Source organism: Methyloversatilis sp. (assembly GCF_030698125.1).
Taxonomy (GTDB): Bacteria; Pseudomonadota; Gammaproteobacteria; order Burkholderiales; family Rhodocyclaceae; genus Methyloversatilis.
The window spans coordinates 1-56,428 of sequence record NZ_JAUYNV010000051.1; the positions used below are offsets into that span (position 1 = coordinate 1).

General features: G+C 63.0%; 54 protein-coding genes (1 of these 54 cut by a window edge). 18 read left to right on the plus strand and 36 right to left on the minus strand.

Annotated elements, in window-relative coordinates; all coding sequences use genetic code 11:
• The coding region (locus tag Q8Q80_RS16525) for a transposase domain-containing protein (protein WP_305633522.1) at nt 1-97 on the plus strand (97 nt) is incomplete at its 5' end.
• On the opposite strand, the gene Q8Q80_RS16530 is transcribed toward Q8Q80_RS16525, so the two are convergent.
• Genes Q8Q80_RS16530 through hxsA2 (Q8Q80_RS19860) form a run of 5 tightly spaced genes read right to left on the minus strand, consistent with a single transcriptional unit; the run spans nt 92 to nt 3,310 of the window.
• Entirely contained in the window at nt 92-937 is an 846-nt protein-coding gene (locus Q8Q80_RS16530; RefSeq protein WP_305633975.1) for a radical SAM protein, read from the minus strand. The genes Q8Q80_RS16525 and Q8Q80_RS16530 overlap by 6 nt on opposite strands.
• Nucleotides 919-2,376, minus strand: a complete 1,458-nt coding sequence (gene hxsB, locus Q8Q80_RS16535; RefSeq protein ID WP_305633976.1) for a His-Xaa-Ser system radical SAM maturase HxsB — start codon at nt 2,374-2,376, stop codon at nt 919-921. The genes Q8Q80_RS16530 and hxsB overlap by 19 nt, the downstream gene beginning before the upstream one ends.
• A 5-nt stretch (nt 2,377-2,381) precedes the next feature.
• The gene (hxsD, locus tag Q8Q80_RS16540) at nt 2,382-2,669 is read right to left on the minus strand and encodes a His-Xaa-Ser system protein HxsD (RefSeq protein WP_305626805.1); all 288 of its coding nucleotides are present in this window, start codon (nt 2,667-2,669) and stop codon (nt 2,382-2,384) included.
• A gap of 2 nt (nt 2,670-2,671) precedes the next feature.
• Nucleotides 2,672-2,968 (minus strand): His-Xaa-Ser repeat protein HxsA2, encoded by a 297-nt coding sequence (hxsA2, locus tag Q8Q80_RS19855; protein WP_366937690.1) that lies wholly within the window; start codon nt 2,966-2,968, stop codon nt 2,672-2,674.
• 36 nt (nt 2,969-3,004) lie between these two features.
• The gene (hxsA2, locus tag Q8Q80_RS19860) at nt 3,005-3,310 is read right to left on the minus strand and encodes a His-Xaa-Ser repeat protein HxsA2 (RefSeq protein ID WP_366937689.1); all 306 of its coding nucleotides are present in this window, start codon (nt 3,308-3,310) and stop codon (nt 3,005-3,007) included.
• Nucleotides 3,311-3,854: 544 nt separating this feature from the next.
• Between hxsA2 (Q8Q80_RS19860) and Q8Q80_RS16545 the strand changes: the two genes are divergently transcribed.
• From Q8Q80_RS16545 to Q8Q80_RS16560, 4 genes are read left to right on the plus strand one after another with little or no spacing between them, the layout of a single operon-like run.
• Nucleotides 3,855-4,544, plus strand: coding sequence for a Tn7 transposase TnsA N-terminal domain-containing protein (locus Q8Q80_RS16545; protein WP_296809751.1), 690 nt, complete (start codon nt 3,855-3,857; stop codon nt 4,542-4,544).
• The gene (locus Q8Q80_RS16550) at nt 4,541-6,517 is read left to right on the plus strand and encodes a Mu transposase C-terminal domain-containing protein (RefSeq protein ID WP_305633977.1); all 1,977 of its coding nucleotides are present in this window, start codon (nt 4,541-4,543) and stop codon (nt 6,515-6,517) included. Before Q8Q80_RS16545 ends, Q8Q80_RS16550 begins: the two co-directional genes overlap by 4 nt.
• A 15-nt stretch (nt 6,518-6,532) precedes the next feature.
• Nucleotides 6,533-7,459, plus strand: coding sequence for a TniB family NTP-binding protein (locus tag Q8Q80_RS16555; RefSeq protein ID WP_296809746.1), 927 nt, complete (start codon nt 6,533-6,535; stop codon nt 7,457-7,459).
• Entirely contained in the window at nt 7,456-9,681 is a 2,226-nt protein-coding gene (locus tag Q8Q80_RS16560) for a TniQ family protein (protein WP_305626800.1), read from the plus strand. Before Q8Q80_RS16555 ends, Q8Q80_RS16560 begins: the two co-directional genes overlap by 4 nt.
• Nucleotides 9,682-10,230: 549 nt before the next feature.
• Here Q8Q80_RS16560 and Q8Q80_RS16565 read toward each other — a convergent pair.
• From Q8Q80_RS16565 to Q8Q80_RS16595, 7 genes are all read right to left on the minus strand, one after another.
• The gene (locus Q8Q80_RS16565; protein ID WP_371132778.1) at nt 10,231-11,481 is read right to left on the minus strand and encodes a ribonucleotide-diphosphate reductase subunit beta; all 1,251 of its coding nucleotides are present in this window, start codon (nt 11,479-11,481) and stop codon (nt 10,231-10,233) included.
• Nucleotides 11,482-11,713: 232 nt separating this feature from the next.
• Nucleotides 11,714-14,566, minus strand: coding sequence for a ribonucleoside-diphosphate reductase subunit alpha (locus Q8Q80_RS16570; RefSeq protein ID WP_305633978.1), 2,853 nt, complete (start codon nt 14,564-14,566; stop codon nt 11,714-11,716).
• A 179-nt stretch (nt 14,567-14,745) separates the two neighbouring features.
• The gene (gene ampD, locus Q8Q80_RS16575; protein ID WP_305633979.1) at nt 14,746-15,297 is read right to left on the minus strand and encodes a 1,6-anhydro-N-acetylmuramyl-L-alanine amidase AmpD; all 552 of its coding nucleotides are present in this window, start codon (nt 15,295-15,297) and stop codon (nt 14,746-14,748) included.
• Between the two features lie 141 nt (nt 15,298-15,438).
• The gene (locus Q8Q80_RS16580) at nt 15,439-16,560 is read right to left on the minus strand and encodes a glutaredoxin family protein (protein WP_305633980.1); all 1,122 of its coding nucleotides are present in this window, start codon (nt 16,558-16,560) and stop codon (nt 15,439-15,441) included.
• Between the two features lie 44 nt (nt 16,561-16,604).
• Entirely contained in the window at nt 16,605-17,153 is a 549-nt protein-coding gene (locus tag Q8Q80_RS16585; protein WP_305633981.1) for a rhodanese-like domain-containing protein, read from the minus strand.
• 157 nt (nt 17,154-17,310) lie between these two features.
• Complete coding sequence (locus Q8Q80_RS16590) at nt 17,311-17,679, minus strand: hypothetical protein (protein ID WP_305633982.1); 369 nt, start codon at nt 17,677-17,679, stop codon at nt 17,311-17,313.
• A gap of 10 nt (nt 17,680-17,689) precedes the next feature.
• A complete protein-coding gene (locus Q8Q80_RS16595) occupies nt 17,690-19,045 on the minus strand; it encodes an NAD(P)/FAD-dependent oxidoreductase (RefSeq protein ID WP_305633983.1) in 1,356 nt (451 codons plus the stop codon).
• A gap of 357 nt (nt 19,046-19,402) precedes the next feature.
• Here Q8Q80_RS16595 and Q8Q80_RS16600 point away from each other — a divergent pair, with 357 nt between their 5' ends.
• From Q8Q80_RS16600 to Q8Q80_RS16630, 7 genes are all read left to right on the plus strand, one after another.
• Nucleotides 19,403-20,746, plus strand: a complete 1,344-nt coding sequence (locus Q8Q80_RS16600; protein ID WP_305633984.1) for a sigma-54-dependent Fis family transcriptional regulator — start codon at nt 19,403-19,405, stop codon at nt 20,744-20,746.
• A 310-nt stretch (nt 20,747-21,056) separates the two neighbouring features.
• Complete coding sequence (gene petA, locus Q8Q80_RS16605; RefSeq protein ID WP_305633985.1) at nt 21,057-21,680, plus strand: ubiquinol-cytochrome c reductase iron-sulfur subunit; 624 nt, start codon at nt 21,057-21,059, stop codon at nt 21,678-21,680.
• 291 nt (nt 21,681-21,971) lie between these two features.
• On the plus strand, nt 21,972-23,255 hold the full coding sequence (dcm, locus tag Q8Q80_RS16610; RefSeq protein ID WP_305633986.1) for a DNA (cytosine-5-)-methyltransferase: 1,284 nt from the start codon (nt 21,972-21,974) through the stop codon (nt 23,253-23,255).
• A 159-nt stretch (nt 23,256-23,414) separates the two neighbouring features.
• Nucleotides 23,415-23,885: a very short patch repair endonuclease gene (locus Q8Q80_RS16615; protein ID WP_305633987.1), complete on the plus strand. Its 471-nt coding sequence runs from the start codon at nt 23,415-23,417 to the stop codon at nt 23,883-23,885.
• Nucleotides 23,885-25,132 (plus strand): type II restriction endonuclease, encoded by a 1,248-nt coding sequence (locus Q8Q80_RS16620; protein ID WP_305633988.1) that lies wholly within the window; start codon nt 23,885-23,887, stop codon nt 25,130-25,132. Before Q8Q80_RS16615 ends, Q8Q80_RS16620 begins: the two co-directional genes overlap by 1 nt.
• A 256-nt stretch (nt 25,133-25,388) precedes the next feature.
• Entirely contained in the window at nt 25,389-26,126 is a 738-nt protein-coding gene (locus Q8Q80_RS16625) for a type IV toxin-antitoxin system AbiEi family antitoxin (protein WP_305633989.1), read from the plus strand.
• Nucleotides 26,123-27,037 carry a nucleotidyl transferase AbiEii/AbiGii toxin family protein gene (locus tag Q8Q80_RS16630; protein ID WP_305634068.1) on the plus strand — a complete coding sequence of 305 codons (915 nt, stop codon included), beginning with the start codon at nt 26,123-26,125 and terminating at the stop codon, nt 27,035-27,037. The genes Q8Q80_RS16625 and Q8Q80_RS16630 overlap by 4 nt, the downstream gene beginning before the upstream one ends.
• 70 nt (nt 27,038-27,107) lie before the next feature.
• Here the strand turns inward: Q8Q80_RS16630 and Q8Q80_RS16635 are convergent, their stop codons facing one another.
• Nucleotides 27,108-27,524 (minus strand): hypothetical protein, encoded by a 417-nt coding sequence (locus Q8Q80_RS16635; protein ID WP_305633990.1) that lies wholly within the window; start codon nt 27,522-27,524, stop codon nt 27,108-27,110.
• Nucleotides 27,525-27,561: 37 nt separating this feature from the next.
• On the minus strand, nt 27,562-28,242 hold the full coding sequence (locus Q8Q80_RS16640; protein ID WP_305633991.1) for an MBL fold metallo-hydrolase: 681 nt from the start codon (nt 28,240-28,242) through the stop codon (nt 27,562-27,564).
• A gap of 481 nt (nt 28,243-28,723) precedes the next feature.
• On the opposite strand from Q8Q80_RS16640, the gene Q8Q80_RS16645 reads away from it, so the two are divergent.
• The gene (locus Q8Q80_RS16645; protein WP_305633992.1) at nt 28,724-29,566 is read left to right on the plus strand and encodes an alpha/beta hydrolase; all 843 of its coding nucleotides are present in this window, start codon (nt 28,724-28,726) and stop codon (nt 29,564-29,566) included.
• 116 nt (nt 29,567-29,682) lie between these two features.
• On the opposite strand, the gene Q8Q80_RS16650 is transcribed toward Q8Q80_RS16645, so the two are convergent.
• The 16 genes from Q8Q80_RS16650 to mnmG form a co-directional block, all read right to left on the minus strand.
• Nucleotides 29,683-30,525: a DNA ligase gene (locus Q8Q80_RS16650; protein WP_305633993.1), complete on the minus strand. Its 843-nt coding sequence runs from the start codon at nt 30,523-30,525 to the stop codon at nt 29,683-29,685.
• A 161-nt stretch (nt 30,526-30,686) separates the two neighbouring features.
• Nucleotides 30,687-31,388 (minus strand): ABC transporter ATP-binding protein, encoded by a 702-nt coding sequence (locus tag Q8Q80_RS16655; protein ID WP_305633994.1) that lies wholly within the window; start codon nt 31,386-31,388, stop codon nt 30,687-30,689.
• Nucleotides 31,388-32,197, minus strand: a complete 810-nt coding sequence (locus Q8Q80_RS16660) for an ABC transporter ATP-binding protein (RefSeq protein WP_305633995.1) — start codon at nt 32,195-32,197, stop codon at nt 31,388-31,390. The genes Q8Q80_RS16655 and Q8Q80_RS16660 overlap by 1 nt, the downstream gene beginning before the upstream one ends.
• Nucleotides 32,194-33,294 (minus strand): ABC transporter ATP-binding protein, encoded by a 1,101-nt coding sequence (locus Q8Q80_RS16665; protein ID WP_305634069.1) that lies wholly within the window; start codon nt 33,292-33,294, stop codon nt 32,194-32,196. Before Q8Q80_RS16665 ends, Q8Q80_RS16660 begins: the two co-directional genes overlap by 4 nt.
• Before the next feature lie 2 nt (nt 33,295-33,296).
• Nucleotides 33,297-33,722, minus strand: coding sequence for a PIN domain-containing protein (locus Q8Q80_RS16670; protein ID WP_305633996.1), 426 nt, complete (start codon nt 33,720-33,722; stop codon nt 33,297-33,299).
• A complete protein-coding gene (locus tag Q8Q80_RS16675; RefSeq protein ID WP_305633997.1) occupies nt 33,719-33,985 on the minus strand; it encodes a hypothetical protein in 267 nt (88 codons plus the stop codon). The genes Q8Q80_RS16670 and Q8Q80_RS16675 overlap by 4 nt, the downstream gene beginning before the upstream one ends.
• A 70-nt stretch (nt 33,986-34,055) precedes the next feature.
• Nucleotides 34,056-34,979: a branched-chain amino acid ABC transporter permease gene (locus tag Q8Q80_RS16680; RefSeq protein ID WP_305633998.1), complete on the minus strand. Its 924-nt coding sequence runs from the start codon at nt 34,977-34,979 to the stop codon at nt 34,056-34,058.
• A 7-nt stretch (nt 34,980-34,986) separates the two neighbouring features.
• Nucleotides 34,987-36,198: a branched-chain amino acid ABC transporter substrate-binding protein gene (locus Q8Q80_RS16685; RefSeq protein WP_305633999.1), complete on the minus strand. Its 1,212-nt coding sequence runs from the start codon at nt 36,196-36,198 to the stop codon at nt 34,987-34,989.
• 217 nt (nt 36,199-36,415) lie between these two features.
• Complete coding sequence (locus Q8Q80_RS16690; protein WP_305634000.1) at nt 36,416-37,669, minus strand: nidogen-like domain-containing protein; 1,254 nt, start codon at nt 37,667-37,669, stop codon at nt 36,416-36,418.
• A gap of 144 nt (nt 37,670-37,813) precedes the next feature.
• Nucleotides 37,814-38,746, minus strand: a complete 933-nt coding sequence (locus tag Q8Q80_RS16695) for an acyl-CoA desaturase (protein WP_305634001.1) — start codon at nt 38,744-38,746, stop codon at nt 37,814-37,816.
• Between the two features lie 163 nt (nt 38,747-38,909).
• Nucleotides 38,910-39,239, minus strand: a complete 330-nt coding sequence (locus tag Q8Q80_RS16700) for a c-type cytochrome (protein ID WP_305634002.1) — start codon at nt 39,237-39,239, stop codon at nt 38,910-38,912.
• Nucleotides 39,240-39,413: 174 nt separating this feature from the next.
• Nucleotides 39,414-40,286: a DMT family transporter gene (locus Q8Q80_RS16705; RefSeq protein WP_305634003.1), complete on the minus strand. Its 873-nt coding sequence runs from the start codon at nt 40,284-40,286 to the stop codon at nt 39,414-39,416.
• Between the two features lie 37 nt (nt 40,287-40,323).
• Entirely contained in the window at nt 40,324-41,181 is an 858-nt protein-coding gene (locus Q8Q80_RS16710) for a ParB/RepB/Spo0J family partition protein (RefSeq protein ID WP_305634004.1), read from the minus strand.
• A gap of 35 nt (nt 41,182-41,216) precedes the next feature.
• Entirely contained in the window at nt 41,217-41,987 is a 771-nt protein-coding gene (locus tag Q8Q80_RS16715; protein WP_305634005.1) for a ParA family protein, read from the minus strand.
• Between the two features lie 7 nt (nt 41,988-41,994).
• Nucleotides 41,995-42,633, minus strand: coding sequence for a 16S rRNA (guanine(527)-N(7))-methyltransferase RsmG (gene rsmG / locus Q8Q80_RS16720; RefSeq protein ID WP_305614083.1), 639 nt, complete (start codon nt 42,631-42,633; stop codon nt 41,995-41,997).
• A 47-nt stretch (nt 42,634-42,680) separates the two neighbouring features.
• Nucleotides 42,681-44,570, minus strand: coding sequence for a tRNA uridine-5-carboxymethylaminomethyl(34) synthesis enzyme MnmG (gene mnmG, locus Q8Q80_RS16725; protein ID WP_305634006.1), 1,890 nt, complete (start codon nt 44,568-44,570; stop codon nt 42,681-42,683).
• A 164-nt stretch (nt 44,571-44,734) separates the two neighbouring features.
• Between mnmG and Q8Q80_RS16730 the strand changes: the two genes are divergently transcribed.
• Nucleotides 44,735-45,061 (plus strand): hypothetical protein, encoded by a 327-nt coding sequence (locus Q8Q80_RS16730; RefSeq protein ID WP_305634007.1) that lies wholly within the window; start codon nt 44,735-44,737, stop codon nt 45,059-45,061.
• A gap of 45 nt (nt 45,062-45,106) precedes the next feature.
• On the opposite strand, the gene Q8Q80_RS16735 is transcribed toward Q8Q80_RS16730, so the two are convergent.
• The 6 genes from Q8Q80_RS16735 to rpmH form a co-directional block, all read right to left on the minus strand.
• Complete coding sequence (locus Q8Q80_RS16735; RefSeq protein ID WP_305634008.1) at nt 45,107-45,868, minus strand: TSUP family transporter; 762 nt, start codon at nt 45,866-45,868, stop codon at nt 45,107-45,109.
• A gap of 30 nt (nt 45,869-45,898) precedes the next feature.
• Nucleotides 45,899-47,263, minus strand: a complete 1,365-nt coding sequence (mnmE, locus tag Q8Q80_RS16740) for a tRNA uridine-5-carboxymethylaminomethyl(34) synthesis GTPase MnmE (protein ID WP_305634009.1) — start codon at nt 47,261-47,263, stop codon at nt 45,899-45,901.
• A 103-nt stretch (nt 47,264-47,366) separates the two neighbouring features.
• Nucleotides 47,367-49,007, minus strand: a complete 1,641-nt coding sequence (gene yidC / locus Q8Q80_RS16745) for a membrane protein insertase YidC (RefSeq protein WP_305634010.1) — start codon at nt 49,005-49,007, stop codon at nt 47,367-47,369.
• 71 nt (nt 49,008-49,078) lie between these two features.
• Nucleotides 49,079-49,288 (minus strand): membrane protein insertion efficiency factor YidD, encoded by a 210-nt coding sequence (gene yidD, locus Q8Q80_RS16750; RefSeq protein WP_069038899.1) that lies wholly within the window; start codon nt 49,286-49,288, stop codon nt 49,079-49,081.
• A complete protein-coding gene (rnpA, locus tag Q8Q80_RS16755) occupies nt 49,285-49,752 on the minus strand; it encodes a ribonuclease P protein component (protein WP_305634011.1) in 468 nt (155 codons plus the stop codon). The genes yidD and rnpA overlap by 4 nt, the downstream gene beginning before the upstream one ends.
• 93 nt (nt 49,753-49,845) lie before the next feature.
• Complete coding sequence (rpmH, locus tag Q8Q80_RS16760; RefSeq protein ID WP_083223994.1) at nt 49,846-49,980, minus strand: 50S ribosomal protein L34; 135 nt, start codon at nt 49,978-49,980, stop codon at nt 49,846-49,848.
• Between the two features lie 287 nt (nt 49,981-50,267).
• Between rpmH and dnaA the strand changes: the two genes are divergently transcribed.
• From dnaA to Q8Q80_RS16780, 4 genes are all read left to right on the plus strand, one after another.
• The gene (gene dnaA / locus Q8Q80_RS16765) at nt 50,268-51,734 is read left to right on the plus strand and encodes a chromosomal replication initiator protein DnaA (RefSeq protein ID WP_371132779.1); all 1,467 of its coding nucleotides are present in this window, start codon (nt 50,268-50,270) and stop codon (nt 51,732-51,734) included.
• A gap of 263 nt (nt 51,735-51,997) precedes the next feature.
• Nucleotides 51,998-53,098 carry a DNA polymerase III subunit beta gene (gene dnaN / locus Q8Q80_RS16770; protein WP_305614134.1) on the plus strand — a complete coding sequence of 367 codons (1,101 nt, stop codon included), beginning with the start codon at nt 51,998-52,000 and terminating at the stop codon, nt 53,096-53,098.
• Nucleotides 53,099-53,191: 93 nt separating this feature from the next.
• The gene (gyrB, locus tag Q8Q80_RS16775) at nt 53,192-55,696 is read left to right on the plus strand and encodes a DNA topoisomerase (ATP-hydrolyzing) subunit B (protein ID WP_305634013.1); all 2,505 of its coding nucleotides are present in this window, start codon (nt 53,192-53,194) and stop codon (nt 55,694-55,696) included.
• A gap of 397 nt (nt 55,697-56,093) precedes the next feature.
• A protein-coding gene (locus Q8Q80_RS16780) for a hypothetical protein (RefSeq protein WP_305634014.1) crosses the window boundary here: on the plus strand, nt 56,094-56,428 show its 5' end (the start). It continues 349 nt past the right edge of the window; only the first 335 of its 684 coding nucleotides appear in the window; it begins with the start codon at nt 56,094-56,096; the stop codon falls past the right edge of the window.

Sequence of the window (56,428 nt, forward strand, 5' to 3'; positions counted from 1 at the left end):
CGATCCGGCCGCTTGGCTGCGCGACACCCTGGAGAAACTTCCGACTTGCCGCAACAGCGACATCGATTCTCTGCTCCCAATCGCGCGCCTGTCATAACACGCTCACCTCGCGACTGCCAGGTGGAACGGCTGGACGCTTACATTCGACCTTCTGACCAAACTCTTTTAGATTTAGGATACCTCGCAGGGTTTCGTCGAAGGCTCCCTTCGCCTGCACGACGTAGTCGTGTGTAGCGGGATCATCCGAATAAATGGGAATACCAACCATCATGTCAGGATGCCGAATCTGAGCATAGTCTGCGGCGAAGCGTCGATCCGCAAAAAGACGGCCATTCGACAGAATGTGAATAGAGGTTCCAGGGTGTAGAGCCTTAGTCAGTCGGAGCGTTTCCAAGAAGCGCTCGCCAAATAGCGTTGGTTCGCCCCCTGAGAAGCCCAACTCCCCTGTCCCCCTGGGCATAATGCGAATTAACTCGTTGGCTTCATCGAGAAGCCAACTGTCATCGACTTCCTTTGGCGGCTGCGAACACATCAGGCAATAATGCTGGCATTGCTCCGTAACCATGATGGTGTTGTGAGGACTGCTCTTCCGGTAAAGGACCCTGATTTCTCCACGCGCAGAGTTTAGGCGAATAATGTCGCCATCCTCCAAGTAGGAGAAGTCGTCAGACAAAGACGTTACCCTCTGCCAGTTTTCTAACTCGCCGAAATCGATTTTGGCCGCCTCGCCAATCTGTAAGTAATGGCCAAAGCCGCTGGGAATCTCCGTGACTCCTGCCCGAACAAGATAGGCGGACCGCTCTCTCAATGACCTAGGGAGCCGTGGGTTAGTTGAGATCACGACGAGAGTTCTATCGCCCTTTGGAACTTCTGTAGCTCCGCCCGCAACCTCAATTCGGATCACCTTCCCGCCAAGCTTCAGCACAATGCGCTCCAACGACGGAATAACGCCTCAACTTCCCTGTCCTCCCGCATGAGTTGGATAAGGTGGCGAAAGATGGCCATATTACGTTTGCAGAAGTCAGATGCCGGTTTTCGGCCCACCACATCTCCGTAAACGGCATGGGAAAAAACCGGATCTGCTCCACAAAAGGGCTCGAAGGCACATTCCGAGCACATGGGTGCGGACAAGGTGAAAGACTCCTCTAAGGTGCTGAGGAGCTTCTCGTTCAAGAATATCTCTTCGTATGTGTTCTCAAGAACCGAACCTAGGCGGAAGGTTTGATCCTTCATCTCCGCCAACATTCGACTCTCATCAGAGGCGTAGACGCTCCCGTCATAGTTGAAGACGACTGCTGCAATCCCGATCCCGGCAGGATTCATTAAATCAACGAAACCTGGGTCAGCACACGTGAACATCTTTTGCAGGATCAGCGTCGTGTAGTACTCCCTGAACGGAATCCCAGCTTGGTTAAGTTCGATGATGTACTGAAGGCCATCCTTGTAGAACTTCAACCATTGCTCAGTATCGTAGGCGGCGTAAACCCTCGTCTTCACCGCGAATCCGTAGGGCGACAAAGCCCGTAGGAAGATACCCTCGAACCCTAACCCAACGTATTCATCGACAATCTCTCGAACTCGCGGCAGGCTCGCTAACGTCGTTGTCATTAGTGCAGACACGCGATCATACCCAACGATTTCCCGAGCCGCTTGTAGGTTTGCGACAAACCGTTGGTAGCTATCTTTTCCGGGGCGGGGGCGGTTTTTGTTGTGAAGATCGCTAGGACCGTCTAGTGATACCGAGAGCAGGATATGATTGTCTCGGCAATACTCGAGAATCTCGGTGGTTGCCAGCGACAATGTGGTAGCAATCACAATTTCAAGATCTCGTCCCTCTGCCGCCGCTCGCACCTTTGCCTTTGATACGATATAGCGGATTAGATCGAAATTGAGCAGAGGCTCTCCACCCTGGAACTCGATCTTGACCGCCTTCGACGGAGATCGGAATACCATATCCAGAGATTTATCGGCCATCTCCAGGGTCATGTCAAAAGCCCCTTTGTCTTCTGACTGCCGGGAGACTTGACAATACTGACAACTATGATCGCACCTTAGCGTGGTGACGAACATATGAAGATTCGTGAAGTTCTGAAGTCGCTGATATCGGGTGCGTGTCTTCAACGCCAGTAATTCAGCTGATGCTTTGTCTCCTTTCTCAGCGATCAAGTGTTTCGCTCGAGCATCCGTATAACTTGGGTGAGAAGGAGCAAGGCGCTTATTTACGAGATCATCGAGCGTACTACGATCTACGATCAATGACTCCCCGACCATATTGGTGGCTAAATAGCTGTCACCCTCAAGCCGCGTAAAGTTGAAGGGCAATAGGTCGTAGGCGCCAGTAGCCGCAAAAGACTCTGGCGGTAAAAACTTGCTCATGGGTCTTACACCAAGCCGGTGCGAGAAAAGGCGTGGGCCAGTATCAGGTGGCGAATGGATTCTGTTTCTTTTGCGATTCGGGCACGAAGATGCTGGTCCAGCACCTCCTTACGGAAGTCCTGAATCACTCCGTCAAGGTCATCGACCTCTTTATCGAACTGCAAAATGCAATCGATGGAGGCCTCTTTGACATTGAATCCAATGCTGAACTTGTCAATGTAGCGGTATGCCGCCCTCTGAATCGTTTCGAGGCTGTAGGCGGCAGGATCAAACGAGATCACGCGCTCTAACACTTTTAGTAGCCCGATCGATGTGAGGAGTGCGATCGATGTGAGGAGTGCGATCGATGCGAGCGATGGTAGGCCATCATCTGACCAGTGTCGGCCCGCTTCAGAACAAAGTCGAAAACCTCCCCGTCCGAGTGGATAGCCACGGTCTCGGTAGTGCCAACCAGGTTGAGGACGTGATTATCAACGGACGGGGCGTAAGGCACCGCCAGATCCGTCCCCTTAGGCGCCTGCTTAGCGTAAGCGGAGAGAATCCCACTTGCTAACAGAGCAACGGGCACGAGAAACTTATGTGATTTTTTCACACGCTCTCCAGCCAAAGATCACTGCCAAGGCAAGAATTAGAACCCCGATCGATGCGAACTATGCGAGCTGTGCGACGCGTGAGACGCGTGAGACGCATGTGATTGATGCCAAGCCATCATCTCGCCAGAAGCGGCCCGCTTAAGAATGAAAGAGTAGTTGTCATCACCAGCTCGAACCAGTTGCTCCCCACCATGAGTGAGTGCAAGGGTCGTTGGTGCGTCAGTCAGGCCGGCCGCGACAGGGGTACTCGAAGGCTCCGTGTTCTCGATAGCAGCACTCGCGTACTGATTCGCTATGGCTGCAACAAGGCCAGCAACCGGCACCAAGAACTTGAACTTCATTTCTATCCCCCCTAAAACCGCTTCGACCTACTGCTCTACGTTAGCATAAATCAATTCCGGTTAATGTTGTACCACCACGCCGGTACTCTTCTAAATACTCTGCGCACGAGAGTTCGAGGAAGTTGCGCTCTATCCGGGGTTCCTATAGTTCATGACGGCTCATGTGCCTGTGCAGCGCGCCCGCTAGATCGTTCAATGCCACGTCCAGTGCTTCGGCTTCGGTCGCTTGGATATGAGTGCGGCGGATATAGGCGCCAGGGAATCCCTCATTGCCCCCGCTCGGGTGCAGGTGGGGCAGACGCTTACATCCAATGATGCACCGTCGGGGAAGTGCAGGCATCAAGTTGGCTACGCTCCTGATGGCAAGAACCGCCCCCGAATTGAACTAACGCTCAATAGTTGGACGGTTGCCGTGCGCCAACTAGGTGGCGTTGCTCAAGCGGTACCTCACTGGGCTTTGGCCGCTCAACTTTAGCTTGGAGCACAGCACGGGGCGGATCCACCGACTGCTCCGCGTCCTCAAGGTCGGACATCGGGTTCCGTAATGTGGAAGATGCGCCACGACCAGATTGCTTCCAGCAACCTCACCACCGCCCCGCCGCAGCCGCCGTCTAAGACTCCTGCTCGGAAGATTGGCAGAGGGCGCCCCGGCGTCCACATCGTCCAGTTCCCGTCGGAGAAGAACCAACGAGTCATCCCTGTAGAGGGCCGGCTCGAGGCAGACATGTGCCTGCTTCTTGAGTTTGACCCCGCAATCAAGAGCTACAGGTCACAGCCGCTGACCGTTCGACTTGAGGACGAGCACGGGCTGTTCAATCACACGCCTGACTTTGAAGTTCAACCGACGGGGGGACGCGCCTTCCTGCTTGAGGTGAAGCCGCACGCACGAGCCTCTCAATCGTTTCGGGCTCAACGCATCGAAGTTGCACGGCAACACTTTCTCGGTATGGATCTCGAGTATGTGCTTCGGACAGAGCGCCATATCCGTATTGAACCTCGCATCACTACTCTGAGAAATCTGTACGGCCGCGCCCGAACGGTATCCCGAGAAGGACTCATCGATCTCTTGGCGCTATTGCCTAAAGACGGCTCGCCAGCAACTTTGAAGGAAATCGCAGCCCAGATGCCCAGCAACCTCGGGCACATCGGACGGGGTCTCCTTGAGGGGTGGGTAGAGGTGGAACTGGAGAAGCCAATTGGTCCGAATTGGCTTGTGTGGAGACGGCCACGATGAGCGCGCTGGCGAACCAAGAGTTCAGGCCGCCCAAGGTAGGCGAGCGCTATCTCTATTCGGGATTCGAGTACGAGGTGCTGCGGATTGACCAAGCGGTCGTCACCATCCGCGGCGTAAACGCGAAACGACAAAGCGATATCCCATTGCTGCGCTGGCAGGACCTCGCTGCACGGGGACGAATGACAGCGCTTGTCGAGCATGCAGAGTGGCAAGATCTCTACCGTAACGCCGCAAACCTCACAGACAAAGAAGCGACGACACATCAGCGCCGCCTCGCCTATGTGCAGGCATTTGAACGTGAGCTTCTCGGACGCGCGCCAACCGAGCTTGGACTCTTACTGATCAAGAGGGTCGCAGAGGAGCGGTCGGAAAAACCACCCTCCATCTCCCGCGTACGGTTCTGGCTTCGTCAGTATCGAGAAGCCGGGAAGAATCCGTTGGCCCTCATCACACGAGAGCATCGGACTCGACAGCGTAAGCCCCGCATGAACCACACGGTGATCGAGCTTACCCAATCGATCCTCCGTTCAACCTTCCTCGATGACCGACGCCCAAGCGCACAAGCGATCTATCACCTGCTGTGCGCGGAAATTGAAGGCGAGAATCTCAAGCGAAACCCTGAGGATAAGTTGCGCGCGCCCTCCCGCGCGTCGTTTTACCGGACGGTCGCGACCCTGGACGCTTACGACGCTGACTTGAATCGCCACGGAAAGCAGTACGCGAAGCGCAAACACCGCCATGGCGTGCGTATCCATCCACCTTCGATGGTTCTGGAGCGCGTCGAGTCTGATAGCAACTACGTGGATCTGATCGTAGTGGACGAGAACGGCGATCCGATAGGTCGGCCTGTATTGACCGTTCTTATCGACATATTCAGTCGCTGCGTTCTGGGGTGGGATCTCTCGTTTGTGCCGCCTTGCGCCGCAAAAACCCTCCGCGCATACAAAGACGCCCTTTCTTCGGAGAACGGGCGCCTCGCAGGCGGCGCTCCGATTGAGCTCATCGTAGATGGCGGCCCCGAATTCAGAAACAGCAGCCTGTTCCAAGTGGCAGAGCGATTTGGTACCTCTGTCCGCCTCGTTTCCCCGCGGGAGCCCAACGAAAAGCCTCATGTGGAGCGGTTCTTCCGCACCATGAACACCACGTTCATTCACCTCATGCATGGAACGACCCGTTCCTCTCCACAGGATCGAGGTGACTACAGGGCCGTCAAGAACGCGTGGATTCAACTCGAGGAATTGCGCGAGCGATTCGCGGCCTGGCTCGAGCAGATCTACCACAACTCCCTGCATTCCGAGCTCGGGATACCGCCGTCAGTCGCGTGGAAAAAGGCGACTGAACTCGACACGCCTACACGGTATCGCGACGAAGGCTTGGACATGGTTTGCCGCAAGTCGGTTGAGCGCGCCATTTCCGGTGGGCGAGTGCAGCTCTTCAATTTGTGTTGGACAAGCCCCGCCCTGCCGGATCTGGCGGCAAGACTCGCACAGCATCCGGAGAAGGATCGAGTGACAGTTCTCTACGACGAGACCGATCTCGATCATGTGTTCGTTGTGGATCCTGAAGATTCCACCCGGCTTGTCCGCGCAGATCCCGTAGATGCGCGTTACCAAAAGGGGCTCACGTTTACTGAGCACCAGGCGGCCACCACTGCGCTCAAGGCTGCGGGCAAGGAAGCAACGAACACCATCCTTTTGAACCAAGCGCGCAAGCGCCTTTGGGACGAGCTCGATCTCTCGACGACGAAAGCCCGAAAGCGATTTGCTCGGATGCAGAACGAAAAGATGGCAAGTCGTCTCCGCGCCGCGGGAGACCAGGGCCAGCTCGCATCCGATCCGGACGCGAGCGCACTCCCCTCCGAACAGACTAACCTTCTGGAAGCAACGCTACCCTCTTTTGAGGAGAGCAAGCCTGGCCAAAGCACCGTCGAGGATATTTGGGACGAAGAAGGCGACATCTTCAAGTCCCTCTGATCGAGAACGACCAACATGAAACTGGAAATGCTGCCAACCGGTCTCGAGGCCTTTCGGGACGTGTTCTATCAACACGATGAGGTGCTGAAGTGCCTCGAAGCTTTCAACGAAGTCCTCCGCTTCAATGACGGCCGACTCGAGCCGGTATCGCTTGCCATAAGTGGCCGCGCCGGCACTGGCAAGACAACCCTTTGCAACCACTTGCTCGCGCAACACCGTATCCAGACACAGGAGGAACCCGAGGGCATCCGACGGGTGATTCCGGCGTTCTACCAAGCGGTGCCGGGGGTTGCGACGATCAAGGACTTGGCGCAGAAGCTGCTGATTCGCCTGCAGGTGACAGATCTTTCCGGGAACCGTACGCAGCTGACCGAGAGACTCGTTCAGAACCTGAAGACGTGTCAGACGCGCTTCTACATCCTTGACGAATTCCAGCACCTCGTAGATCCGAAAAAGGAGAAAACCCACGCAACCGTGCGGAACTGGGTCAAGGATCTGATGAACGAGTCCAAGGTGCCCATCATCTTGGTCGGGACGGAAGACCTGTTGCCACTTCTGGAAGGGGATGAGCAGATCGAACGGCGATTTCGACGCAGATGCTCCCTTACAGAGTTCAGCTTGAACAACGACTACCTCAAGGTTCTCGTGTTCTTTGTGAAACGTCTAAAGGACCATTGCTCGTTGCAACCAAGCGCTGAATTGAAGACGCCCCAATTCGGTCAGCGCATGTACGCAGCCACTGCCGGCAACATGTGCGCCACAAAGGATCTATTCGTCGAAGCGGCCGACCTCGCACTTCGTGGCAAGAGCGCAGAAATCAGCGGTGTGCACTTCAAGCAAGCCTTCGAACGCATCCAGATAGCTCGGGCGCTGGTTCCGGAAGGCCTCAACCCGTTCACCATGACTGAAGACAGCCTCGCACTATCTAGAAAGCGCCGATGAACTATCTGCCGCTGCCCATTCCTGGCGAATCGCCCCTTAGCGTCGTGCTCCGCTGTACGGAAGAGAACGGATACTCTTCGGCAAGCAAGTTCATCTACCGGTTGATCAAGAGCCCCGCTCAATCTGTTCTGTTTCGGAGCGGTCATTTCGCGAAAAAAATCGTAGAGCTATATCCGGAACGCCTTCAGGCGCGACTGCTCGCCTGCTTCTTTCAGGAACTGCCTAGCATATCTTCCCGCAAGCCGGTCCGGATTCTGAATGCGGAATTTCCTGGGGATCTGATCCGGTTCTTCTATCAGCCGGTTTGTCCTCGATGCGCAGCCGATGGCTACTATCGTGCGGAAACCAGCGTTGCGCTCTTCGAGTACTGCGCCAAGCACGGCCAAAAACTGATTCGTAAGTGTCCTGAGTGCGAATCTCTATACGGGCCCGGGCAGCGCGGCATTGATCAGTGCAGCTGCAAGGCCAGGATATCCAGCAATCCCGGCTCCAGAGCATTCGCCTTTGGTGAGCGAAGGCTGTACCGAGCCATGGAGGATGGCGACCAAGCCTGGGTGTCCCGCCTGCTGGCGTTCGTACGCGTTCTCGAGATCGAACGGGAACCCGACTACGTAAAGCGTTCGAAACTGCTCGCCTACGCAGCACTTCTTGCTACGGACGTCGACCGTGGAGTCCGCGCATTCGCGCGGCACCAACAAAGGCGCTATCCGCACCTACTACCCCGGGTTTGGCTCGCTCGTTTGCTTGCTATCCACTCCCCAGCGAGGCAAGCAGCCGAAGATCTTGCCCAACGCCTCTCCCGTGACTACGACATCTCTTGCGCAAGGACAGTCCCGGAGGGGGTCGCGGACGAAGACCTGTTGCTACTTTTGGACAGCAGAGCTGCTTCTGCTGTCCTGGGCATCACGCCCAACACACTCACTAGTCTGAGCACCGCTCAAATCCTGAACCGCATCGAGCGCAGTTCAATCATCAGAAATCGGTATGGCAGTCACGAGATATCGTCCTTGATGGCGAGGCTTGCGAAGAGCAGCCGTTCAGAGTGCCACGGATCTGACGAGCAAACGCGCACTCAGGCATATGCGGATGAGTTGGCTGAAATGAATGCGGGCGCCCGAATCGTCGATCGATTCAACATTGCTCAAGGACTGCCGTCTTTGAGGTCAATCAAGATTAAGGATGTGCAGGGAGCTCTGCCTTGCAGTGCCCGCGTTGCCGTACCGTGGGCCAACTTGGAGGAGTCTGGGACTGCAGAGAGCCAAGCGAAGGATAAAAAGCTCATGGGCTTGCAACAGACGGCTGAGCGCCTCCGTACCTACCCTGAAGCTGTGCGACGGATAGAAAAGACCCGACTGCTCTCCCGCCACGTCCCGTCCGGTGAGAAAGCTCGGCAACCCATGATGTTCGCCGCTAGCGACGTGGAGGCGTTCGATAGACAGTATGTGTTCGTGGGCAGCCTCGCAACGCAGTTGGCTACCGGAGCAACCTCACTATCCGACAAGCTTGCGGCTGTGGGGGTCCATCCGGTATCCGGTCCTAGGGTAGATGGCGCCCTGGTCAATGTTTTTCGCCGTTCGGACATCGCCAAAGTTGATCTCCAACGCGTTAAGGCGCTCAAGGACTACCCCACCCGAGCAGGACGCAAGCCGGCAGGCAGCGTGACCTACGATCAAACGGTCTGGATGACGGCCGTCGAAGCGGCTGACGAGCTCGCCATGAACACTCAACAGATCGCAGTCTTACAACGTACCGGGCAGTTGCCTGCAGAAGTTCCGCCCAATCGAGAAGCGGACAACCGAAAGTACTTCCGAAGAACTGCCGTCAAGCGATTGAAGGATGAGTTGGCCTCACTTCGAACGATTGAATCCGTATCGTCAGAGGTCGGCTTAACGAAGCGAGAGTTCGTCGTTCGCTTCATTGACTCGGGCTTCATTGAGTGCGTGGCGCCGTTAGGCGAGCTCCGCGTCCAACAAAGCGACATTCCAAGAATTCACGAGAACCTGAAGCGATTCATGAGCGCAGCTCAGGCTGGCACGCTCTTGAATACGCATAGCCGATACCTGCTGAATGCAGAACGAAGCGGCAGGATCACGCGAGCCCCTGAGAAGGAAACCCAGATCCACGGAGTGGTACTGTTCCGGCGGAACGACGTGCTCCAGATGGCTAACGCGGGCGAGGTGCAGCCGATTCGTAGGGGGGTGTCGAAGCGGTTGAACGCATAGTTCCACGCCCCTGACAGTTCCACCGCGAACCGGGCGGTCACTTTCCAGATTCCCCGACACGCCCTACCAGCGTCAAACACGCGTTCACCCCCAAGAACGCGAAGCCCAAAATGCACGTACCTGGGCGACGCATGCGCCCCTGCGCGTCATCCCTCATCTCTACCCGCTGGACGACCTCACTCCCCACCACTCTTGTCTCTAACGAGACTCCACTTCTGTCTCAATCGTTAAGCGGCCCGAGGTAAAGCCGGTTTCAATGGCGGCATGTAGGCGAGAACCCAAATCCGTGCAGGGCGGCAGAGACACACTACTCTCGTCTTTAATGAGATATTTTTCTTGTCTCTAGTGAGACAGCTAAAAGACAGCAAGGTCGTGCTGGTCCGAGAGCACGCAACACCTTCCCGCATGAGAGCGCTCTTCAATCCAGCGGGAACAAGAAAAAGGGCGCCCGAAGGCGCCCTGAGGTGTGCGTTACCGTCTCTAATGAGACGTTATCGTCTCTAGTGAGATTGCTCTCGTCTCTAATGAGAATCTACGTTTTTCATGAACTCAATCCCAGCTCAACGCCCCGCCCGTCTGATATTCAATTACCCGCGTCTCGAAGAAATTCCTCTCCTTCTTCAGATCAATCATCTCGCTCATCCACGGGAACGGGTTTTCCGCGCCCGGGTAGAGCACGTCGAGACCGATCTGCTGCGCCCGGCGGTTGGCGATGAAGCGGAGGTATTCCTTGAACATGGCTGAATTCAGGCCGAGCACGCCACGCGGCATGGTGTCTTCGGCGTAGCGGTATTCGAGCTCGACGGCCTTGCGGAACAGGGTTTTGAGCTCTTCGCGGAATTCGACGGTCCAGAGGTGCGGGTTTTCGAGCTTGATCTGGTTGATCAGGTCGATGCCGAAATTGCAGTGCATGGACTCGTCGCGCAGGATGTACTGGTACTGCTCTGCGGCGCCGGTCATCTTGTTCTGACGGCCGAGGGCGAGGATCTGCACGAAGCCGACGTAGAAGAACAGGCCTTCCATCAGGCAGGCGAAAACGATCAGGCTTTTCAGCAGCTGCTGGTCGGTTTCGGGCGTGCCGGTCTTGAACAGCGGGTTAGTCAGCACGTCGATGAACGGGATCAGGAACTCGTCCTTGTCGCGGATCGACTGCACTTCGTGATAGGCGTTGAACACTTCGCCTTCGTCGAGACCGAGCGATTCGACGATGTACTGGTAGGCGTGCGTGTGGATCGCCTCTTCGAACGCCTGGCGCAGCAGGTACTGGCGGCATTCGGGCGCGGTGATGTGGCGGTAGGTGCCGAGCACGATGTTGTTGGCGGCCAGCGAATCGGCGGTGACGAAGAAGCCGAGGTTGCGCTTGATGAGGCGGCGCTCGTCGTCGGTCAGGCCGTTGGGCGTCTTCCACAGCTCGATGTCGCGCTGCATGTTCACTTCCTGCGGCATCCAGTGGTTGGCGCAGCCGGACAGGTATTTGTCCCACGCCCACTTGTACTTGAAAGGCACGAGCTGGTTCACGTCGGTGCCGCCGTTGATGACGCGCTTGTCTTCGGCGCGGATGCGGCGCATGCGGGTGGATTCGGTCGCGGCCGGCGCGGGGGCGCGCGGCGCGATCGGCAGTTCGGCGATGGGGGCGGTGATCGGCAGGGAGTCCGCGTACATATCGCGGCGGGCCGCCGCTCCCACAGGGGCTGCGCCGGCGCGCGGGGCGAACCCGGTGGCCGGCTCGGCGGTGGCGGTGCGCAGGCCGAGGCCGGGTTGCGGGGCGTTCACGGGCAGGTCGTCTTCAAAACTCAGCATGGATGTTCTCTCCGTGGGCGGTGCGTGGAGCGACCGGGTTCTGGTTGATTCGGGTATTCGGGGCGGACGTTGCCGGCATTTTTTCAGTCCCCCCCGGCCCTCACCCCCGGCCCCTCTCCCGCTGATGCGGGAGAGGGGAGCGGACGCGGGGTGCGGGAGAGGGGAGCGGGTTCCACTCACCCCCCGGCCTCTTTCCCGCTGATGCGGGAGAGGGGAGAGGTCAGGTGCAGCATTACTGGCAGGCTTCGCAGGTCGGGTCGTCGATGGCGCAGAACTTGGGTTCGGCTTCGCTCGGCACCGAATTCAGTTCGCCTCCTCGGCCTGTGGACTTCTCGGCGTGCGTGGCGCCCATGGCGCGCAGGTAATACGTGGTCTTGAGGCCGCGCAGCCAGGCCAGCTTGTAGGTTTCGTCGAGCTTCTTGCCCGAGGCGCCAGCCATGTAGATGTTCAGGCTCTGCGCCTGGTCGATCCACTTCTGGCGGCGCGATGCGGCTTCGACCAGCCATTTCGGCTCGACTTCGAAGGCGGTGGCGTACAGGCTGCGCAGCTCGGCCGGAATGCGGTCGATGCGCGACAGCGAGCCGTCGAAGTACTTCAGGTCGGCGACCATGACTTCGTCCCACAGGCCCAGCTTCTTCAGGTCGCGCACCAAATGCTCGTTCACCACGGTGAATTCGCCCGACAGGTTCGATTTGACGAACAGGTTCTGGTAGGTCGGCTCGATGCTGGCGTCGACGCCGATGATGTTCGAAATGGTGGCGGTCGGCGCAATGGCGAGGCAGTTGGAATTGCGCATGCCGTAGTTGGCGATGCGACTGCGCAGCGCGCTCCAGTCCATCGTGACCGAGCGGTCGACTTCGAGGTAGCCACCGCGCTCTTCGGCCAGGATGTCGAGCGAGTCGTGCGGCAGGATGCCGCGGTCCCACAGGCTGCCCTTGTAGCTGGCGTAGCGGCCGCGCTCTTCGGCCAGTTCGGTCGAGGCCCAGTAGGCGTAGTAGGCGACGGCTTCCATCGAGCGGTCGGCGAATTCGACTGCGTCGTCGGAGGCGTACGGCGTGCGCAGCTCATGCAGCGCTTCCTGGAAGCCCATCAGGCCCATGCCGACCGGGCGGTGCTTCAGGTTGGAATTGCGCGCCTTGCCGACCGAGTAGTAATTGATGTCGATGACGTTGTCGAGCATGCGCATCGCGGTGCGGATGGTCTTGCGCAGCTTGTCGTGGTCGAGCACCTTGTTGCCCTGGCCGTCGTCCTTCAGGTGGGCGACCAGATTCACCGAGCCGAGGTTGCACACGGCGATTTCGGTGTCGGAGGTGTTCAGCGTGATTTCTGTGCACAGGTTGCTGGAATGAACCACGCCGACATGCTGCTGTGGCGAGCGCAGGTTGCACGGGTCCTTGAAAGTGATCCACGGGTGGCCGGTTTCGAACAGCATCGACAGCATCTTGCGCCACAGCGCGACCGCCGGCATCTTCTTGAACACGCGGATTTCGCCGCGCGCGGCCTTCTCTTCGTAGCGGGTATAGGCCTCTTCGAAGGCGCGGCCGAACAGGTCGTGCAGGTCGGGGCAGTCGGACGGCGAGAACAGCGTCCACTCGGCGTTTTCCATCACGCGGCGCATGAACAGATCCGGGATCCAGTTCGCAGTGTTCATGTCGTGCGTACGGCGGCGGTCGTCGCCGGTGTTCTTGCGCAGTTCGAGGAATTCCTCGATGTCGAGGTGCCAGCTTTCCAGATAGGCGCATACCGCGCCCTTGCGCTTGCCGCCCTGATTCACCGCGACGGCGGTGTCATTGACCACCTTCAGGAAGGGCACGACGCCCTGGCTCTTGCCGTTGGTGCCCTTGATGTGCGAGCCCAGCGCGCGCACCGGCGTCCAGTCATTGCCCAGACCGCCGGCGAACTTGGCCAGCAGCGCGTTTTCCTTGATGGCCTCGAAGATGCCGTCGAGGTCGTCGGCCACCGTCGTGAGGTAGCACGACGACAGTTGCGGGCGCAGCGTGGCGCTGTTGAACAGCGTCGGCGTCGAGCTCATGAAGTCGAAGCTGGCCAGCAGCTGGTAGAACTCGATCGCGCGCGCTTCGCGGTTGATTTCGTTCATCGCGAGGCCCATGGCGACGCGCATGAAGAACACCTGCGGCAGTTCGATGCGGCGGTCGCGGATGTGCAGGAAGTAGCGGTCGTACAGCGTCTGCAGGCCGAGGTAGTTGAAGCGCAGGTCGTTGCGGTGGTCGAGCGCGGCGCCCAGCTTCGCGAGGTCGAACTGCGCCAGCTTCGGGTCGAGCAGTTCGGCTTCGATGCCCAGCTTGATGTAGCGCGGGAAATAGTCGGCGTAGGCCGTGGCCATCGCGCCCTGCGACGTTTCTTCGCCCAGCACTTCGGCGCGGATCGTGTGCAGCAGCAGGCGGGCGGTGACGTAGCCGTAGGCCGGGTCGTTCTCGATCAGCGAGCGCGCGGCCAGGATGGCCGACTTGCGCACTTCATCGACCGGCACGCCGTCGTACAGATTGGTCAGCGTGGCATCGAAAATGGTGGCGACCGACACGACGTCGCCGAGGTTTTCGCAACTGTCCTGGATCAGCGTGCGCAGCGCTTCGCGGTCGAGCGGCATGCGGCGGTCGCCATCGACCACGTGAAGCACCGGCTGCTCGGTCGATGCCTCAACGGCCTGCTGCTTCTGCGCACGTTCGGCGGAGCGCTTTTCGCGGTACAGCACATAGGCGCGGGCCACGTCGTGCTCGGCCGAGCGCATCAGCGCCAGTTCGACCTGGTCCTGGATGTCTTCTATATGGAAGGTGCCGCCGTGCGGCAGGCGACGCAGCAGCGCGCCGACGACCGCGTCGGTCAGCGCGGCAACCTGTTCGCGCACACGTGCCGATGCCGCGCCCTGCCCGCCATTCACGGCCAGGAAGGCCTTGGTCATGGCGATGGAAATCTTGGCCGGCTCGAACGCCACCACGGCACCGTTCCTGCGGATGATCTTGTAGTCGGTGTGCGCACTGTGCGCGGCGGCCGACGACTCGAGGCTGATCTGGTCCGGCGTGCCGGACAGTGAACGGTTGCTGCCGTGTTCGGCGCTGATCTGCATGCGTACATCTCCCTGGAGAACCGCAGCCACGCTGCGGCGAAATGAATCTGGAGGTGGGGAAGTGTGCTCTTCGACCACTACCTATAGTGGTTCAAGCGGTTTGAGCTACTAAGTGTAGTGATGCGACCCGGACACCGCAAGCGCTTTTTTCCGTCCGCGGCGAATCCGCAGGAAACGCTTCAGGGGCGCGGGATACCGACCGCCGACCAGTCGAAACAGGCGCCCGGATCGATCTTTCGACCGGGCGCGACATCCGAATGGCCTACGACATCGGCAATCGGATGGCGCTGGCGCAGCGCCCCGATCAGCGCGCGAGCGCGCGCGTACTGGGCGGCTTCGAAGGGCAGCACGTTGCAGCCTTCGAACTCGATGCCGACCGAGAAATCGTTGCAGCGGCCGCGCCCCTGCCAGTTCGATACGCCTGCGTGCCAGGCGCGCTCGAGGGTGGACACGAACTGCAGCAGTTCGCCGTCGCGCCGCACCACGAAGTGCGACGACACCCGAAGTGCCGAGATATCAAAGAAGTAGGGGTGAGCCGATGGGTCGAGCCGGTTGGTGAACAGGTGTTCGATCCACGGCCCGCCGAAATCGCCCGGCGGCAGGCTGATGCTGTGGAGCACGATGAGCGACACCGGCGCATCGTCCGGCCGCGCATCGCGATTGGGTGAATCGACGCGCCGCGCCCCCGCGCACCAGCCGTCGGCGTCGATGACGTGATCGGGGTGGGTCAAGAGGAGGTGCCTTTGGAAACTCGCACGTTGAGCACGCGGCAACTCGAATTTGACGAGCCGGATCGCCTGCGGGGCAGGCTCCTGCGACAAACATCGCCAACCATTGAATTCGTTGATTTTTTACATGACCCTGACGGCTGATCAGACCAGCCAGTCGGGGCGCAGCAGCATCACCACACCGAGTGCCAGCATCACCAGACCGCTGACCAGCTTGAGCACGCGGCCGCCGCGCTCGGTGAGCTTGCCGCTGCCCAATGCGGCAACCGCGGTACCGACCATGAGCGCGTCATCGGCGATGTAACCGGCGATGTACAACGCCAGATAGCCGTAGTGCGCCGCCGGGCTCAGCGCATGCTGCGCCAGCACCGAGGTATAGAGCGCCGGCAGGCCGGCCGTGCACAGCAGCTCGATCAGGTTCACCAGCACGGCGAGCGCGGCCACCGACAGCAGCGACACCGGCAATGACGGCGCCTGCACGACGCGACGCATGCGCGCATACAGGCCGGGCTTGGCCGACTCGGGGATGGACAGCGACAGCCCGCGGCCGAAGGCGAAGAAATCCTTCACATTGATCGCACCGATGAGCAGCGCCAGCGACGCCAGTGCGCCGCGTACCAGCGGCGTCAGGCCGACCGCCAGAAACAGGTTGAGCCAGGCCGCCATGAAGGCGAAGTAGACCGCACCGCTGACCAGCACGAAGGTGCCTGCGATCAGCGTCATGCGTCGACGATCCTGCAGCCGCACCAGCAGCGACAGCAGGAACAGCAGCACCCACATCGCGCACGGGTTGAAGCCGTCCAGAAGACCGAGTGCGAGCGTGAATGCAGGCAGGCCCAGCCGCGCCACATCAAGTTCGCCGATCAGCGGCAGGTGGAGCGCGGCGGACGGCGGGGCCCGGCCGGTGTCGGCGATGAAGGCGAGCAGCGCCGGCCCGCCTTCGAAACCGCTGATCACCCGCCCGCCCAGCACGAAGGTGGGCACGCCGGGCGGCCAGATGCCGGCCTGCTGCGACAGCGCGATCAGCTCGTCGCGCGCCGCCTGATCGGCAATCACGTCGTGATAGACGATGCGCAGCCCCGGCCGCTCCGAGGACTGCACATCGTCGAGAAAGCGCTTTGCCTCGGCGCAGTGCGGACAACCGCGCTGCACATAGACATGCAGCGTGTCATCCGCGTCGCCGGCCCGGACTGCCGTCGCGGACACGGCCAGCAGCACGCACCACAGCAGATGCAGCAGGACAGTTCGGGTGCGGGCGAAGGTCATCGGGCAACGGCAGCATTGAGGAGCGCCCGATTATCGCGCCCTTGTTACGGCCGGTCGCTGCGGTACATCTTGTCCGGATTCATCTTCATGCTCCACGGCAGGCCGGAGTTCTGCCAGCCGTTCTGCAGGCGGAAACCCTTCTGCGGGCCGTCCTTGATCGGCGCCCCCTGGAAGCCGTGTTCGACGTAGCGCGCGTTCGGAAATCCATTGGCGCGCAGAAAGGTCGCGCTCGGCTCGCCGCGTTCGCTGCCGGAACGGCACATGGTGATGACTTCGGCATCGGCGCCCAGCCCGCGCTTGTCCAGTTCGGCCTTGATCTGTGCCGCGAAGTCGGGGTTCTGGAAGGTCTTGAACACGTTCTTTTCGGCATTCCACTTCGTGCGATCGACGATCAGGTAGGGAATGTTCACGTGCGCCGCGTCGGTGAAGCCGACGAACATGATTTCGACCGGATCGCGTACATCGACCAGCAGCACCTTGCTGTCGGCCTTCTGCACGGCGGCGTGCGCGTCGGCCGCCGAGATCGCCATGTCGACGGCGGATGCGGTGAGCGTTGCCAGCGACAGCGCGGCAGCGAGGAGCAGTCTTTTCATGATGTGTGTTCTCCAGGGTCAGTGCGGATGCATGGATTCATCGTGCGCCTTTCGCGCGTGCCTGCCAGTGACTGCGATCACCGACGGAACGCGCGGGGTGTTCTGCGCCGGGCCCGCAGACGCTTGCATACCGAGCCGAGCGGACCGGCAGCCGCCTTCATGCCTGTGCGTCTGGCGTGTGTGTGTCATGGCGCGGGCCGGACACCGCGGTCAGCAGGGGCCAGACGAAAGCGAACACCAGCACGCCGACAGCCACCGACAGGCCGATCAGATTGGCCCAGTCGACCCAGTAGCCCATTTCGCTGATCGAAGACCGGGTCACGAAGGGCACCAGCCAGACGGCCAGTGCGGCAAAGGTTGCTCCGATCACCAGCGATGCCGGAAGCGCTTCCCGCCAGTGGGCGTGCCGGCGCAACAGTGCCGCCGACATGAGCGCAATCCACACCGCAGCGGCACCCCCTATCCACGGCAATGCGGTCAGCGCGAGTTCGAAAACGATGTTCAGGGCCAGCCATATTTCATACATGTCGTTCTCCTCACACCCTGCCCTTGGCCACTGCCATGTAGGCGGGCTTGAGCAGGCGGTATTTCATCAACCAGGCGAAGTAGCTGTCCTGCAGCGGCTCGATCATCGGCAGCGACGGCACCAGCCGGCCTTCGTAATCGAACTCGACCAGCAGCGCCGAGCCTTCGCGCAGCAGCAGCGGGCAGGAGGTGTAGCCGTCGAAGCGCTGCGACGGCTCGCCGCCGGCAATCACGTCGATCAGGTTGCGCGCGACGAGCGGCGCGCTCTTCTTGATGGTCGCCGCCGTCTTGCCGCGCGGCGTGCCATTGATGTCGCCCAGACCGAACACGTTCGGGTAGCGCCGGTGGCGCAGCGTGTCCTTGTCCACCTCCAGCCAGCCGCCGGCGGCGAACGGACCGTCCTGCCAGGCGAGCGGACTGTTCTTCACCGCGTCCGGTGCGCGCATCGGCGGCACCACGTGGATGAAGTCGTAGCCCAGTTCGTTGCGCTCGCCCTCGGGTGTCAGGAAGGTGGCGCGCCGCGTGCCGATGTCGATCGCGACCAGCTTGCTGTTGAAGGTGACCGGCACGTCCAGGTCGGCCCAGCGGCGGAGCACATCGTCATTGACCGGCTTCACGCTGAAGATGTTGTCGAGCGCGGAGTGGAAGCTCACTTTCGACGCGGCCTGCGTGCCCGCTTCGCGCAGGCGGTCGACCAGCATGAAGGTCATCTTCAGCGGCGCACCGGCGCACTTGAGCGGCGTCGCCGGAAGCGTCATCAGTGCCTCGCCGCCCTGCCGGCGGAAGGCATCCATCGCCAGCCAGGTCGCCTGCGCCGCCTGCGGACCGGGATACACGCTGGTCAGGCCGTTGGCGCCGATGGCCGACACGTCCATGCCGTCGATCTGCGCGTAGTCGAGGTGCAGGCCGGTCGCCACCACCAGATAGTCATAGCGGATGCGCTGGCCGCCTTCGGTGATCAGGGTGCTGGCGTCGGGGTCGAACCCGGCCGCCATGTCCTTCACCCATTCGACGCGGCCGGGCAGCAGGTCGGCGTTGCGGTCGCTCACCTTGTCCACCGGCCAGATGCCGGTCGCCACCAGCGTGTAGCCCGGCTGGTAGTTGTGGATTTCCTTGCGGTCGACAATCGTGATCTTCGCGCCGTCGAGTTCGCGCGAAAGGCGATTGGCGATGGCCACGCCGCCCAGCCCGCTGCCGGCGATGACGATGTGCGCCGAGGTTTTCACCGCCGCCCGCGCCGGGCGCGGTGTTGCAGCGCCAAGTGCCGCAGCGCCCAGCGGCACTGCCGAGGCGCGCAGCATGAAGCGCCGCCGGCCGATGTCCGGCAGCGCAGTCGATACAGCGACCTCCGGTTTCCCGTGTTTCATGAATGTCTCCTCCCGGCTTTTCGCCTTGTCGGAATGGCTCACGCAAAGGTCTGCAGACGCGGCCATGAGAGCGCGTCGCGGATCAAGCAGGCCAGACCCGAAAAACCTGCTCGCCGCAGCATGCAGTGCGAGCGGACGCCGCCGCCCGGAGAGGCATCCGGGTTTCGGATCCGCCAGATTCAAGGCGCACGGCATGGCCGTATCCATGACATATCAAGTCTCGTGCCAGCACGATGACAAAGATCAAAAATCCATATGGATGAGTGGTTTGGCGAACTACCCGAACGGGCAGTACTTGACCTTGGAGCTGCCAGCGACACAGACTGACAGCCCGATCACGTCAGAACTGTCAGTGCCATGTCAGACGAACTGCGTCCGCTGCCCGAACTGGTGTCCTTCATCGAACTGGCACCCGAACCGCACATCCTGTTCGACCGCGACTACCGCGTGATCGCCGCCAACAAGGCTTACCGCGCGCAGTACGGCGGTGGGCGCAGCGTGGTCGGGCGCACCTGTTACGACGTGTCGCACCACTACAGCGTGCCGTGCGACCGCGCCGGCGAGGCCTGCCCGCTGGCGCGCAGCCTGGAATCGGAACAGCGCGAGCGCGTGCTGCATCTGCACCAGACGCCGCGCGGCGAGGAATACGTGAACATCGAACTCACTCCGGTGCGCAACGGCAGCGGCGACATCGCGTGGTTCATCGAAAAGATGGAACCGCTGAAGGTGGCGCGCGGCGTGTCCGAACGCAGCGGCCTGATCGGCCGCGCGCCCGCCTTCCAGCGCATGCTCGAACTGGTCTCGCGGGTGGCGCCGTCGGATGCCAGCGTGCTGCTGCAGGGCGAATCCGGCAGCGGCAAGGAACTGGTGGCGCAGGCGGTGCATGACGCCAGCCGGCGCGCCGACCGCCCCTTCGTCGCGGTGGACTGTTCCGGCCTGCAGGACACGCTGTTCGAAAGCGAGCTGTTCGGCCACGAGAAGGGCGCCTTCACCGGCGCCATCGCACGCAAGGCGGGTCTGGTCGAAGCGGCCAGCGGCGGCACGCTGTTCCTCGACGAGCTGGGCGACATTCCGCTGACCATGCAGGTGAAGCTGTTGCGCCTGCTGGAGACCGGCACCTATCGCCGCGTTGGCTCCACGGAGCTGATGCGCGCCGACATCCGCCTGGTGTCGGCCACGCACCGGCCGCTGAAGCAGATGATCGCCGAAGGCCGCTTCCGGCAGGACCTGTACTACCGGTTGAATGCCTTCCCCATCGTCGTGCCGCCGCTGCGCGAACGGCGCGAAGACCTGCCGCTGCTGGTCGAATCGCTGCTCGCACGCGTCGCACCCGGCCGTCGGCTGACCGTGGCGCCGGCAGCCATGCGCGCGCTGCAGGCCTATGCCTTCCCGGGCAATGTGCGCGAGCTGCGCAATGTGCTGGAACGCGCCAGCCTGCTGTGCGATGGCGAAGAGATCGGCACGCAGCATCTCGATGAGGAAATCTGCATCGGCTGCGCCGGCCCTGCCCGCCGTGACGCGACAGGCGGTCTGCCGGCAGACGGCGAGGGCGCGGTCGATCTGGAAGAGGCGCAGCGTCAGATGCTCGCGCGCGTGGTGCGCAACCACACCGGCAGCCGTCATGAGCTCGCCCGCAAGCTCGGCATCAGCGAACGCACGCTGTACCGCCGGCTGCGCGCGCTGGGCATCGCGCAGGACTGAAACCGGCGCTGCGGGCGGCGCGATTGCGCCATCGCTGACAGGCAGCCCTGCCTGCGCTGGCAGTGCGGCAGTGGATGCCCACCGGTGCTCCGCCCGCAAACGGCGCGCAGCGGCGCACCGACCGGGTGGCACGCGGATTGCGAATGTCCAGTGACAGAAACCGGCAACCGGGCGCAGGCAGCGCCCCGCTCGACCGCGCGGGCCGCGCGCCCTTCAACACGCGTGCAGCCCGTGCGTGCGGCCCCGATGCCCGCCGTGACCCGGGTCGCCGGCTTCGTCCTTTTCCGCATGCTTCACCGGAGCCCGTGCCATGACCCACACGACCGAACTGCCCGCCCTCCTCCCGCACGCAATGTGCGCCGACCGCCGCCGCCTGCTGATCGCCACCACCGGCGTCGGCGCAATTGCCGTCGCAGCGACCGCCGTTCCCTTCCTGTCCAGCTTCGCGCCTTCCGATCGGGCACGCGCCGCCGGCGCGCCGGTCGAAGCCGACGTAAGCAAGCTGGCGCCGGGCGCCATGATGACCGTCGAATGGCGCGGCAAACCGGTGTGGGTGCTGCACCGCACGCCCGACATGCTGGCCGCGCTCGATCGACACGAAGCACGGCTGGCCGACGCCGCATCGGCCGAGGCCGAGCAGCCCGGCTATGCCGCCAACCGCGAGCGCGCGCGCCGCGCCGACTATCTGGTGGTGATCGGCATCTGCACCCACCTCGGCTGCTCGCCGACCGAAAAGATCGACACCGGCAGCAGCTCCGGGCTGGGCGACGACTGGCCGGGCGGCTTCCTGTGCCCCTGCCACGGTTCGACCTTCGACCTCGCAGGACGCGTGTTCCGCAACCAGCCGGCGCCGACCAACCTCGAAGTGCCGCCCTACCAGTGGCTGTCGGATACGCGGCTGCTGATCGGGGACGACGGGCGTGGCGAGGCCTGACTGCGGGAAGGGCGGTTGATCGTTGCCCCGACGGGGGCAGCGGAAGCAGGGCGTTCCCGGCCCGATGAGCGCGGGGTTATGCCGCGCGGCAAGGTATCGCTGTCAGATGTGATTTCAAAGGAGCCAGCGCAACGGGCTGGCGTGACCTCGCCACCTTCTCTGAGTTACCGCACCACCTATGCAAAGGCTGTAAATGCATACACTTCAGGGGCTTAGACAAGCGTATTGCTAGGATGCTTCACAGGGCGTAATGTCCGCAATCATTCCCAGCGATGAAATGTGGTGACAAGCATGGCAACAGAGCTAAGAACAGGCCTCGAGATCGATATCGACGCTGCGTACCGGTACCTCGCGATCGCGCGGCAACATCATTCGCAAGCTGACATAGCTTCGTATCTGGACGTCAATGTCAAAACCGTCCAGCGTTGGGAGGCCCGGCAGTCGATGCCCAAGCCTTATCTGACGCATGCCCTGCGGCAGTTGATCCTTCCGTTCGGCATGCCGAAAACCGATGACGCCGAGTTCACCTTCATTGATCTCTTTGCGGGAGTGGGCGGAATCCGGGCAGCTTTTGAGGGAATCGGCGGACGTTGTGTCTTTACGAGTGAGTGGGACACCTACGCGCAGAAGACCTACGCCGAGAACTTTCCTGACGGACATCTCATCGCAGGCGACATAACCAAGATCGCTGCGAGCGACATACCGCACCACGACGTATTGTTGGCAGGCTTTCCGTGCCAGCCTTTTTCGATTGCCGGTGTGAGCAAGAAGAACGCACTCGGGCGTGCGCACGGCTTCCACGACGAAACGCAAGGAACATTGTTCTTCGACGTATGCCGGATCATTGATGAGAAAAGGCCGCGCGCTTTTCTGCTGGAGAATGTCAAGAACCTCGTGTCACATGACAAGGGCCGCACTTTTGACGTCATCCGCAGATCGCTTCAGGAACTTGGCTACTTCATCCATACCCGCGTGATCGATGGTGCCCACTTCACACCGCAACACAGGGAGAGGATCATCATTGTCGGATTCCGCGAGAATTCAGCCTTCGATTTCGATGCGCTCCCACTGACGCCCAAGGGCAGCAAGGTCATGCGTGACATCCTGCACCGCACGGACGGTAGCGAACCTGAGATCGAGGCGGACGGTGATCGTTTTTTCGATCACAGGGGTTGCAAGGTCCCCGACAAATACACGCTCACGGACAAGCTGTGGTCGTATCTGCAGCGTTACGCAGACAAGCACAAGGCCAAAGGCAATGGCTTCGGCTTCGGACTGGTGTTTCCAGACAGTGTGTCCCGCACATTGTCGGCGCGTTACTACAAGGATGGTTCGGAAATTCTTGTCTGGCAGGGTGAGGGCCGGAATCCTCGACGCCTTACTCCAAGAGAATGCGCAAGACTGATGGGGTTTCCTGATACCTACAGGATTCCAGTGTCGGATACTCGTGCCTACAAGCAGTTCGGAAATTCAGTTGTTGTTGATGTGATTCGTCATGTCGCAAGCCTGATGAAACCCGCACTGACTTCCGACGGGCAGGAGCCTGAACTCCCTTTGCGCTTCAAGAACGCCTGACGTCACCTATGCTGGCAGAAGCGTACGTTCCAGGGTTCTCCTCCTCGCGTCGGGGCGATTCGTGATTCAAGCAATCTAACCCGCCTCTGTTCAGCGCGACGCGAATGTAAACTCGCCTTCTGCTTATTCGAATGCAACTGACATCTCATGTGGCTCTTCATGGCTGATGTTGTCGACAAGGCAACGCGTAGCCGGATGATGTCGGGTATCCGGGCGAAGGATACCTACCCAGAGACTTTTGTACGGAAAGGCCTGCATGCGCAGGGTTTTCGCTACCGCCTCCATGTCAAGGGCCTTCCGGGAAGTCCTGATATCGTTCTACCGAAGTACGGAGCGTTGATATCGATAATGGGATGCTTCTGGCATGGTCACGACTGCCGCTATTTCAAGGTTCCAGCCACGCGCACGGATTTCTGGTTGAAGAAGATCGAAGAGAACCGCGCACGTGACGCGCGGAACCTTGCCAGTCTGCAAGCACAAGGCTGGCGGACCCTCGTTGTCTGGGAATGCGCGATCAGAGCTGGCGGCAAGGTGAAGCCTTCACTGGATGTCATCGCACTCATATCCGAATGGCTGCGAAGTGGGGCAATCAGCGCCGAAGTGAATGAGAATGGAATGCTGGAGGGTTGATGTTTTCGGACTCGATTGCGAATTACTTCGAAGGCGTAGCTGCCAAGCACCTCAGCGCGGTTGACGCGCGCCCCGAGCGATCGAACCAGCACGAGATCGGTGGGCTGGTAAAAGTTGGTTTCAAGCAGTTCCTCGGGGAGCCGCTAAGGGGTGAGATCAACCGCTTCGAAGCAAGTCTTGTCTACTTGTCGGATGCAGACGAATCGCCTGTCATGTGCAAAGACACCGTGACATGGTACGGCGCAACGCGTCGCGATCCCGAACGCCCCCTCGAGTATCGCCTGTACTACCCGACCAATGCCGTCACGTCGCAGCTGGCAGAAGGGGACTTCTTTCTGATTGCAAAACGCACAGACGGGACGCTGCTACTGGTTTTCTGTCCTCCGGAGTCTACGGTCGAGGCGCAGCTGCGAGCTGTATTCGGGCTGGGTGCTGTTGGAGACTCATTCCGGAGTGGTGAGATATCTGTTTCTGCACTGATCCTTCCGGTAAGGCTCTTGCTGGAAGAGATCGGCCTTGTCACCCGGGAACAGGATGAACGCGGTCAATGGCTGGCACTTCTTGTCGAGAGCTTTGGCGGCGAGGTTTTTCCGGCCACCACTGAGTTCTCGGCTCTGGCCCGGAAAACTCTGAGCGGCGAGCTCGATCCTGTTGCGGATCCCGACACCGCGCTTATGGCGTGGATGGATCATGAGGAGTTCCTGTTTCGTATCTATGAGCGCCACATCGTGCAACAGAGGTTGCGGCAGGGATTCGGCGAGGACGGCGACGACGTTGATGCGTTCATCGGATATTCGTTGAGCGTCCAGAACCGGCGCAAATCGCGTGTAGGACATGCGTTCGAGGGGCACCTCGAGCACCTGTTCATGTTCAACGGATTGAAGTTCGAGCGAGCTCGTGGAAAGGGCAAAGTGACCGAAAACAATTCCAGACCTGATTTCATGTTTCCGGACTTCGGCGCATATCACGATCCAGAATTTCAAGTGGAACGCCTGACCATGCTGGGGGCCAAAACGACTTGCAAAGACCGCTGGCGACAGGTTCTGGCGGAGGCCGAGCGTATCGAACACAAGCACCTCGTAACACTTGAACCGGCAATCAGCGCAACGCAAACAGCCGAAATGGCTGCGGCAAATCTGCAGTTGGTCGTACCGGAATCAATTCATCCCACTTATAACGCCCAGCAGCGCGAGTTCATACAAAGCTTGCGGGACTTCGTGGCTGATATCCGGGCAAAGTCTTTCTGAGGGCAATACGCGAACTTGCGTGGTTCGAGAACGCAGCATCGGCGCTCTGATGGGAAACGAAGCTTGCCGGACGGGTACTGCCATGCTCGCTTACGGATGCTTTAGCGCCTCGTAGCCTGAAGCCAACAATCGGCAAACATGCGTGAGCACGTCCTGCCCAAACAGCATGGAACGTTCATCGCTACCGTAGTCTGACTACGATTCAACTCAAAATATCAAATTGACGGGCATTTGAATAAAGTGTTTGAATCGCAGTATGGCTACGACTGGAACAAGCAAACTAAACGCGCTCTATACCCGCCTGCCGCCCGGAGCGCCCCTGACCTCGGCCGATCTGGCGGGTCTGGGCATTTCGGCAGACTTGGCCGTGCACTACGTGCGCGCAGGCTGGCTCACGCGTTTGACGCGCGGGGTGTTCTGCCGCCCGAACGACACGCTGGCGCTGCATCCGAGCCTGTTGCTGCTGCAGCGCCGCTTCGCCGGTCTGCACGTGGGCGGGAAGTCGGCGCTGGACTGGTACGGCGTGCGTCAGTACGTGGCGCAGCAACCGGTGCTGCAACTGTATGGTTGGGCGGCCGGGCGCCTGCCGGAGTGGTTCACCGAGCGCTTCCCGGCCGAGTACCACCGCAAGCGCCTGTTCGACGAACAGCCCGACGCACTGCTGCACGCTGGCCCGTTCGAGAAGCGCAGCGGGGCACCGCAGGTATCGACGCCTGAACGCGCGCTGCTGGAACTGCTGAGCGACGTGGGCGTGCGCCAACCGCTGCAGGAGGCGCGTGAACTCGTGGAGAGCAGCTACAGTCTTCGCGCCGACGTGCTGCGCGAACTGCTGCAGCGCTGCACGAGCGTCAAGACCGTACGCCTGTGCCTGCAGCTTGGCCGGGAGGCCTCGATGCCCTGGGCGGCCGCGCTCGATCCTGCCACGCTGCCGACGGGCGGCAACCGGCCCTGGGTGTCCCGATCAGCCGACGGCCTGCTGGTGCTCAAGGCATGAACCAGACTTATCTCGACACCGCGCGTCTGCTGACGCAGGTCGCGCCGCTGGTGTTCGCGGATGACACCTTCGCGCTGAAGGGCGGCACCACAATCAACCTGTTCGTGCGCGACATGCCGCGCTTGTCGGTGGACCTCGATCAGGTCTTCCCTGACCACAGATTGCCACGTGACGAGGCGCTGACACGCATCAACGAGGCTGTCCGGCAGTCGGCCCAACGTTTGAAGAAGCAGGGCTTCGAGACCCAAGCGCCGGCAGCGGCGGCTGGAGAAACCAAACTGCTGGTCCGCCGTGGCGCCGTGCAGGTCAAGATCGAAGTGAACTTCGTGATGCGGGGCACCGTGAGACCCGTGCGCCGTGCCTCGCTGACGCCGACTGCGCGCGATGTGCTGATGGCCGATCTGGAAATTCCGCTGGTATCGCTGGAGGATCTGTACGGAGGCAAGCTGGTCGCAGCGCTTGACCGGCAGCACCCGCGCGACCTGTTCGACGTAATGCAGCTTTTCGCGCACGAAGGCATCACTCCCGGCATCAGGCGCGCCTTTGTGGTCTATCTGGCCCGCAGCAACCGGCCGGTGCACGAGGTGCTGTTCCCGCCGTTGCGAAACATCCAGAACGACTTCGAGCACAACTTCAAGGGCATGACAGCAGAGCCCGTGCCGCTGGCAGGCTTGCTTGAAACACGCGAGCGACTGCTGCGGGAGATTCAGCGCGGGCTGGACGATGACGAGCGGCGCTTCCTGTTGTCGGTGGTGGCTGGCGCGCCCGAATGGGCGCTGCTGGATGTCGCCGATCTCGAACATCTGCCGGGCGTGCGGTGGAAGCTGCAAAACCTGGCGCAGTTGCAGAAGACCAACCCGAAGAAGTTTGCCGAGCAGGCTGACTTGCTCGCCGAGCGGCTGAGCGGCTGAGCAAGGACGTACCCGCATACATCTGGCGGGCGCAGGCGGCCCGTCTGTCGCAGGCCGCCCGCCGCAAGGATCAGAACGCCACGACCTTGCGGTTCGGCTCCATCAAAGCGCGACCCATGGCATCCGGCTTGGCCGGTGCGATGCCGTCCTTCAGCATGTCCGGCTTGTGGCCGGTGTTCGGCAGATAGATCGCGCACACCGACGCGGTGGCGCCTTTCTTCATGGCGGCATCCAGCAGTTGCGCGGGCGTGACGTCCCTGGGCTTGAGCGGCGTGCCGCCGGCGCCCTTCAGCGCGAGGTCGCCGGCCTTGTCGCACAACAGGATGTCGACCTGACCGCCCTGTTCCTGCATCTGGTTGGCCAGCACCATGGCCATGCCCTGGGTCATGCCGCTTTCGGCGCTGAGGATGACGGTGACGGCCTGCTTGTCGGCCAGTGCGACCGACGACAGGGTGGCAAGTGCGAGGGTGACGAGTGCTTTCTTCATGGGTAAGTCTCCGGTGGTGAGTGGAAGGTGTGGCGTTTCAGCGCCGCTTCGCCGTCGGCGAAGGACGCGCGTGCCGCAGCAGTGCGGCGCGTCTGGATGTCATGTCGGTGATGAAGGCGTCGCGACTGCCGGCGAGCAGCGGTGCGCTGCGCAGGCGCAGTTCGCCCAGCGTGGCCACGCGGCGGCCGCGCAGCGGATGGGCCGGAAAGACGAGGGTCTGTTCCGGCAGCATGAAGAGGCGGCAGGTCAGGCTGTCGTACAGCAGGCCGGCATCGGCGTCATCGTCGCCATCGGCGCAGCTGCCCAGATCGAAGGCATCGCCGCAGAACAGGCGATCGCGCCACAGATAGCTCACGCAGTGCGCGGTGTGGCCGGGCGTGGCCAGCACGCGCAGCACCTCCTGGCCGAACACCAATGTGCTGCCGTGCACCGCACGCTCGACCTTCGCCGGGCAGGCGGCATTGATGCCGACACCGTCGGCGATGACCAGCGTGGCACCGGTCAGCTCGCTCAGCGCGCTGCAGTTCAGCGGCTGGCTGGCATGGACATGGGTGCGCAGCACGTGGCTCAAGCGGAATCGGCGCTCGGCCAGCAACGCAAGCAGCAGTTCGGCGCTGCGCGGCGGCGGATCGATGATGACCGCGTCCAGCGTGCCGGAATCGGCGAGCAGATAGCCGATTTGGCCGGCGTCAGGGTCTTCGATCGGGTGGAAATACACGGTGGGCTCGGCAGTGCGCGAAGGATGTCGTGCACTGCCCTATCAAGTGCCGTGCCAGTCGCGTCCGCCGCGAAAATAGCCATTCCAATCAGTCGCATGCGCTTCGGAGGTGACAAGCTGGCAGGGCGTACCGACTGCCTTTGGCAGTCGTGCTGCCATCTCGGGCAGATGTCTGGCAGCGCCTCACGACCCATGCGGTCTCCGGACGCAGTCCCAAGTCCATGAATGAACGCGTCTTTGCGTCAGCAGGACGAACATTCGCGCACGGCACGCATCTTGATAGGGGAAACGGGACCGGCGACCGCAGTTGTGCCGGGACTGATTCAGCGGACCGACCATGACCCGCGGTCCACCGATCGTCGTTCGATCACCTGTCCAGCCCATGACCCCAGACCTTGTCTTCGCCTTGATCAGAGCCACGTGCCAGCATGGAATGGCGCCGGAGCCGCCGACAGCGTCGCATGTCGGGGCGCGCGTCGACATGCACGCGTCGCCGTTCAGACGCTGGTTGCTGCGACGCTTTGCGGCCACCCGCGAGCCGCATGCGACCACGCCGTCGGACTGCGGACTGCCGGCGGTCACCGTCTGGCTGACGGCCTGCGATGGCCGGCGCCTGCACGGCTGGTTCGTGCCGGCCGGCACCGACCCGCGCCCACCGGCCGCACTGGTGATGCACGGCTGGGGCGCCAATGCGTCGATGATGCTGCCGTTGGCCCGCCCACTGCACGAGGCCGGCCACGCCGTGCTGCTGCTCGATGCGCGCGGCCACGGCGACAGCGATGACATCGACTTCATGTCGCTGCCGCGCTTCGCCGACGACGTGGCCGCCGGGCTGGACTGGCTCGGCGCGCGGAGCGACGTCGACCCGGCGCGGCTGTCGCTGATCGGCCATTCGGTCGGCGCCGCCGCGGTGCTGCTGGAAGCCAGTCGCCGCCCGCGTGCGCAGGCGGTGATCAGCCTGTCGGCCTTCGCACACCCGCAGGACATGATGCGGCGCTACCTCGCGGCGATGGGCATCCCGTGGCGTCCGTTCGGCGCGCTGATCACGGGCCATGTGCAGCGCGTGATCGGTGCGCGCTTCGACGACATTGCGCCGCTGGCCACGCTGCCGAAAGTCCGCTGCCCGGTGCTGCTGGCGCACGGCCTTCACGACAGCACCGTTCCGATCAGCGAAGCGCACCGGCTGGTGGCCGCGCGGCCCGGTACGCCGCTGATTTCCCTTGATGCCGAGCATGACCTGAGCGCCGCACTGCCACAGGCGCGCGCCGCGCTGATGGCCTTTCTGGCCGTGTCGGGTGGAGCGCCCACAAACGGGGAGCTCTGACGTGAGGGCGCTCTGACATGACGCCGCGAGCAGACCACAAGCGAAGGGCCGTGGGAGCGACGATCAGCGGCTGGCCCTGCATGGCCAACCGCTGATCGCAGCTCCCGCGGGGGACGCTACGGCAGGTCGCGCACCCGAAGAAACACCGGGAAGCGCGGCTTGCCGCGGGCCGTCAGTTCGCGATAGCGGTAGGTCACCTGATCGCCGATGGCCGGCGGCGCGGCGCGTGCCGCGTCGCTGAAGCCGCTGCCGATGCGAAAGCGCCGGCCTTCGGCGTCCATCACCTCCAGCGCACCGAGCCGGCCGCGATGGCGGCCTTTGCCCGGCACGTGACCGGTCACGGTGGCTTCGGCGTCAAGAAAGGGCGTGAGCTTGAGCAGGGCATCGCTGCGCCCGGCGGTCCACAGCGCGTCGGCTCGGTGCAGCATGAGCCCTTCGCCGCCACCGGCGACCACATCATGGAATTGCGATGCCAGTTCGACCCGGTCGGCCACGCGCCACTGCGGCACGACCTGCAGCCAGGGCAGACCTGCGTCGGCGACGATGCGGGTCAGGCGCGCGAAGCGCTGGCTGAAGTCGCCCGGCGCGCCCGGCAAGTCGAACAGCAGATAGCGCACCGGCCGCCAGTCGGCATCGTCCGGCACATCGCGCCGCACTACACCGGACAGCACTTCGAAGCGGCCCCGGGCGATCCACAGTTCGCCATCGAGCGGCAGCGCGGGCAAGGACCCGGTAAACCAGGCCGGCGCCGCGATCGGCCGGCCGCTGCGAAAGCGCAACACGCGCCCGTCCCACACCGCGCGCACTCCGTCGAGCTTTTCGCTGACCCAGTAGGCGGCCGGATCGATGCCGTCGTGATGGCGCTGCGCATGCATCAGCTCGGGCGGCGCAGCCAGCGCGGCCGCCATCGACAGCATTGCGCACAACACAAGGCGCAGCCATGCGGGCAATCGGATCATGCAACCGGTTCCTCGGGAAGCGGGACGCAAAGCTTAACCCGTACATGTCGATGGCATCAACGATCCCTGGCCGTGATGCGCGCGGGTGACGTTGCATCTGACGGCGCCGTGGCCAGGCGCGACGCCTCACCGGCCGCGGCCGCATCGGCAAACGCGGCGGTTCACTCGCCCAGGTAGGCGGCGCGCACGGCGGGGTTGTCGAGCAGCTCGGCCGAGGCGGCGGCCAGCGTGATGCGCCCGCTGTCCATGACGTAACCGCGGTCGCACAGCGACAGTGCAAGGCGCGCGTTCTGTTCGACCAGCAGCAGGGTGACGCCGTCGCGCGCAATGTCGCGGATGACGCCGAACACGGTATCGACCATGACCGGCGACAGGCCCATCGACGGCTCGTCGAGCAGCAGCAGGCGCGGCCGGCTCATCAATGCGCGACCGATGGCGACCATCTGCTGTTCGCCACCGGACAAGGTGCCCGCGGTCTGACCGGCGCGTTCCTTCAGCCGCGGCAGCAGCGTGTAGACGCGTTCGAGGTCGGCCGCGATGGCGGCGCGGCCGTCGCGCGCGTAGGCACCCATGTCGAGGTTTTCGCGCACCGACAGACGGGCGAACACGCCGCGGCCTTCCGGCACCAGCGCCAGACCGCGACCGACCAGCGTGTGCGGCGGGGCATGCGAAATGTCACCGCCGTCGAAACGCACTTCGCCGCCGGCCGGCAGCATGCGCGCCAGCGCCTTCAGCGTGCTGGTCTTGCCGGCGCCGTTGGCGCCGATCAGCGCCACCTTCTCGCCGGCCGCGATGTCGAGATCGATGCCCTTGACCGCCCGGATACCGCCGTAGTGCACGGTCAGCCCGCGTACTTCCAGCATCAGGCGGCCTCCGGGTCGGCCTGCCGGCCCAGATAGGCGGTGATCACGCGCGGATGGCGGCGCACCACGTCGGGTACGTCTTCGGCGATCTTCTCGCCGTAATCGAGCACGGCCACGCGGTCGCACAGGCCCATCACCAGCTTCACGTCGTGCTCGATCAGCAGCACCGTGAGCCCGTCGCCGCGCAGCTTTTCGATCAGCGTGCGCAGACCGGCGGTTTCGGTGGCATTCATGCCGGCCGCCGGTTCGTCGAGCGCCAGCAGCTTCGGTTCGGACGCCAGCGCGCGGGCGATTTCAAGCCGGCGCTGGTCGCCGTAACTGAGGTGGGTGGCCTGCTGGTTGGCCAGTTGATCGATGCCGACATAGCGCAGCAATTCATGCGCGCGCGCCTCGGTGGCCGCTTCTTCGGCGCGCGCCGCCGGCGTGCGCAGGATGGCGCCGATGACGCCGGTACGCAGCCGGATGTGCCGGCCGACCATGACGTTCTCGAGCGCGCTCATGGCGCCGAACAGCCGGATGTTCTGGAAGGTGCGCGCAATGCCGGCGCCGGCGATGCGGTGCGGCACGCCCGGCGGCAGGTCGCGCCCGTCGAAGGTGACGCGGCCTTCGTCCGGGCTGTACAGGCCGGTCAGCACGTTGAAGAAGCTGGTCTTGCCGGCGCCATTCGGTCCGATCAGTCCATACACCTCGCCGCGCCGTATCGTCAGCGACACGTCGCGCAGCGCCTGCACGCCGCCGAAGCGCTTCGACACGCCGCTGGCCGACAGCAGCACGGCGTCCTGCGCGATCGTGCCCATGGGGTCGCTCATGTCGCCTCCGCGTGCGCAGCCAGTTCGCGCTTGCGCAGCGCCGACGGCCACAGGCCGGCCGGTCGCCATCGCATCACGAGCACCAGCGCCACGCCGAACAGCAGCAGGCGCAGCGATTCCGGATCGACCAGCACTTTGCCGAACAGCCACTGCTGCACCGGTGCGGCGCCCCAGCGCAGCAGTTCGGGCAGCAACGCGAGCAGCAGCGCGCCGAGGATGACGCCGGCAATGTGGCCCATGCCGCCCAGCACCACCATGCACAGCACCATGATGGATTCGAGCAGGCCGAACGACTCCGGACTGACGAAGCCCTGGAAGCCGGCGAACAGGCCGCCGGCCACGCCGCCGAACGTCGCGCCCAGCCCGAACGCCAGCAGCTTCACGTTGCGCGTATTGATGCCGCAGGCACGCGCCGCCAGTTCGTCTTCGCGGATGGCGACCCAGGCGCGGCCGAGCCGCGAATCCTGCAGCCGTACGCAGATGAAGACGACGCCCAGCGTCAGCGCGAGGAAGAAGTAGTAATGCGCGGTGACCGACGGAATCTGCAGACCGAACAGTTCGAAGCTGCGGCCGAGCGACTGGCCGGCGATCTGTGCCGACTGGATGTTGTTGATGCCCTGCGGCCCGTTGGTCAGGTTCAGCGGCGCGTTCAGATTGTTCAGGAAAATGCGGATGATTTCGCCGAAACCGAGCGTGACGATGGCGAGGTAGTCACCGCGCAGCTTCAGCGTTGGCGTGCCGAGCAGCACGCCGAACAGGCCGGCGACCAGCGCACCGAGCGGCAGCACCAGCCACACCGACCACGCCGGCGCGCTGGCAAACACGGCCGGAAAGGCGATGGCCAGATGCGGGCTCGACAGCAGCGCATACAGATAGGCGCCGACTGCATAGAAGGCGATGTAGCCCAGGTCGAGCAGGCCGGCGAAGCCGACCACGATGTTCAGGCCGAGCGCCAGCATGACGTAGAGCAGCGCGAAATCGATGATGCGCACCCACGAATTGCCGAAATTCGCGCCGACGACGAAGGGCAGCACGGCCAGCGCGATGCCGATCAGCACGATGCCCAGCCGGGCGCGCAGTTTCGGGTCGCCGGGCAGGGTCACGCGGCGTTACCGGGAAATGGGTTCTCGACGCGCACGCCGTCTATCACCTGCCCGTGACTGAGGTCTTCGGTGATCAGCGTGCCGCATCCGGCATGGGCGGCCGCCGAAACGATGAGCGCGTCCCAGAACGACAGTCGATGATGCTGACTGCGCCGCGCCGCGATCAATACCAGTTGCGGCGTGACCTGCACGACGTCCAGCACGGTCAGCGCCTCGGTCATGCGGAAAGCGTCCTCCGCCGGAACGGTGGACGCGAATCGTGCTCGAAGCACGTAATGGAATTCCTGCATGACTTGCGTGCTGATGACTGCGTTGCCGGCTTCGGCGTGGTGATTGAAGCACGCGCGGGCGGCCTGCTGCTTGATCGGGTCAGCCGTATCTATCCGGTACAGCAGCACATTCGTGTCGAAGAAGAATTTCACTGCTCGCGCGCCGGGCCATGACGGGACATCCGCTCTTCATAGATGTCGTTGCGATCGAAGGTCCAGCCGTCTCCGCTGGAGGGCTGAAGGCGGTCGACCAGTGCGTCGAGTTCAGCCAACGCGCGCAGGCGCGCCTCGCGGCCGCTGGCGTAGCGGGCAATCTGCTCGCGCACGACCGCATTGACCGAAGTCCCTTCGCTCGCTGCCCGGATTCTCGCCTTCTGCAGCACCTCGTCATCAATCACCAACGTCAGATTGGCCATGGTGCCCTCGACATCGAAAAATCACACGGGACCAGCGTAGCACAGGTCATGTGTTAAAGATGCCCTGCGCTCATGCCCGTTCCGCCACTTTCTCGCCCATCAGGCCGGACGGACGGAATACCAGCACCAGGATGAGCACGAAGAAGGCGAACACATCCTGATAGTGGCTGCCGAGGAAACCGCCTGTCAGGTCGCCGATGTAGCCGGCGCCCAGACTTTCGATAATGCCCAGCAAGAGGCCGCCCAGCATGGCGCCGCCGACATTGCCGATGCCGCCCAGCACGGCGGCGGTGAATGCCTTCAGGCCGAGCATGAAGCCCATGGCGTAGTGCGCGATCGAGTAGTTGGCCGCGACCATGACGCCAGCCACCGCCGCAAGCGCCGAGCCGAGCACGAAGGTGATGGCGATGACGCGATCGACGTCGACACCCATCAGCCGCGCGACCGCGGGGTTCTCGGACGTCGCGCGCATCGCGCGGCCGAGCCGGGTGCGCGTGATCAACCACAGCAGCGCCGACATCAGCACGGCGGCGGTGACGACGATGAGGATCTGCAGATCGGTGATCGCGGCGCCGAACACCTGGTGCGGCGTGGTCGGCAGGATGGCCGGAAAGGTGTGGTAGTTGCGGCCCCAGCCCATCATGGCCAGCTGCTGCAGCACGATGGACACGCCGATGGCGGTGATCAGCGGTGCCAGCCGCGGCGCGTTGCGCAGCGGCCGGTAAGCGATGCGCTCGATCGAGAAGCCGACCGCCATGCAGACCGGAATCGCGATCAGCAGGCCACCGAGCACCACCACCGGGCCGGGCAGGCCGGACGGCACCAGCAGGCCGATGGCGGTCAGCGCAGTCAGCGCACCGATCATCACCACCTCGCCGTGCGCGAAATTGATCAGCCCGAGGATGCCGTAGACCATCGTGTAGCCCAGTGCCACCAGCGCGTAGATGCTGCCGAGCACCAGACCATTGATGATCTGCTGGATGAAAATGTCCACGCGGCGCTTACGGCGTCGCGTCGCCGCCCACTGTCTCCAGCGGCGACCAGGCACCGGACTTCGCCTGGTACAGCGTCACTGCGCCGTTCTTGATGTCGCCCTTTTCGTCGAAGGCGATCTGCGCGGTCAGGCCCGGGTAGTTGATCTGTTCGAGCTCGGGCAGGAATTTCATGCGGTCGGTCGAGCCGGCCTTCCTCATCGCTTCGGCCACCACGCGCACCGCGTCGTACGCATACGGCGCGTAGAGCTGGATGTCGGTGTTGAACTTCGCCTTGTAGCGATCACGGAAGGCGGTGCCGCCGGCCATCTTGTCCAGCGGCACGCCGGGCAGTGAGCAGTAGTGACCTTCGGCGCCCTCGCCGGCCAGCTTGTGGAATTCGACCGTGCAGCCGCCGTCGCCGAACAGCATCGGAATGCCCAGGTTGAGCGTCTTCAGCTGGCGCGCCATCGGACCGGCCTGGGTGTCCATGCCGCCGTAGAACAGGAGGTCGGCCGACGTCGATTTCACCTTGGTCAGGATGGAGGCGAAGTCGGTCGCCTTGTCGGTCGTGTACTCGCGGGTGACGATTTCAGCGCCGGCCGCCTTGGCGGCCTTCTCGAATTCGTCGGCCAGACCCTGGCCGTAGGCGGTGCGGTCATCGATGATGGCGATGCGCCGCGCATTGAGGTTCTTCATCGCGAACGCGCCGAGCGCACCGCCCTGCTGCACGTCGTCGGCGAACACGCGGAAGGCGCCGGCGTACCCCTGCCGGGTGTATTGCGGGTTGGTCGCTGACGGCGACACCTGCACGATGCCGGCGTCGTGATAGATACGTGACGCGGGAATGGTGGTGCCGCTGTTCAGGTGACCGATCACCGCATTGACGCGCGAATCGGCGAGCTTCTGCGCCACGGTCGTGCCCTGGCGCGGATCGGCCTGGTCGTCTTCGCCGAGCAGTTCGAAACGCGCCCGCTTGTCGCCGATCTGGAAGCCTTCGGCATTCAGGTCGTCGATGGCCAGCCGGGCGCCGTTCTCGTTGTCCTTGCCCAGATGCGCCTGCGGCCCGGTCAGCGGGGCCACATGACCCAGCCGCACGACGAGCGGCGCTTCCATCGACGGTTCTCCGGCCACGGGTGCCGCCGACGGCGCCGTATCGGACTGTTCGCCGCACGCCGCGAGCAGGCAGGCCGACAGAACGAGAAGCGCAGGCAGGGGACGCGACGGGAAGGGCTGGGTCATGGAAAAGTCTCCGCAAGGCTGGAAAGAAGGTCAGCGCCGGATTTTGCGGGCGGCTGCGGGCAGCGTCAATTTTGTTTGTGCGCTACTGCGCCGGACGGACGGTCGACAAAAAAGCCGCCGTGCGATTGCGTCAGCTCGCACGCCGGCTTTTCGGCACTCCTGAGGCGCGCCTGCGTCAGCTGCGCGCGCGCCTGCGTCAGCTGCGCGCGCGGCGGCGTCAGCTGCGCGCGCGGCGGCGTGCCGCCACGATCAGGCCCAGACCGGCGAGGAACATCGCATACGTTTCCGGCTCGGGCACCGGCAACGACAGCACGATGGGGTTCTGCGACAGCTGGACCGCACCGGCTCCGGCGAAGGTCAGTCCGGTCACGAAGGCGGTCGGGTTCAGCGGATCGAGTGCCAGGCTTTCTTCGATGCCGAGCACGCGGAAGCGGTCGACGCCATCGCTCAGCGTGTATTCCTCGCCGGCCAGCACGTTGTCGGCGAACACCCATTCGGCGCCGTTCCACAGCCAGACTTCGTAGGCGTTGTCGCCCAGTTCCGGCAGCAGCACGCTGGCGAACAGCGGGCCGCTTTCGAGGAAGTAGTCGTAGCCGATGGCGATGTCGGGGTCGATGAAGAAGGTTTCGCCCGGGCGTACGTTGAAGGTGAACGACCAGCCCTCATCGGTGGCCACCGGCAGCAGCGGGTTCGACGGCGACGATCCGGGCGGTGCGCCGTTGCGGATGGCGAACGTCCACAGACCCGGAGTCTCGGACGACACATTGCTCGCGTGCTGCAGGTCGAGCACGGCGTCGGAGCGCGATCCGGGCAGCGTCAGGAAATTGACGCCATCACCGGCGTCATAGCCGGCCTGTGCAGGGATGCCACCCAGGCCAGCCGTGCCTTCACTGGCGTCGCCGGTGGTCCATTCGAGGCGCTCGTAGCGGAAATCCACATCGAAGTTGCCAGTGCCGGTGTCGGCGCGATTGCGCAGCACCAGCTGGAAGCTGTTCGTCTTCGGACCGACGGCCGCGGCGAGCAGCGTTTCACCGCTGCCTTCGCCGCCTTCTTCACCGCCACCGGGAATCTGGTCACCGAAGTAGCCGACGGACGACCAGGTCACCGCGAGGGTGTCGGCATTCGGCGAGTGGATCCACAGATTGCCCGCCACACGCGTGTCGACGTCAGCCCAGTACGGCGCAATCATCGGCTGACTGGCGACGGGGAAGGGATCCGGCGTGAAGGTGCCGAGTGCAGACTCGAAGGTGATGTTGCCGTTGTTGTTGACGAAAAAGCTGCTGTACGTGCTGCCGAAGAAGTTGATGTCGAACGGCAGGTCCAGCAGGTTGGTCGAGCCGTCGTCATTCGCGGGCAGGAACTCGGTGCCGAAGCCTTCTTCGCCGACCCCGAAATCAAGCAGCGGAATGGCCTGCGCCGAACCGACGAACGAGGCGAGCAGCAGGGGCAGGGCAAGACGACGAAAGACCATGGTGGAGCTCCTTGAACGCAATGCGGGAGCTCAGCAACTATCGTTCCATCACAGTCATGTCATAAAAATGATGTACGGGAACAAGGCACTCCGGTCATGCGTTGCAGCACTGCCATCCGCTCTGTAAAAAAGTGCGACACGCCATCAGCGGAGGTCACCGACCTTCGAGGCAGCCGGCGCCAATCCGCCTTCTTCCCGCACATCGTCCGGCAACTGGTCGCGCAGGTCGCGGATGATGCCCAATATGGCCAGCAATTTGAGGATGTAGTAGGTCAGGTCGATTTCGTACCAGGCGAAGCCGGCGCGTGCGCTGGCGCCGTAGCGATGGTGATTGTTGTGCCAGCCGCCACCCATCGTCAGCAGTGCCAGCAGCGGGCGGTTGACCGAATCGTCGTCGGTGTCGAAGCGGCGATAGCCACCGGGCAGATGGCCGAAATGACCGATCGAATTGACCAGTGACACCGTCTGTACGCCGAGCGCGGTCGGCAGGAAGAAGCCCCACATCAGCGCAGCCCCGCCGGTCACGGTCGGGCCGAAGGCACCGGCCGTCGCCAGCAGCCAGATGCAGAAGGCGCCGGACAGCATGAGCAGCGTGTAGTGCTTGTTCACCCACAGGATTTCCGGGAAGCGGGCGAAGTCGGGCACCACGTCGAGATCGGTGTCCTTGTAGCGCTCGCACCACACCCAGCCGACGTGCGACTGCATCAGTCCGTGCTGGCGCGGCGAGATCGGATCGTCCGGCTGTTCGACGTTCTGGTGATGGACGCGATGCACCGATGCCCACCACAGCGGCCCGTGCTGGCCGCACTGCGACGCAATCACCGCGAGCACGAACTGCACCGGGCGCGAGCACTTGAAGGCGCGGTGCGAAAAGTAGCGGTGGTAGATGGCTTCGACCCCGAACATGCGCAGCGCGTAACTGGCAACGGCGAGCAGCACGAGCGGCCAGGTCGGCGGAAAGAGGAAGGGGGTGGCCATCGCGCAGCCGAACAGGATGACGTAGCGCACCCGGGTCTGATTGATCGATTCGGTGACCTGCTTGCCGTAACGAACGCGCGGCGGGGCCGTTTCACTCATGCTCGACTTCTCCTGACAGACACATGTCCGGCGCGAGCTTAGCAAGGTCGGCGTCACCCTTTGGCCTGATGAAAGGGGTGTAAAGGCTGCTATTCCGGCTGGACAAACAAGAAAAGCCGGCTGTCGCCAGCCGGCTTTCTGCTGCGCAGCATGCCTTGCAGCCTTATTTGGCGCCCGCGAGGATCCAGGCAGCCAGCTTCTTGGCGTCGGCTTCGCTGAGGGCGGGATTGGCCGGCATCGGCACCGCGCCGCCCCACATCAGCTTGGAGCCAGCCGGCGTGCCGGCGCGGATGAAAGTCGCCAGTTTGCCTTCGGCGTCCTTCTGACCTTCGTATTTCTTCGCCACCGCCTGATAGCCCGGGCCGAGGACGCCGGCCTTTTCGATGGCATGACAGCCCAGACAGCCCTTGGCAGTAGCCAGGTCCTTGCTGGCGAAAGCCGGTGCGCTCACGAGCGCGATGGCACAGACGGCAGCGGAAATGATCGTTCTCATGACGTTCCTCGACAGTAGTTTAACCAATGATTATCGCGGGGCCGGGCTCTCCGGCATCAACCCGGGCGGCGCGGGTCGCAAGTCTAGTCCAGCCGCAGAAGGTGAACAAGTCACGCGAAGCGCAGCGACGCTAGCGCATAACGGCAGTCCCGCGCCGTCCGTTGACCGGGAATATCACCCAGGCGTTCGCCGCCAGCCCAGGGTCAGCGCGGTGCCGGCCAGAATGACTGCCGTGCTGGCCAGCATGGCGGGTGTCGGCACCTCTTCGAACAGCAGGTGACCCCACAGCATGGCGAACGGCGGAATCACGAAAGTGACACTCAGCGCGGGCGTCGCGCCGATGCGGCCAAGCAGCCGGAAGTACATGACGTTGCCGAGTGCGGTCGACACCAGGCCGAGTACCAGCACCGCAGCGATTGCCGGCCACGACGGCAGCGCCGCGGGCAGCGACGCCAGCGCCCAGGGCAACAGCAGCAGCGCGCCGGTGACCGAAAACCCGGTCGCGACCGACGATGCATCCAGATCGCCGAGCTTGCGCCGCGCCAGTTGCACGCCCAGCCCGTAGCAGGCGGCGCCGGCCAGGCCGAGCAACACGGCGTCGATACCGATGCGCAACGGGCCGAGCTCGCGCAGGCTGGCCAGCAATGCGACGCCGGCAAAGCCCAGCAGCAGGCCGACCGCCTTGCTGCGGGACAGCGCCTCGTGCCACACGCACACCGCGAGCAGGGCGGAAAAGAGGGGCGAACTGGCATTGAGCACCGCGGCAAATCCGGCGCTGGAGCGCATGACGGTTTCAGCGAACAGCGTGAAAGGCAGCGCGGTGGTGCCGGCGCCGATCAGTGCGAGCCAGCCCAGCGTGCGCCGCCGGTCGAGGGCCGCGACGCGGCGCAACGGCGAACCGAATACGAGGCACAGTGCCGTCGCCGCCAGCAGCAGGCGCAGGCTGACGGTCGCGCCGAGGCCGAATTCCGGAATCGCCACGCGGTACAGCGCGAACGACGCCCCCCAGACCAGACCCAGCAGCAGGAACTCGATGGCTGAACGCATACGGCGTTGCGACGACGGCAGAACGCCGGCTGGGCGCTCAGCCGCGCAGGCGCGCGATCAGGCCGTCGAGCTGGTCGAGGTCGTTGAAACGGATGGCCACCTTGCCAGCACCACGCGCGTTGGCCTGCACACTGACCGCAGCACCCAGCAGATCGGACAGTTCCTCTTCCAGCCGCGCCAGATCGCGCGGCACGCTGGCGGCGCGCTTGCCGCCCTGTTCGGCCACGCCGCCCTGCGCCACCAGCTTTTCGGTGTCGCGCACGGTCAGGCCCTGCGCGACGACGCGATTGGCCAGCGCGATCTGGTCGGCGCGCGGCAGCGTCAGCAGCGCGCGCGCATGGCCCATGTCGAGGTCGCCGGTAATGAGTTGTTCCTGTACCGGCTCGGCCAGCTGCAGCAGTCGCAGCAGATTGGTGGTGGCCGAGCGCGAGCGGCCGATTGCTGTGGCCGCCTGCTCATGCGTCATGCCGAATTCGTCGATCAGCCGCTGCACGCCGGCCGCCTCCTCGAGCGGATTCAGGTTCTCGCGCTGGATGTTCTCGATCAGGCTCATCGCCAGCGCGGCTTCGTCGGCGATCTCGCGCACCAGCGCCGGAACTTCGGTCAGCCCGGCCAGCTGTGCGGCACGCCAGCGGCGTTCGCCGGCGATGATTTCGAAGCGCTCGCGCGCGACCTCGCGCACCAGGATGGGCTGCATGATGCCCTGCGCGCGGATCGACTCGGCCAGCTCTTCGAGCGAGCCGGGATCCATGCGCGTGCGTGGCTGGTACTTGCCCGGCTGCAGCGCGCCGACTGCCAATGTTCGCAGCTCGCCGGCGTTGCCTGACTCGCCGGAATTGCCGGCCAGCAGCGCATCGAGCCCGCGGCCGAGACCTTTCTGTTTGGGTGGGGTCATTGTTTGCCTTCTTCTTTTATGGCGGATGTACGCAGCTAAAGGGTTTTCACCCGCTCGATCATTTCCTGCGCGAACGCGGTGTAGGCCTGTGCGCCCTTGGCGCTCTTGTCGAACAGCACGCCCGGCACGCCGTAGCTGGGGGCTTCTGCCAGACGGACGTTGCGCGGGACAACGGTTCTGAACACCTTGTCACCGAAGTGCGATTCGAGCTGGGCCGACACCTGCTGCGACAGCGTGCTGCGCGGGTCGAACATGACGCGCAGCAGTCCGATCACCTTCAGGTCGCGGTTCAGGTTGGCGTGCACCTTCTTGATGGTGTTCACCAGATCGGACAGACCTTCGAGCGCGTAGTACTCGCACTGCATCGGAATGATGACGCCGTGCGCCGCGCACAGGCCGTTCAGCGTAAGCAGGCTCAGGCTGGGCGGGCAGTCGATCAGCACGAAGTCGTAATCGTCTGCGCACTCCGAAATGGCATTCTTCAATCGGTTTTCCCGATTTTCAATCTGGACCAGCTCGACTTCTGCACCCGCCAGGTCACGGTTGGCCGGCAGCACGTCCAGACCGGCATGCGGGCTGGTGACGCGCGCTTCGACGAGCGAGGCCAGGCCGAGCAGCACCGGGTAGACGCTGGACTTGAGCGTGCGCTTGTCGACGCCGGCGCCCATCGTGGCGTTGCCCTGGGGATCGAGGTCGACCAGCAGCGTGCGCTGGCCAGCTTGACCCAGCGCGGCGGCGAGGTTGACGCTGGTCGTCGTCTTGCCGACCCCGCCTTTCTGGTTGGCGATGGCGAAGATGCGCGGCATCGGCCGGTCAGCCTGCAGCGGGCACGCGGGCAAGCCACAGCAGATGACGCGCGCCCTCGACGCCCGGCACCTGCAGTTCCTCGGCCCGGCGCAAGGCCCAGCCGGCGGGAATGGCGCGCACTTCCTCATCCGGGTAAACGCCCTTCATCGCCAGCATCTGGCCGTCGGGCTTCAGCAGATGTCCGGCCACCTTGATGAAATCGGCCAGATCGCCAAAGGCGCGCGACACGATGAAGTCACGGCTCTGCGACAGCTCGACCGCTTCGGCGCGCGCAATCTGCACGTCGAAGTTCTCCAGGCCGAGGTCGATGCGTACCTGCTGCTGGAACGACGCCTTCTTTGAATTCGGCTCGACTGACAGCACATCGAGGTCGGGCCGCGCGATGGCCAGCGGAATGCCCGGCACGCCGCCACCGGAACCGATGTCGATCAGCGTCGAACCGTCCGGAATGAAGCGGGCAATCGACAGCGCATCGAGCAGGTGATGCGTCAGCATGCGCGACTCTTCGCGGATCGCGGTGAGGTTGTACACCGCGTTCCACTTGGCCATCAGCGCGATGAAACGCAGCAGTCGCGTTTGCGCGGCAGCGGGAATCGACAGGTCGAGGACGTTGAGGCCGGCGGCCAGTTCGGTTTGCAAGGTCATGGGCAGATCGCTTGAGGCAACTTCAATTCGGGGGTCGGCTTGTCCGCTCAGGCCGCGCTGCGCACGGCCTGACGCTTCTTCAGGTGTACCAGCAGCAGCGATATCGCGGCCGGCGTGATGCCCTGGATGCGCGAGGCCTGGCCCAGCGTTTCCGGGCGGTGCTGAACCAGCTTCTGGCGCACCTCGCGCGACAGGCCGGTCACGGCGGCGTAATCCATGTCGTCAGGCAGGCGCGTGTCTTCGGTGGCGCGCAGGCGCTCGACTTCATCCTGCTGGCGATCGATGTAACCCTGGTACTTGGCCAGGATGTCCAGCTGTTCGATCGCGTCGATGTCAGTGATCGGCTCGGGCGCGCCCGGCAGTGTCATCAGCGCGGCGTAGCTCACGTCCGGCCGGCGCAACAGGTCGAACAACGAATACTCGTGCTCGATCGGCTTGCCGAGCACACGGATGGCGTCGTTCGCAGGAACGGTGTCCGGGCGTACCCAGGTCGCGCGCAGGCGCTGCGTTTCGCCGGCGATCGCGTCGCGCTTGCGGTTGTAGGCATCCCAGCGCGCGTCGTCGATCAAGCCCATGTCGCGCGCGATGTCGGTCAGCCGCAGGTCGGCGTTGTCCTCGCGCAGACTGAGCCGGTACTCGGCGCGCGAGGTAAACATTCGGTAGGGCTCCGACACGCCGCGCGTGATCAGGTCATCAACCAGCACGCCAAGGTAGGCGTCACTGCGTGCCGGGCACCAAGCGTCGAGGCCACGTACCTGACGCGCCGCATTGAGGCCTGCCAGCAGGCCCTGCGCGGCGGCTTCTTCATAGCCGGTCGTGCCATTGATCTGACCGGCGAAGAACAGGCCTTCGATGGCGCGGGTTTCCAGCGACGACTTCAGACCGCGCGGGTCGTAGTAATCGTATTCGATCGCGTAGCCCGGCCGCAGGATGTGGGCGTTTTCCAGTCCCGGAATGCTGCGCACCAGATCGACCTGCACGTCGAACGGCAGCGAGGTTGAAATGCCGTTCGGATAGACCTCGTGCGTCGTCAGGCCCTCCGGTTCCAGGAAGATGTTGTGGCTGTCGCGGTCGGCGAAGCGGTGGATCTTGTCCTCGATGCTCGGGCAGTAGCGCGGACCGACGCCTTCGATCACGCCGGTGTACATCGGCGAGCGATCAAGACCGCCGCGGATGATGTCGTGCGTGCGCGTCGTGGTGTGCGTGATCCAGCATGGCAACTGGCGCGGATGCATGGCGCGCTTGCCGATGAAGCTGAACACCGGCACCGGGTCATCGCCCGGCTGCGCTTCCATCAACGAATAATCGATGCTGCGACCGTCGATGCGCGGTGGCGTGCCGGTCTTCAGGCGACCCTGCGGCAGCGCAAGTTCCTTCAGCTTTTCGGCCAGGCGGATCGCGGGTGGATCGCCTGCGCGACCGGCGGAATGGTTTTCCAGACCGACGTGTACCCGGCCATTCAGGAAGGTGCCGGCAGTCAGCACAACCGACCGCGCACGGAAGCGGATACCGACTTCGGTCACGACGCCGGCGACACGGTCCCCTTCCATGATCAGATCGGCGGCAGCCTGCTGGAACAGATCGAGGTTCGGCTGATTTTCAAGCCGGCTGCGGATGGCCGCCTTGTACAGAACGCGGTCGGCCTGGGCGCGCGTGGCGCGCACCGCCGGGCCCTTGCTGGCATTGAGTGTGCGGAACTGTATGCCAGACTCGTCGGTAGCCAGCGCCATCGCACCGCCGAGCGCATCGACTTCCTTCACCAGATGACCCTTGCCGATGCCGCCGATCGACGGATTGCACGACATCTGGCCCAGCGTTTCGATGTTGTGCGTCAGCAGCAGCGTACGTGCGCCGGTGCGCGCAGCCGCCAGCGCGGCTTCGGTACCGGCGTGACCGCCGCCAATGACGATCACGTCGTAACGGGTCGGGAAATCCATTTTCGCTGCAATGCAAAATAAGGCGAAGGGGCTGAATGATACGACCGAAGGCAACGATTACCAAGGTCGCACGCCCTTGCAGCCTTGCAAGTTCTTACAGTTGCTTACGGCGCAAAGCGTCCGCGCTCACTACGCTTGTGTCGTGTTCACCACGAGTAAGAACCATGAAAATCCTCAGTTCGGTACTTGCCGCGCTCACATTGACTTTCAGCGGTGTTGCCATGGCTGACCGCGACGATTGGCGTGGTCACGGCGGCGACCGTCACCACGGCTACCAGAAAGACTACCGCGGGCACCATGATTTCGGGCGCCATCACCGCAGCTACGGCCACCGACATCACGGTCCGCGGGTCAGCAACCACTACTACGGTGGGCCTGCCTACTACGTCGCACCACCGCGGTACTACGGCTATGGCGGCTACGGCCACCATGGTCATCGTGGGGGCGGCGGCGTGACCATCGTGCTGCCGCCGATCCGCTTCGGTCATTGATCTTGTCTCGGCTACGCCTTCACGATGTTTCACGTGAAACATCGTTCAGGTGGTCAACACGTCCCAGGTCAACCGTGCGATCAGCACACTGACCACGACGATGAATACGCGGCGCACGAACAGTGCGCCGTTTTTCATTGCAAGGTGGGCTCCGACCCATGCGCCAGCAAGATTGGCCAGCGCCATCAGCGCAGCCACCTTGACCATGATGGCGCCCACGGGAACGAACCAGCACAGGGCTGCGAGATTGGTACTGACGTTAACCACCTTGGCAGCCGCCGACGCGCGCAGGAAATCCCACGCATAACATCGGATGAACAGAAAGATCAGGAAGCTGCCCGTACCGGGCCCGAAGAAGCCGTCGTAGAAGCCGATCGCAGCGCCAAGCAACAGTGCAAGCACCGGGCGCGGCTTTCTGTCCATTCCGCGCGACGACGCGCCAAAGTCCTTTTTCTTCAGCGTGTAGGCAAGCACAGCGACCAGCAGCACGATGACCAAAGGTCGCAGCATTTGCGGCGGGAACAGACCGACCGCCGCCGCACCGGCAAATGACGCAATGAATGCCGCCAGCGCAGCACGCCAGAGCACCCGCCAGTCCATGTCTACCTTGCCAAGGTAGCGGCGCGCCGCGAAAGTGGTCCCGACGATGCTTACGGCCTTGTTGGTACCGAACAGCGTCGCGGGCGCAACGCCCGGAAACACGTTGAACAGCAGCGGTATCTGCACCAGACCGCCGCCACCGACCATGGCGTCCACAAGACCTGCGAAGAATGCGCCGACGACCAGCAGGGTGAAATCAGCGACCACAACACACGCCCGGATGTTTCACGTGGAACATCACTTTCCGATGCAGAAGCGGGAGAAGATTTCGCCCAGAAGATCATCCGGCGTGAATTCGCCGGTGATGTCACCCAGGGCACGGTGGGCGAGCCGCAGTTCTTCGGCAAACAAATCCAGCTGCAAGACTTTGCCAGCGATACAGGTGCGCGCAACGTCCAGCCTGTCTATCGCCGTATCGAGCGCATGCAGGTGCCGGGCACGGGCAGACAGCGCATCTTCCGCGCCGCCGTGCCAGCCGATGCAATCAAGCAAGGCTGTGCGAAGCAGGTCCAGTCCCATTCCATCGCGGGCAGACAGCCATACCGAGACGACATCGCCCGCGCGCTCGGCGTGGGGCGAGTCATCGGTGAGATCTATCTTGTTGAATACGCGTATGCGCTTCAGCCCGTCCGGCAAGCCTTCGTCAATGCGCCGCGCCGCCGCATCGAACCCGGTCGTCGCGTCGATCAGGTGAACAACGGCATGCGCGCGATCGAGCTCGCGCTTCGTGCGGGCGATGCCGGCCTGCTCGACCGGATCAGTCGTGTCGCGCAGCCCCGCCGTGTCGATGATGTGAAGCGGTACGCCGTCGATCGAAATCAGCTCGCGCAAGGTGTCGCGCGTGGTGCCGGCGATATCGGTCACGATGGCACGGTCTTCCCCGGACAGCGCATTGAGCAGGCTCGACTTGCCGACGTTCGGCGCGCCCGCCAGCACGACCGTCAGTCCATCGCGCAGCACCGCGCCGCAGCGCGCTCTTTCGCGCAACGCGCCGACCGCCCGCATCACGTCGTCGAGCTTGCGCCGGGCGCCCGACTGTTCGATGAATTCGACGTCTTCTTCGGGAAAGTCCAGCGTCGCCTCTACGAACAGTCGAAGATTGACCAGTGCGTCTTCCAGCTGATGAACGTGGCGCGAGAACTCCCCGTCCAGCGAACGCATGGCCGAGCGCGCCGCCGACGACGTGCTGGCGTCGATAAGGTCTGCCACCGCTTCGGCCTGGGCCAGATCGATGCGGTCGTTCAGGAAAGCACGTTCGGTGAATTCGCCCGGGCGGGCAGGGCGGGCACCCAGTTCGAAGCAGCGTACGAGCACCGACTGCAGCACCGCACTGCCGCCATGACCATGCAGCTCGAGCACATTCTCTCCGGTGTAGGACGCCGGCGCCGCGAACCACAGCGCGATGCCGTGATCCAGCACCGCGCTGTCGCCTGCCAGAAACTTCAGGAAAGAAGCCTGGCGCGCAGGCGGCAGGCGCCCGAGCACGCCAAGTGCAACATCGGCCGCCCGGCTGCCGGACACCCGTACGACGCCGATGCCGCCTCGACCGGTCGCCGTGGCGATGGCTGCAATGGTGTCGCTGGGGTACCTGACTGGATGCATGATCGGGGGTCCGTTAACGAAGAGGGCGCCGCGCCCACAATACAACCCGTCGTGGGTGATTGCAGTCGCGGCGCCCTGGGCGCCGGAACGAAAGTCTGCGGGATCAGGTTTTCGCGGTCTTGCCGCTTTCGATCATGCGGGTGATCTGCCACTGCTGGGCGATCGACAGCACATTGTTCACCACCCAGTACAGCACCAGGCCGGACGGGAAAAACAGGAACATGCCGGTGAATACGATCGGCAGGAACAGCATCACCTTGGCCTGGATCGGGTCCGGCGGCGTCGGATTCAGCTTGGTCTGCACGAACATCGTGATACCCATGATGATGGGCAGAACGAAGTAGGGATCCTTGATCGACAGGTCGGTAATCCAGCCAATCCACGGCGCGTTGCGCATTTCGACGCTGCCCAGCAGCACCCAGTACAGCGCAATGAACACCGGGATCTGCACCACGATGGGCAGGCAGCCGCCGAGCGGATTGATCTTTTCCGTCTTGTACAGCTCCATCATTTCCTGCTGCATGCGCATGCGATCGCCGCCGTGGCGCTCCTTGATCTGCTGCATGCGCGGCGTGACCACGCGAAGCTTGGCCATCGAACGATAACTGGCAGCGGACAGCGGGAAGAAGATGGCCTTGATCAAAATCGTCAACAGGATGATGGCCCAGCCCCAGTTGCCGACCATGTCGTGCAACTTCGCCAGTACCCAGTGCATCGGCGATGCGATGATGGTCAGGAAACCGTAATCGACCACCAGATCGAGGCCCGGCGCCAGCGCCACCAGATCCTCCTGGATCTGCGGGCCGGCGTAGAGCGGAACCTCGATCGACGAGGTGGCGCCCGGCGCTGCCGCAGCAAGCGGAACGACAACGCCTGCCGTGTACAGGTCATTGCCGACCTTGCGCGCGAAGAACTCGCGATCGGCGCCCTTCGGCGGCACGAAGGCACTGACGAAATAGTGCTGCACCAGCGCCACCCAGCCATCCGGCGCCTTGCTGACGAACTTGGCCGAATTGTCGGCGATGTCCGAAAAGTCGATCTTCTGGTACTTGCCCTGATCGGTATAGAAGGCCGGGCCGGTGAAGGTACTCAGCATTGCATTGCCGCCGGCGGTGGGCTTGCCGTCGCGAAGCAGCTGGAAGTAGGCATGCGCACTGACCGGCGACTGCGAGGCATTCGCCACTTCGTAGCGGGTACCGATCTGGTAGCTGCCACGCGTGAAGGTGAGCACCTTGGTCACCGTTACGCCTTCGCCACCGGGCGCCGTCATGCGCAATTCGACCTTGTCCTGACCATCGGCCAGCGTCAATTCGCCTTCCGGCAGCTGGAACACCGTCTTGTGCGTCGGCAGCCCTTCACCGATCAGGCCGCTCTGCGCGTGATAGAGGTGGGCTCCGCCATTGTCGAGCAGCACGAAATTGCCGGTCGCCTCGGGGCCCGCCTTGTGCTGCAGCAGTTCGAGCCGGATGATTGAGCCACCCTCGGCCGACACATCGGCGATGAACAGATCGGTCACCACACGGGTCGCGGTCGTCTGCGCCACGACCGGCACGGCCGGTACATCGGTTGCGCCAGCCGGCGTACTCACGGTCGGCACCGGTGCCTGGGCACCCGGCGACTGCGCCACCGCGTCGGCAGCCGGTGCCACAGCGACCGGTGGCTGCGACTGCCGCTGCCAGCCGTCCCACAGCATGAACAGCGAAAACAGGAAAACGATCAACAGGGCGGAGCGTTGGGTATCCATCTGGGGAATCGTCGGAAAAATGCGTCGTTGAGTGGAAAGCGATCGTGGAAGCGGCCGGGAAAACCCGGTGCTCAAGGCACCGGATCGTGCCCCCCGGGGTTCCACGGATGGCAGCGCGCAATGCGCCTGAGCGACAGCCAGCCGCCACGCAGGCTGCCATGGCGGCGGATCGCTTCGGTGGCGTATTCGGAACAGCTGGGCAGAAAACGGCAGTTCGCGCCCAGCATGGGACTGATGGCGTAGCGATACACGGCAAGTACGGACAGCAGAAGACTTTTCAACTGGCTGGCTCCGGAACAGGCGGCTTCCCGCTGGACGGCCCGGCATCGGGCGCTACGGCCGGCGGACGCATCCGGCCAAAAAGCTGGTCAAGTTCCGCCCGCAGCGCCTTGCGGTCCAGACCATCAGGCCGCGAATTCAGGCGCAGCACCAGGTCGAGTGGCCGCAATCCGGCTCGCGCGTGGCGGAATGCTTCGCGCGCCAGACGCTTGACCAGATTGCGATCATGCGCGCGTTTAAGGTGCCGCTTTGCGACCACAACACCCAGACGCGGTCCGGTCTCGGCATCCGGTCCGGACGCTTTGACCGGACCGTGATGGATCACGAAATGACGACTGCGCTGTGTGCGCCGTAAAGCAAAAACGGATGAAAACTCATCCGTTTTTCTGAGCCGGAATACCGGGCGGAAACTGAACGTTCCTCGCGGCGGTTTTTCGGGTAGTTCTGCCGTGCCTGCCTCGCTCACGTTGCATTTACCATCCGGCCTGCTGCCGGATGGCAGACGACCGGACGATTACAGACATGGTGGAGCGGGTGCGGCTGAAAATATCGGACTGCTTTAAACCGCGAGCCGGACGCGGCCCTTGGCGCGACGTGCTCGGATGACGGCGCGACCACCGCGGGTGCGCATGCGTTCGAGGAAACCGTGGGTGCGGGCACGGCGGACAGATGACGGCTGGTATGTGCGTTTCATGGCCTGCTCACTAGGTATACGGAAAAGCCCGCGATTACAGCGCAACAACCGCGCCTTGTCAATCGCCCCGCAACGGCGCGGGTTTGGCCGGTGTGGATAAGCAGGGCTGAAAGCGCTAGACTCCGTCACTCAAAACAGCTGGCAAAAGCGGACCCGGGCCACCGGTCACCGCAGTACCCGGAACACCGCAAAGAGGCGATCCCTCAATACGGATCGACTGTTCCGGGTCAGGTCACAAAGCTGTGCCACACCCCCTAGAAATCGACCCGGCGACCTCGCAGACCATGATGCAACAGTTTTGGGCAGTCTGCCTCAGCCGCTTCGAGCAGGAACTTCCCGCGCAACAATTTCACACCTGGATCAAAGGCTTGCGCATCGATCCGTGCGCAGATGCCGAAACCGAATCACTGGCGCTGGTCGCCCCGAACCGTTTCGTCCTGCAATGGGTGCGCGAGCGCTATGTGTCGCGCATCGAAGCACTGGGTCTCGAATATTTCTCGCAACCCGTATCCGTGCGCCTGAGTCTGCCCCAGTCAGGCAGCCAGGCGAGTGACGCTGCCGACGCACCCATTCTGGTGCCGTCTTCGCCGGAAGCACCCCGTGTGCGCCAGACGCATCTGCGTGCAGACGGTGAAGAAACCACCCGCGTCACGCCGCCTGCCATCATCAAGTCAAATGGCGACGCGCAGTCCGACCGCAACGAACGCAACCGCGGCCGGCCTGATGAACGCGACCGCTCGCGCCTGAACCCGGGTTTCACCTTCGACAACCTGGTCACCGGCCGCGCCAACGAACTGGCGCGCGCAGCTGCCATACAGGTCGCGCAGAACCCGGGCATGTCGTACAACCCCATCTTCATCTACGGTGGTGTCGGCTTGGGCAAGACGCACATGGTGCACGCGCTGGGCAACGAGGTGATGCGGCACAACCCTGACGCGGTCGTCCGCTACGTGCATGCCGACGACTACTACGCCGACGTGGTGCGCGCCTACCAGCAGAAGAGCTTCGACGCCTTCAAGCGCTACTACCGCTCGCTCGACGTGCTGCTGATCGACGACATCCAGTTCTTCAACAACAAGACGCGCACGCAGGAAGAGTTTTTCTACGCGTTCAATGCGCTGACCGACGGCAAGAAGCAGATCGTCATCACCTGTGACACTTATCCGAAGAACATCCAGGGCGTCGAAGAGCGCCTGACGACGCGCTTCGGCTGGGGGCTCACGGTGCAGATCGAGCCACCCGAACTCGAAATGCGGGTGGCCATCCTGAAGAAGAAGGCCGAGATGGAACGCGTGAAGGTGGGTGACGACGTCGCCTTCCTGGTCGCCAAGAACATCCGCAGCAATGTGCGCGAGCTCGAAGGCGCGCTGAAGAAGATCATCGCCTTCGCCCACTTCCACACCGTGCCGATCACCCTGGAAGTGGCCCGCGAGGCGCTGAAGGACCTGCTGGGCGCACACAACCGGCAGATCACGCTCGAATTCATCCAGAAGACCGTCGCCGACTATTTCAAGATCAAGGTGTCGGAGATGTATTCGAAGAAGCGCACGCGTGCCATCGCGCGGCCGCGCCAGGTCGCCATGTGGCTGGCCAAGGACCTGACGCCCGAAAGCTACCCGGCGATCGGCGAAGCGTTCGGCGGGCGCGACCATACGACCGTGCTGCATGCCTGCCGCACCATTGCCGACCTGAGGCTGAAGGACGAAGTGCTCAATCATGACCTGCACGTGCTCGTGCAGACCTTGCGCAAATAGCCGGAAAACGCCACAGGAAGGGTGTGGATGAAACGGTATTGAAGCTGTACGGATAAACAGGCGTTGAAACGTGTATGGCCGCTGTGGATAAGCGGGGTGTTTTCAGCGGGTCACGTTTTCATCCACATTTGTTCAAGCGCAGAAATGGCAGTTGTACAGACAACGATACATACTGCAAGCAACTGAAAATAATAAGAATTAATGTGTTATCCACAGAAAATGGTCGACGTTAACGGTTTACAGAGGTTTATAAAATGCTCTTAATGAAGATAGAACGCGAACAGCTGCTGCGTCCGCTGCAGTCGGTCAGCGGCATCGTCGAGAAGCGCCACACCCTGCCGATCCTGTCCAACGTCCTGATCGAAACCGAGGGCGATGCGCTCACGCTGCTGGCCACCGACATCGAAATCCAGATCCGTACCCGGACCACCGGCAGCATCAGCGCCGCCCAGCCGGCAGCGCTGACGGTCGCCGCCCGCAAGCTGCAGGACATCCTGCGTGCCCTGCCGGAAGGGCAGGAGGTGAGCCTCGACGCCGACGACCGCAAGCTCACGGTGCGCTGCGGCAAGAGCCGCTTCACGCTGCAGACGCTGCCGGCGCAGGACTACCCGCGCATGCAGGTCGCCGAGGGCGAAACCGTCAAGCTCAGCCTGACCCAGCGCAAGCTCAAGCGGCTGCTGTCGCTGGTGCAGTACTCGATGGCCCAGCAGGACATCCGCTACTACCTGAACGGCCTGCTGCTGGCCGTTGGCAGCGAGGAACTGCGGCTGGTCGCAACCGACGGCCACCGTCTGGCCTACGTGTCCGAAGCGCTGCCCGGCGTGACCGACAAGCTCGACGTGATCCTGCCGCGCAAGACCGTGCTCGAACTGTCGCGCCAGCTGGCCGACACCGACGACCCGGTCGACATCGAACTGGGCGGCAACCAGGCGCGCCTGCGCTTCGGCTCGGTCGAGCTCATTTCGAAGCTGATCGACGGCAAGTTTCCCGACTACGAACGCGTGATTCCGAAGGACCACCCGAAGGAAATCATGCTGCAGCGCGCGTCCTTCCTGCCGGCATTGCAGCGTGCCGCCATCCTGACCAACGAAAAGTTCAAGGGTGTGCGCGTCGTGCTGTCGTCCGGCCTGCTCAAGCTCATTTCGAGCAATGCCGAACAGGAAGAGGCGCAGGAAGAGCTGGAGGTCGATTACACCGGCGACGCCCTCGACATCGGATTCAACGTGAGCTACCTGCTCGACGTGCTCGGCAACGTGGCCGGCGACACACTGAGCCTGCGCCTGAATGACGGCAACAGCAGCGCGCTGATCACGCTGCCCGGCACCGACGGCTTCAAGTACGTCGTGATGCCGATGCGCGTGTAAGCCGCGCTGCCTGCACCACCGCCCGGCCTTCGCGCCGGGCTTCGTGTTTTTTGATGGACCCCGCGCACGCAGTGCGCAGCACCGGAATACGCCATGTCTGACGAGCTCACACCGAATGTCCCCGAAGCGCCCAAGGTGCCGGAGGTGCCCAACGCCGACGCCTACGGCGAAGGCAGCATCCAGATCCTCGAAGGGCTGGAAGCCGTGCGCAAGCGGCCGGGCATGTACATCGGCGACACGTCGGACGGCACCGGCCTGCATCACCTGGTGTTCGAAGTGGTCGACAACTCGATCGACGAGGCGCTGGCCGGCCACTGCGACGACATCGTGATCACCATCCACACCGACAACTCGATTTCGGTGACCGACAACGGCCGCGGCATTCCGACCGGCATCAAGTTCGACGACAAGCACGAGCCCAAGCGCTCCGCCGCCGAGATCGCGTTGACCGAACTGCACGCCGGCGGCAAGTTCAACCAGAACTCGTACAAGGTGTCGGGCGGCCTGCACGGCGTGGGCGTGAGCTGCGTCAATGCGCTGTCGAAGTGGCTGCGCCTGACGGTACGCCGCGACGGCAAGAAGCACTTCATGGAATTCGAGCGCGGCGTGCCGGTCGAGCGCCTGCTTGAGGTGCAGAACGGCGTCGAAGTGTCGCCGCTGAAGGTGCTCGGCACGTCCGAAAAACGCGGTACCGAAGTGCACTTCCTGGCCGACGAAACGATATTCGACAACATCGAATTCCACTACGACATCCTGGCCAAGCGGCTGCGCGAACTGTCCTTCCTGAACAATGGCGTCAAGATCAAGCTGATCGACCAGCGCAACAGCAAGGAAGAGGATTTCGCCTTCCTCGGTGGCGCGCGCGGTTTCGTCGAATACATCAACCGCAACAAGACCGCGCTGCACCCCAATGTGTTCTGCAGCGCCGGCGCGTCGATGCAGGGCAATGTGCAGATCGACGTCGAAGTCGCGATGCAGTGGAACGACAGCTACGCCGAACAGGTGCTGTGCTTCACCAACAACATTCCGCAGACCGACGGCGGCACCCACCTGACCGGGCTGCGCGCGGCGATGACGCGCATCATCAACAAGTACATCGAAGAACACGAAATCGCCAAGAAGGCCAAGGTCGAAATCACTGGCGACGACATGCGCGAAGGCCTGGCCTGCGTGCTGTCGGTGAAGATGCCCGACCCGAAGTTCGCATCGCAGACCAAGATGAAGCTGGTGTCATCCGAGGCGCGTCCGGCAGTCGAGGAAGTGGTGGCGCAAAAGCTCACCGACTTCCTGCAGGAACGCCCGAACGACGCCAAGACCATCTGCGGCAAGATCGTCGAGGCCGCGCGTGCGCGCGACGCCGCCCGCAAGGCGCGCGACATGACGCGCCGCAAGGGCATCCTCGACTCCTTCGGCCTGTCGGGCAAGCTGGCCGACTGCCAGGAGAAGGACCCGGCCAACGCCGAGCTCTACCTGGTCGAGGGTGACTCCGCCGGCGGCTCCGCCAAGCAGGGCCGCGACCGGAAGTTCCAGGCCATCCTGCCGCTGAAGGGCAAGATCCTGAACGTCGAAAAGGCGCGTTTCGACAAGCTCATTTCCAGCCAGGAAATCGTCACGCTGATCCAGACCCTGGGCACCGGCATCGGCAAGGACGAGTACAAGCCGGAAAAGCTGCGCTACCACCGCATCATCATCATGACCGACGCCGACGTCGACGGCGCCCACATCCGCACCCTGCTGCTGACCTTCTTCTACCGCCAGATGCCCGAGCTGGTCGAAGGCGGCCACATCTACATCGCGCAGCCGCCGCTGTACAAGATCAAGCACGGCCGTACCGAGCTGTACGTGAAGGACGACCACGAACTGAACCAGTACCTGCTCAAGCTGGCGTTCGACGAAGCCAGCCTGCTGCCGCGCGAAGGCGCCGAGCCGCTGTCCGGCTCTGCGTTCGAGGAAATGGCGCGCGAATACCTGCTGGCCGAAGCCATCGTCGAACGTCTTGCCGAATACGCCGACGGCGAACTGCTGCGCACGCTGCTTGAACACAACATCGCGCTCAGCCTCGACGACGAAGCCGCCGCCCGCGACAGCGCCGCCCGGCTCGCCGTCAAGCTGCCGTCCAATGTCACGCTGCTGGCCGAATACAACGACAAGACCGAAGCCTGGCAGCTGCGCATCGAGCGCATGCACCACGGCAACCGCAAGATTGGCCGCGTCGACAGCGAATTCCTGCTGTCAGGCGACTACCAGCGCATCCGCCACGCCGCCGAACTGATCGCCGGCCTGGTCGGCCCCGGCGCCGTCGTCAAGCGCGGCGACAAGCAGCAGGAAGTAGCGAGTTTCACCGAAGCCACGCGCTGGCTGCTGAACGAAGTCGAACGCAACCTCGGCAAGCAGCGCTACAAAGGCCTGGGCGAAATGAACCCGGAACAGCTGTGGGAGACCACGATGGACCCGACCGTGCGCCGCCTGCTGAAGGTACAGATCGACGACGCCATCGCCGCCGACGAAATCTTCACCACGCTGATGGGCGACAACGTCGAGCCGAGAAGGGCGTTCATCGAGAACAATGCGCTGAATGCGCGGAATATTGATGTGTGATCTGTCGGATGCCTCAGGAAGTGAATTTTCCGCCAAGTGAGTGAGAGATAACTGCCACCGATAATGACGAAAAGCTCCCTAGGGAGCTTTTCTCTTTTCTGAACTGTATCTTATCGAACTGTGCTGCCCACTCTCTCAATTGCGACGGCGGCATGGCCCTCTCATTGGGTGGCCGTAATTCGGCCTTACGGACGTTGGGCTGGTGCGTCACCAACGGCTACAAGGTGCCGACTAGCCGCCGCACAGCAGTGGTTCGAACGGGCGATGCAGCCACCGTGAACACTCTCTAGACCGCCCCTTACACAAGTAAACAGGGGGCGTCAGCGCACCCGACGTGGACAACTCATTGTCATCCTGTTATACGCATTGCATCTACGAAGCGATATTCGAGCAGCAAATGACGATTGACGACATCAAGAAAATGCTCGACTCCGGGATGATCGCGCCTACCGACGAGGATATTGTCGAGAAAGGTCAAATGGCCTCTCCGAAGGGAGGTCATGTTGAGTATCAACTGCATCATGGGTGGGACCCCGCAAAAGCCCACGTTTGCGACAAGACCTGGGGCGTCTTCAACGTCGAGTTGATGCGCTTCATTAAGTGCCAAGCCTACGACGACGGACAGCTAAGGGCAGTGTTAGACCAAATCCAGATCGATGACAGTCATTGGAACTGGCTGACAAAATCGCTGTTTCATAAAAGCGCCGAATATGACTGGTTTTTCTTGATGGC

What these genes read in the sequence shown, in the direction of transcription:
- hxsB (WP_305633976.1), bottom strand. Translation starts at nt 2,376, where the DNA reads ATGAGCAAGTTTTTACCGCCAGAGTCTTTTGCGGCTACTGGCGCCTAC.
- hxsA2 (WP_366937689.1), bottom strand. Translation starts at nt 3,310, where the DNA reads ATGAAGTTCAAGTTCTTGGTGCCGGTTGCTGGCCTTGTTGCAGCCATA.
- Q8Q80_RS16545 (WP_296809751.1), top strand. Translation starts at nt 3,855, where the DNA reads ATGTGGAAGATGCGCCACGACCAGATTGCTTCCAGCAACCTCACCACC.
- Q8Q80_RS16550 (WP_305633977.1), top strand. Translation starts at nt 4,541, where the DNA reads ATGAGCGCGCTGGCGAACCAAGAGTTCAGGCCGCCCAAGGTAGGCGAG.
- Q8Q80_RS16555 (WP_296809746.1), top strand. Translation starts at nt 6,533, where the DNA reads ATGAAACTGGAAATGCTGCCAACCGGTCTCGAGGCCTTTCGGGACGTG.
- Q8Q80_RS16560 (WP_305626800.1), top strand. Translation starts at nt 7,456, where the DNA reads ATGAACTATCTGCCGCTGCCCATTCCTGGCGAATCGCCCCTTAGCGTC.
- Q8Q80_RS16565 (WP_371132778.1), bottom strand. Translation starts at nt 11,481, where the DNA reads ATGCTGAGTTTTGAAGACGACCTGCCCGTGAACGCCCCGCAACCCGGC.
- Q8Q80_RS16570 (WP_305633978.1), bottom strand. Translation starts at nt 14,566, where the DNA reads ATGCAGATCAGCGCCGAACACGGCAGCAACCGTTCACTGTCCGGCACG.
- Q8Q80_RS16580 (WP_305633980.1), bottom strand. Translation starts at nt 16,560, where the DNA reads ATGACCTTCGCCCGCACCCGAACTGTCCTGCTGCATCTGCTGTGGTGC.
- Q8Q80_RS16585 (WP_305633981.1), bottom strand. Translation starts at nt 17,153, where the DNA reads ATGAAAAGACTGCTCCTCGCTGCCGCGCTGTCGCTGGCAACGCTCACC.
- Q8Q80_RS16590 (WP_305633982.1), bottom strand. Translation starts at nt 17,679, where the DNA reads ATGTATGAAATATGGCTGGCCCTGAACATCGTTTTCGAACTCGCGCTG.
- Q8Q80_RS16595 (WP_305633983.1), bottom strand. Translation starts at nt 19,045, where the DNA reads ATGAAACACGGGAAACCGGAGGTCGCTGTATCGACTGCGCTGCCGGAC.
- Q8Q80_RS16600 (WP_305633984.1), top strand. Translation starts at nt 19,403, where the DNA reads ATGTCAGACGAACTGCGTCCGCTGCCCGAACTGGTGTCCTTCATCGAA.
- petA (WP_305633985.1), top strand. Translation starts at nt 21,057, where the DNA reads ATGACCCACACGACCGAACTGCCCGCCCTCCTCCCGCACGCAATGTGC.
- dcm (WP_305633986.1), top strand. Translation starts at nt 21,972, where the DNA reads ATGGCAACAGAGCTAAGAACAGGCCTCGAGATCGATATCGACGCTGCG.
- Q8Q80_RS16615 (WP_305633987.1), top strand. Translation starts at nt 23,415, where the DNA reads ATGGCTGATGTTGTCGACAAGGCAACGCGTAGCCGGATGATGTCGGGT.
- Q8Q80_RS16620 (WP_305633988.1), top strand. Translation starts at nt 23,885, where the DNA reads ATGTTTTCGGACTCGATTGCGAATTACTTCGAAGGCGTAGCTGCCAAG.
- Q8Q80_RS16625 (WP_305633989.1), top strand. Translation starts at nt 25,389, where the DNA reads ATGGCTACGACTGGAACAAGCAAACTAAACGCGCTCTATACCCGCCTG.
- Q8Q80_RS16630 (WP_305634068.1), top strand. Translation starts at nt 26,123, where the DNA reads ATGAACCAGACTTATCTCGACACCGCGCGTCTGCTGACGCAGGTCGCG.
- Q8Q80_RS16635 (WP_305633990.1), bottom strand. Translation starts at nt 27,524, where the DNA reads ATGAAGAAAGCACTCGTCACCCTCGCACTTGCCACCCTGTCGTCGGTC.
- Q8Q80_RS16645 (WP_305633992.1), top strand. Translation starts at nt 28,724, where the DNA reads ATGCACGCGTCGCCGTTCAGACGCTGGTTGCTGCGACGCTTTGCGGCC.
- Q8Q80_RS16650 (WP_305633993.1), bottom strand. Translation starts at nt 30,525, where the DNA reads ATGATCCGATTGCCCGCATGGCTGCGCCTTGTGTTGTGCGCAATGCTG.
- Q8Q80_RS16655 (WP_305633994.1), bottom strand. Translation starts at nt 31,388, where the DNA reads ATGCTGGAAGTACGCGGGCTGACCGTGCACTACGGCGGTATCCGGGCG.
- Q8Q80_RS16660 (WP_305633995.1), bottom strand. Translation starts at nt 32,197, where the DNA reads ATGAGCGACCCCATGGGCACGATCGCGCAGGACGCCGTGCTGCTGTCG.
- Q8Q80_RS16675 (WP_305633997.1), bottom strand. Translation starts at nt 33,985, where the DNA reads ATGGCCAATCTGACGTTGGTGATTGATGACGAGGTGCTGCAGAAGGCG.
- Q8Q80_RS16685 (WP_305633999.1), bottom strand. Translation starts at nt 36,198, where the DNA reads ATGACCCAGCCCTTCCCGTCGCGTCCCCTGCCTGCGCTTCTCGTTCTG.
- Q8Q80_RS16690 (WP_305634000.1), bottom strand. Translation starts at nt 37,669, where the DNA reads ATGGTCTTTCGTCGTCTTGCCCTGCCCCTGCTGCTCGCCTCGTTCGTC.
- Q8Q80_RS16695 (WP_305634001.1), bottom strand. Translation starts at nt 38,746, where the DNA reads ATGAGTGAAACGGCCCCGCCGCGCGTTCGTTACGGCAAGCAGGTCACC.
- Q8Q80_RS16700 (WP_305634002.1), bottom strand. Translation starts at nt 39,239, where the DNA reads ATGAGAACGATCATTTCCGCTGCCGTCTGTGCCATCGCGCTCGTGAGC.
- Q8Q80_RS16705 (WP_305634003.1), bottom strand. Translation starts at nt 40,286, where the DNA reads ATGCGTTCAGCCATCGAGTTCCTGCTGCTGGGTCTGGTCTGGGGGGCG.
- Q8Q80_RS16710 (WP_305634004.1), bottom strand. Translation starts at nt 41,181, where the DNA reads ATGACCCCACCCAAACAGAAAGGTCTCGGCCGCGGGCTCGATGCGCTG.
- Q8Q80_RS16715 (WP_305634005.1), bottom strand. Translation starts at nt 41,987, where the DNA reads ATGCCGCGCATCTTCGCCATCGCCAACCAGAAAGGCGGGGTCGGCAAG.
- rsmG (WP_305614083.1), bottom strand. Translation starts at nt 42,633, where the DNA reads ATGACCTTGCAAACCGAACTGGCCGCCGGCCTCAACGTCCTCGACCTG.
- mnmG (WP_305634006.1), bottom strand. Translation starts at nt 44,570, where the DNA reads ATGGATTTCCCGACCCGTTACGACGTGATCGTCATTGGCGGCGGTCAC.
- Q8Q80_RS16730 (WP_305634007.1), top strand. Translation starts at nt 44,735, where the DNA reads ATGAAAATCCTCAGTTCGGTACTTGCCGCGCTCACATTGACTTTCAGC.
- mnmE (WP_305634009.1), bottom strand. Translation starts at nt 47,263, where the DNA reads ATGCATCCAGTCAGGTACCCCAGCGACACCATTGCAGCCATCGCCACG.
- yidC (WP_305634010.1), bottom strand. Translation starts at nt 49,007, where the DNA reads ATGGATACCCAACGCTCCGCCCTGTTGATCGTTTTCCTGTTTTCGCTG.
- rpmH (WP_083223994.1), bottom strand. Translation starts at nt 49,980, where the DNA reads ATGAAACGCACATACCAGCCGTCATCTGTCCGCCGTGCCCGCACCCAC.
- dnaA (WP_371132779.1), top strand. Translation starts at nt 50,268, where the DNA reads ATGCAACAGTTTTGGGCAGTCTGCCTCAGCCGCTTCGAGCAGGAACTT.
- dnaN (WP_305614134.1), top strand. Translation starts at nt 51,998, where the DNA reads ATGAAGATAGAACGCGAACAGCTGCTGCGTCCGCTGCAGTCGGTCAGC.
- gyrB (WP_305634013.1), top strand. Translation starts at nt 53,192, where the DNA reads ATGTCTGACGAGCTCACACCGAATGTCCCCGAAGCGCCCAAGGTGCCG.